Raw genomic sequence first — 54,080 nt, forward strand, 5'->3', positions numbered from 1 at the left:
ACTTGAATCACATCACGAAACCAACGGGAATCCGCTAATTGGGTACAGACCCTAGTCCAGGTCTTCGAGATCGATGTCGAGGATCGACATGGAGAACATGTAGGACTTGTCGCCATCTTCGTCGTCGAGATGGATCAGTCCGATCGATTCTTCACCGATGAACACTTCCACCGAGTCATTGAGCTTGGCACGTGGGCGGACATCGATATTGCGGTTGTTGAACTTCTGCTGCAGGAATTTCTGCAGCTTGATGATTTCGGGATGGTTCACTTGGGCGTGTCCTGCTGATTGCGTTGAGGCGGCAATCTAGTGTCTCGCCCGGCGCTGGCAACCCCTGCACCGGGCAATTTAGCGGGAACAACGGACCGGAGGGCCTTGCTAAGAGGCTACTTGGCACCCTCGTGCACCAGCACCATCTGGTCCATGACCAGCGCTGGCTGGGCGCATCCGGCTGCGCCAATGACTTTGGCCGGAACGCCGGCAACCGTGGTGTGTGGTGGCACTTCCTTGAGCACCACCGAGCCGGCGCCCACGCGTGAGCACTCGCCAACCCTGATATTGCCCAGCACCTTGGCGCCGGCGCCAATCAACACGCCATTGCCAATCTTGGGGTGCCGATCCTGGTCGGCCTTGCCCGTGCCACCCAGGGTAACATTCTGAAGCATAGAGACATTGTCCCCAACGACAGCCGTCTCTCCAATCACCAGCCCTGTGCCGTGGTCGAGCATGATCCCCTTGCCCATCGGCACGGCAGGATTGATGTCCACCTGGAACACCTGGCTCGACCGGCTCTGGAGATAGAGTGCGAAATCGCGCCGCCCGGCCTTGTGCATGGCGTGCGCAAAGCGGTGCGTCTGAATGGCCTGATAGCCCTTGAAGTAAAGCAATGGCTCGACTGCCCGATGGCAGGCCGGATCACGCTCAAGCGTTGCCGCCAGGTCGACGCGCGCCGCCTGGCCAATTTCGGGATTATCGCGCAGGGTTTCGGCAAACGACTGACGGATCATGTCGGCCGAGACATCCTCGTGGTCGAGACGGGCGGCGAGGCGATGGGCCAGTGCCTCTTCGAAGCTGTCGTGATTGAGAACCGTGGACAGCACCAGATTGCCAAGCGCGGGCTCGCTATCAAGTGTCTGTTGCGCGCCGGCTCGGACTGCCTCCCAGACCGGATCGACTGCCTGGATCTGGGCCGACTTCTTCGCATTGCCGCTCATTGCGCAATTCTCCGCTTCATCGATAACTGACGATATAAGGCAGTTCGTTTCCCGTTTCAAAGTCAAAGCTGGGTCATTGGTTCACGAAACCGGTATGGTTGGATAAGTGCGACCGAAGAACTCCAGCGTCGCGGCCTTGAAAACCTTGTCACCCGTCGCACGCATGTGGTCGCGCTTGGGAATCACTAAAGCCTCGCCCTGCAGCATAAGTTCCACCAGCGGCCCTGGGCTTCCGGCCATCTCGTCCTCGCTGCCGATGGCCACCAGCGCCGGCACATGGATGCGACGCACGTCCGCCCGCGCCATCGGCTGTCGGGAGGTTTCCATGCAGGCGGCCAGAGCCTCCCGGTCCGACCCCGTATGATCGGCAAAAATACGGAACTGCCGAGCGGTCGGGTGGGTCAAATCGGCCAACGCCGGTGCGCGCAACCCGGCAATGATGTCATTGCCGTCGGCCAGGCCGTTGATGAGATTGAGCCCCATGCCCCCGAACACCACGCAAGCAACCCGTTCGGGATGCGCAAAGGCCAAAAAGGCGGTGATTCGAGCGCCCATCGAATAGCCGATAACGGCGGTGCGCTCGATCTTGAGGTGATCAAGCAGGGCCAGGGCGTCCTCGGCCATCTGTGTCGGATAATAGAGCTCGGGATCATGCGGCTTGTCGGACTGTCCATGCCCTCTATTGTCCAGCGTGATTGCCATATAGCCGGCCCCGGTCAGCGTCTCCACCCAGCCGGTATCGACCCAATTGACCTTACCACTGGACGCAAACCCGTGGACAAGCAGCACCGGCGGGCCCTCTCCGGCCACTTCATAGGCGAGTGACAGGCCAGAGGTGGTGAAACTGGGCATGAGGCATCCTCTTTGCAGGTTGGTCCGGGTTTTGCGGCTTCGGCGCACAAAATCAAGCGTCCCTTTGCCCTTTTCTTGCCTTGGGGCTTTGGCTATGGTCGCGCCAAATCAAAACACCATTCAGGTTTTCCCATGGCTCACGGCTCGACCCCGCATTTCCACAACACCCAAGGCCTGCGCAGCATCGAGATCGGATCCAAGGAATTCCAATGCGTCGGGGCCCTGCCGCCGTTCGATCATCCGCATGTCTATCTCGATATGGGCAAGGATAGCGAAATCGTCTGCCCCTATTGCTCGACCCTTTTTGTCTACAAGGGTGAATTGGGTGCCGGTCACGCCAATCCTGCTTCCGCGATCTTCCAGGTCGACGCCGCCTGAGTTTTACCATGCCCGCCACGGGCCGCACCTATGTCATCGCCGGAGCCGGCATTGCCGGCATGACCCTGGCGCTCGCGCTGGCCAAGTTTGGCGCGACGGTGGTGGTGCTTGAGCGCAATCCTACGGTACAGGAATTCGGCGCAGGGCTACAGATCAGCCCCAATGCCCGCCATGTGCTCAACCGGCTTGGCCTCAGCGATGCACTGGATCGGGTGAGCCTCGAACCGCAGGCGCTCGACATCTATCCGCAAGGCGCACAGAAGCCGCTGCTGAGCATGGAACTGGGCGCTATCATGTCCGAGCGCTTTGGCGCGCCCTATGCCGTGATGCACCGGGCAGACCTTGCCGACCTGCTTTACAAAGCCTGCCGTCGCTTTGCCAATATTGACCTGCTGTTCGGCGTCCGGGGCTGGGATGTGGCATCCCATGCCCGCGGCGTGACGGTCGCCATCGACGAGGCCAACGGCCAGAGCCGAACCACCCGCGCCAATGCCTTCATTGGTGCCGATGGGGTCCATTCCCAAACCCGTCAGGTCTTGCTTGATGGGCCACGGGCCGAATTTCGCAACCGGATTGCCTGGCGGGCGCTGGTGACATTTGACCAGCTTTCCGGCCAGATCGCTGCCGATCGGGTTTCGGTCTTTTTTGGCCAGGGCTTCCACCTGGTGTGCTATCCGCTGCCCCATCGTGGTCAGGTCAACCTGGCGCTGTTCATGCCCGGCAAGACGCCCGAGGCCAGTGCCCAGCCTCGCCCTCGCAGGCCCGGCCCGCGCGTCGGAGCCATATTGGCTGCCGCTGGAGAAGGCTGGACGGCCTGGCCCATGTATACGGTGGACACGGCGCTCTGGCATCGCGGCAATGTCGGCATCATCGGCGATGCGGCACACGCCATGGTGCCATTCCAGGCGCAGGGCGCGGCCATGGGCATCGAGGACGCAGCGACACTCGCGCCACTTCTTGTCGGAACCGAATCCGCCGAAACAGCCTTTTCCAGCTATGCGAAACTGCGCCAGCCGCGAACCCGGCGCGTTGCCGCACTTTCGGCGGAGAATGGCCGCATCTTTCATATGCCATGGCCCCTGAGCATGGCGCGCGACCTGGTCATGCGCCAACAAGGGCCAAGGGCGCACCTGAAGCGACTGGCTTGGATCTACTCCCACGACGTGGGTGAAGGACCCGAAGCGCGGGACTAGCCCGCCAACGCCAGTTCAATCGCTGCGCGCTTGCCTTGTCGGGGCGCGCCGTGTCAATTGCATCGCACCATCCAGGTGGGACAAAAAAGGTAAAAGCCACCGCATGCAAGCTGCGACCCGTTCCCGTCTGACACTCACCTGCATCCTGATCACCATTCTGATCGATATGATCGGGGTGGGGATAATTGTGCCGGTATTGCCGGAATTGCTCGAAGACCTGACCGGCGGCAGCGTCGCCCAGGCCGCGGTGATCGGTGGCTACCTGGTGTTTGCCTATGCCTTCATGCAGTTCGTGTTTTCGCCGGTGCTGGGCAATCTTTCCGACAGGTTTGGTCGCCGCCCTGTGCTGCTGCTCTCGCTGCTGGGGCTGACCTTCGACTACCTGATGATGTCGATTGCGCCCTTCGTCTGGTATCTGTTCGTTGGCCGCATCATTGCTGGTATCGCCGGGGCCGCGCTGGCGACTGCCACTGCCTATATGGCCGATATCACCCCGCCCCATAAGCGCACCCATCGCTTCGGCCTGATCGGCGCTGCCTTCGGGCTAGGCTTCATCATCGGCCCGGTGGTCGGCGGCGAACTGGGCGAATTCGGTCCACGCGTTCCATTTTTTGCCGCGGCCGGCCTCGCCTTTGCCAATTTCCTCTTTGGCCTGTTCGTGCTGCCCGAGAGCCTGCCCAAGTCCAATCGTCGCAAATTCAGCATCCGTCGCGCCAATCCGCTGGGCGCGGTGATGGCACTGCGGCAATATTCATCGGTGCTGTGGCTGCTGGCCGTGCTGTTTTTCCTGCAATTGGCGACGCAGGCGCTCCCCACGATCTTCAGCTATTTCACCGTCGAGGTGTTTGACTTTTCCTCATCCTCCATCGGTCGCACACTCGGCGCTTTCGGGATCGGTTTTGCCTTCAGCCAGGCGGTCCTAGCCGGACCTCTGTCCAAGGGCATGGGCGAACCGGCGGTTGGCATGATCGGTTTGACGGCCGCAGCCATTGCCTTTGCCGGCATCGCTTTTTCGGCCGATATCTATCAGCTCTATCTCTTCATCGCCGTTGGCACGGTCAGCGGCCTCGCCCCTCCGGCCATCAACGGCGTACTCTCACGCCAGGTCCCCGACAACAGCCAAGGCGAATTGCAGGGCGCCGTCAACGCGGCCAGTTCTCTGGCCACGATCATCGGCCCGCTCGCCGCCACCCAGATCTTTTCCTATTACACAAGCTCTCCGGCCTCAGGGCATTACTTCCCCGGCGCGCCTTTCATTGCCTGCGGAATAGCCGTGGTGCTGGCGCTGATCGTGTTCGCCATAGCCGCCTGGCGTTTTGAACTCGGCCGCCGGCCCAGTGTCGCCGACCATCCGCACGCCCCCGAAATACCAGCTCCAGGCCAGGTCCGCGTGGCGCCACTTGAAGACGACGATGACACTCTCGATCCGCCCCGCCACTGACGCCGACTGGCCCTCGATCCTTGACATCATCAAGCCGGTGCTGGCTGCCGGCGAGACCTATGCCATCGACACCAACCTCGATGATGCAGGCCTGCACGCCTATTGGATGATGCCGGCCCATAAGGTGTTCGTGGCCGAGCTCGATGGGCAGGTCGTCGGCACCTATTACCTGATGCACAACCAGCGCGGCGGCGGCGCCCATGTCGCGAATTGCGGCTACATGACTTCGCCTGAAGCACGCGGCCAGGGCGTCGCCAGAACCATGTGCCTGCATTCGCTCGACCGCGCCCGGGAACGCGGCTTTCGGGCCATGCAGTTCAACCACGTGGTGTCGACCAACGAGGGCGCCGTGGCCCTGTGGCAGAAGCTGGGGTTCCAGATCGTCGGCACGCTGCCCCAGGCATTCAGGCATCCGCTGCACGGCTATGTGGACAGTTTTGTCATGTTCCGCGCGCTCTGAATGCAAAAAGCCCCACCGAGGCGGGGCTTTCAATAGGCAGTTTATTGCTTACTTGCCCAGTGTTGATGGCCAGGTGCCGTGGAGGTCGCTGCCGCGGCCTTCGATCTCGAAGCCATGGGCGCCGAAGAAGTCGCGCTGCCCCTGGATAAGATTGGCCGTGCCGCGTGCCTGGCGGTAGCTGTCGAAATAGCTCAGTGCTGCCGACAGACACACCATCGGGAACTCACCCATGGCGGCGGCGGCCACGACCTTCCTGAGGCTTGGGTGGCTATCCTTCATGATGGTCACGAAGTCCGGCACGACGAGCAGGTTGGTGGCCTCGCCCTTGGCATAGGCCGAGCTCATCTGATCGAGGAAACGCGAGCGGATGATGCAGCCAGCACGCCAGATCTTGGCGATGGTGGCCAGCGGCAGCGCCCAGCCGTTTTCTTCCGAAGCCTTGGCAATGACAGCAAAGCCCTGCGCGTAGGAAACGATCTTGCCTGCCAGCAGCGCCTTTTCGAGATCGGCAAGGGTGACATCGGTCTTTTGGCGATCCGGCTTGCCATAGATCGCCTCGGCGGCCACGCGCTCGGCCTTGCGCGAGGAGATCGAGCGAGCTGCAACGGCGCCCTCGATGGCGGTGGCAGGCACGCCCATCTGCTGGGCGACGATGGCGGACCAGACGCCCGTGCCCTTCTGGCCGGCCTTGTCGAGAATCAGCTCAACCAGCGGCTTGCTGGTCTCGGCATCAACAGCATCCAGGACATGCCCGGTAATCTCGATGAGATAGGAATTGAGCGGCCCGTTATTCCACTCCTTGAAGACGTCTGCGCATTCTTTGGCCGACATCCCGAGCCCATCGCGCATGACGCCATAGACTTCGGCGATCATCTGCATGTCGCCATATTCAATGCCATTGTGGATGGTCTTTACGAAGTGACCGGCACCACCTTCGCCCAGATACGCGCAGCAGCTTTCGCCATCGAACTTTGCCGCAATCGCGGTCAGCACCGCTTCGGCATTGTGCCACTGCTCTTCCGAGCCGCCGACCATGATCGAAGGGCCATGGCGCGCACCCTCTTCGCCGCCAGACACGCCGACGCCGAGATAGCCGATCTTCTTGGGCTTCAAATAGTCGAAGCGGCGCTGCGTGTCGGTGAACAGCGAATTGCCGCATTCGATGATGGCGTCGCCGGCTTCCAGATGCGGCAACAACTGCTCGATCATGTCGTCGACCGGCTGGCCGGCCTTGACCATGATGATGATCGAGCGCGGTGCCTTCACCGTCTGCACAAAATCGGCAAGGTCATATTTGGGGATGGTATTGCCATCCAGGCCCTGCGCCTTGGCATCGGCCATGTGCTCGTCGACACGCCCCGCCGAACGATTGTGAACGGCAACAGTATAGCCCTTCTCGGCGATGTTGAGGGCAAGGTTGGAACCCATGACCGCCAGGCCGATAAGGCCGATATCCGCTGTCGACATACAAACAGTCCTTCTCAAGATCTTGCGCTTTCATCCCATGCGGGAGGGCACGGCACGCGGCGGGAAATGACCACAATCTGCTCCTCGAAGAAAGGGCGGATTGCACAATTTTCGGCCAGATCGCACACCTTGTATGGAAGATCAAGCCGATCAGGTGTCACCAATGTCCAGCCCACGCCCGGCGAGAGCCTTGAATGGCTTTAAAGTTTTTGCCGGCCCTTCTGCCTTTTGGGCATATTGGCCTGATCGTTAAACAGCCCGATCACCCTGCACCGAAGCTGAACGGCAACGACCTACGTGTCACATTCCAGCGGCATGGCGCCCCTCCCCGCCTTGCATGCAAGGCCTTGCTCCACTAACACCGCTTGACGGTGCCACGGGGAGAGGTCACGCCAAGCATGAACACCAAGGCTTCGCTATTTGATCTGACAGGACGTCGCGCACTGATAACAGGCTCGAGCCGAGGTCTCGGGTTCGCCATGGCCAGGGCATTGGCCGGCGCTGGTGCGTCCATCGTCCTCAATGCACGAGACAATGTGGCGCTGGGCGCTGCTGCCGCCGACCTGGCACAAACCGGCGCCGACGTCAGCGCCGTCGCCTTCGACGTGACCAGCCCGGATAGCGTGGGCGGCGCGATTGCTCATATCGAAGCCGAACTCGGGCCCATCGACATTCTGATCAACAATGCCGGCATCCAGATCCGTGGATCGCTTGAGACCTATAGCCACGAAAATTTCGAGGCCATGCTGAGCACCCATGTCGTCTCGACCTTCTCTGTCAGCCGGGCCGTAGCCCAACACATGCTCGAGCGCGGGCGCGGCAAGATCATCAATATCTGTTCGATCCTGACCAATCATGCCCGGCCCACAGCGGCCCCCTATGGCGCCGCCAAGGCTGCCATTGCCAACCTGACGCGCGGGATGGCCGCCGACTGGGCGCCACGCGGCCTGCATATCAACGCAATCGCTCCCGGCTACTTCAAGACCGACCTCAACAAGACGCTGATGGCCGACGCCAGCTTTGATGGCTGGGTCAAGCAGCGCACCCCTATGGGCCGCTGGGGCGAGGTGGAAGAACTCGGACCCGCCGCCATTTTCCTCGCTTCTGATGCTTCCAGTTTCGTGAACGGACACATTCTCTATGTCGACGGCGCCTTCACCGCAGTTGTCTGAACCGGCCCGCATCATCATCGTGATGGGCGTCAGTTCCTCGGGCAAGTCCACCGTCGGTGCAGCTCTGGGCCGGGCGCTGCATGCGCCGTTTCTTGATGGCGACGGCTACCACCCCGAGGCCAATGTCGAGAAAATGCGGAACGGCGTGCCCCTGACCGACGAGGATCGCTGGCCCTGGCTTGAGGCGCTTTCCGCTGCGCTCAAGTCCGCTGCGGAGAAGAAGGGCGTCGCCGTCGGCGCCTGCTCGGCGCTCAAGCGCTCCTACCGCGATTTCATCACCGACAAGGCGGGCGAACCGGTTCTGTTCGTCTACCTCGACGGCAGTCGCGCCGTGATCGGCGAGCGCATGGCCAAGCGCAGTCACGAATATATGCCGACAAGCCTCCTCGACAGTCAGTTCGCTACGCTTGAAGTGCCCGATGCCGCGACCGAAAACGTATTGAAAGTTCCAGTAACCGACAGCGTCGACAAAATCGTCAGGACCGTGACCGGCGCCCTGAACCACCTCAAGACCTTCAAACGCTGGCAATGAGCCAAATCACTTGGTTTCCTGGCGCTCCCTGACCTCGGCATGCGGCTGCTGCCAGGGCCAGCGGCCGGAGACTTCCACCTCGAGCGAAAGACTGAGGAAGGTGCGGATCGCTATGATTCCGGCCAGAACCGCCAGGCTCTGCAAACTGGGTTCAATGGCGACGGTCGCAATGATATCGGCAGCAACCAGGAATTCGAGCCCCAGTAGAATCCCCCGACCAGCGTCGGCGCGATAGCGACGAAAGCTCGTTTCGTCCGCATTGCCGAGCAAGACCGTGTGCAAGAATCGGATGGAGCCGAACAGCAAGCCTCCGACAATGACCAAAATTCCGCACCACTCTATGGCTCGCGAAATCCAGTAGAGCAAAGTTGGCGCCAGTCCGTCGTCCATGCGTGCACTCATCGTCAGGTCTTTGGGACCCAACGTCCGCACTGGCGGATTCGATCCGAACGCCTCAGGCGCTGCCGGCGGTCGCGGTAATCGTGCGCCGGAATGTCCCTTGACCGATGGCAACGAGCAGCGCTGCCGCAACGATCACCGCAGCGCCCACCACCTTCCAGATGTCGAGGTGTATACCGAGCAGCAGGACGTCGAACATGAACGCCCAGAGGATTCCGGTATATTCATAGCCCGCCAGCAGCGACACTGGCGCCCGCGCCACCGCTTCCATCATCATCACATGACCAAAGCCACCTAGCAGGCCAGCGCCGATCAACAGCAGCTGCGTCTGCCCATCCAGCGGCACCCAGCCCAACACAATCGAAGCTGCGCCCAGCAATGTGCTGAGGAGGCCAAACGACAATGCGATGCTGGCCGGCGGGTCGGTGCGCGTGAGGTCCTTCACCTGCACCCGCGACAGCGCGTTGGTCGCCGCCATGCCCACACCGGCAGCAATGCCGATCAGCGCGCCATCGCGCACCTCGCTGCTGACCAGCGACGGAAACAGCATGATCAGCACGCCGGCAAATCCGAACACGACGCCCAGCACAACAAGGATTGCGGTTCGCTCCTTGAGCAGCAGCATGGCCGCGAACATGGACAATATCGGCGTCAGATAGCTGAGCGCAGTCGCGACGCCGACCGAGAGATAGGCCAGCGCCGTGAAATTGAGCGCCATAACAACGCAACCAAGGAGGCCACGCACCAGATGCTTTCCCGGCCGCTTGGTGCGAATGGACGTTCCCAGCTGTCCGCGCAAGGCGAGATAGGCAATGATCGGCGGCAGGGCGATAGCGCTGCGCCAGAATATCAACTGGCCCAGCGTCGCATGCAGCGCGGCTTCATGGATGACGGCGGACATGGCGATGAGGCACACAAGGCCTCCCGTCGCGAGGACCAGCGCTAGGCGGGGATTATGAACAGGCATGCCCGTTCTATCGGCGCCAAATGCGGTCCGCGCAACAGATAAATTGGCCGTCCCAGTGAGCGGTCACTGGGTTTGTCGCCTTGCCCAAGCTTTCATGGCCGAGACCAGATAGCCGGCAAAGCCGGGTGCGATGGCCTCGTAGCGTTTTCTGAAGTCGGGGTGCTCGTAGATATCGGCAAGGCCCGCATAGGCCTCCGGCGAACACTCCCGCCCCCAGCTTCGCGCCACCCAGCTCCGGTGCCGCTCGATCATGGGGTCGAGGGCCGCAGCCTGTGGCGGAAGACCCTGGCGCAGACCTTCGGCCAGCCCCTCCTCTATGGTCTTGAGTTCGGCCATCCACGCAGCGCGTTCGGCATCGCTCATGGCCGTCGCCGCCTTGCGGCTGGCTTCGATATCGGTTTCCATGTCTGGACCGTATCGATCCACCAGCCATGCTTCGTAGACAGCCTGCTTTTCGGCCGAGACCACGCCGGAATAAAGGTCCTTGTCGTCCATTTTGCACTCTCCGTTGAGACGGGCGATTGTGCGGTCAATCGTCCTCACCATGCCGGCGTAGCGCTTCGCCTGCTCTTCAAGACGGTCCCGCTGCTGGCGCAGTGTATCGAGCCGGTCGAAGCCCGGCGCATCGAGGATGGCGCCAATCTCGGCCAGGGAGATGTCCAGTTCGCGGTGAATGAGAATCTGCTGCAGGCGCAGCAATTCCTCCTCGCCATAATAGCGATAGCGGTTGTCGCCGGTGAATGCGGGCTTGAGCAGACCGACGTCGTCATAGTGGTGCAGCGTGCGCACCGAGACACCCGCAAGCCGGGCCAATTGAGTGACGGTATAGGTCTTCATTTATCTCGCATCCTCCGCGAGACCAGCCAATAGTCCCTTACGCCGCGTCAGGGTCAAGCGCGGGCACGCCGGGGTTACGGGACAGGCTGGCATTGGCATATCGGTCGTCATGGCTGACTTCCGTACCCGCCCATGCTGGAAGGTCGACAGATTGATCGGCGGAGGCAAGCTCCACCTCGGCCATGACAAGGCCCGCATGCGCACCTTCGAAAACGTCGACCTCCCAAGTCAGCCCACCATGGGGCACGAGATATCGGCGCTTCTCGACCACATTGGGCCGAGACATCTCGAGGAGCGCCCTGCCCTCGTCCAGCGGAACCTCATATTCGAACTCCGCGCGGCTGATGCCGTCGGTGGGCCCCTTGAGGGTCAGAACTGCGCGGCTGTCGTCGAGAATGCGAATGCGTACCGTGGCCTTGGCGCTGGTTGACAGATAGCCCTGCCGCAGCGCGGCGCTGCCGGTTGACGATGCGCGCCAGTCGTCACCCTTGACCAGGAATTTGCGCTCGATCTCAATGGCCATTCATCGCTCCCGCACCAGCAAATCCCAATAATGCTCGAACCGTGCCGTCATAGCCGATGGACGCTCGACCGAAAACTGTCGGCCCATGGTCAAAGCCTCTGCCAGCAGATATGCCTTTCGCCCATCCGCCAGAGCGAGCAGCACGTCCCCAGTCTGCTCATCACCCAGGGTGGCGGTGCGGATCCAATCACCCAGCACCGCAAAGTTGTTGTGCTCACCGAGGGCATCGCCAAGCCTGTCCAGGCCTTCCGCCAAGGGCCCCAGCACCAGCGGGGCAGCGGGCTTGAGCAAGCGCACATGATACCAGTGGTATTTTGCAGCTTTGCGCCACTCGTGGACGGCGGTGTCCGACGGCTGCTTCTTGATTTTTGCCAGCCCCTTGCGGAACTTCGCATAGGCCTTCTCAAGTCCGGGCGCGAGGACATCAAACCCACGCTCGTCGAGCGTCCAGGTCTTTATGCGCTTCCGCACCGCTTCCAGCCGCTCACGCGCGGTGTGCAGCAGTTCGTCTTCACCCATCTGCCGGCGCAGATGGGTTTCGCGTGCCGCCAACTTGAGGCGCAGGGACTGGACCGCCGCAGCTGCATCGCCGGCCACGCGCTCACCACCAAATCCGACCAGCGCATCGAAACTGTCGATCATGACGGCCGCATCGCGGGCCACTGACAGCCCCTCGGCCACCGCACGGATAGCCTGGTTTTCAGCGGCATAGTCGTCGCAACACGGACGTACGAGGCGCAGCAATCCGCGCACCTTCTTGCAGTTACGGCGCACGGCATGGACCGTCTCATCGAAATTGCCGCCCCGCTCGATGACGCCGAGAGCATCATCGACCTGTTCAAGGGCGATGGCTCGCACCTGCGCAGGCACGTCCGAGGATTGTTTGAAGGCATAGGCCATGTATCAGAACCCAAATGTCATTTGCCCAGCGGGGGTGCCAATGCTGACGCCCTCCAACGCAAGCATTTTGACCTTGGTTGCAGTGCCGCCCGGCGCAGAAAAGCCGCCCGGCTTGCCGTCGCTGGCAAGCACGCGGTGACAGGGTATGACCAGCGGGATGGGATTGGCGCCCATGGCCTGCCCAACCGCCCGCGACAGGCCGATATCGCCCAGTTGCCGGGCCAGATCGCCATAGGTGACCGTCTGTCCCCAACCGATCTTGATCAGCAGGTCATAGGCACGACTGTGAAAATCGGGAACGCCAGCGAGGTCGAGCGGCACATCGGCAAAATCGACCGCTTCGCCTTCGGCATAGTCCTCGATGCTGTTCATCAGGGCCGAGATCATCCGGGTCGGCTCGCCAGGCTGCGTCGTACCGCGATTGAGTCGTTCCAGCAGGACCGTCTCATCGTCACCTGGCAGGAGCAGGCGGGCCAGACCCTTGTCCGTCCAGCCAATGCCAAAGCGCCCCAGTGCGGTATCGAAGGTCGTTGTTTCCATGGACCGAGCATAGGCCGCCGCAGGGATGGGAGCCAGAGCGCGAAAGCATGCGGGCCGCAACTTGCGGCCCGCCTTATCTCACACGGTTGGTGCGACACCTGTATCAGCCGCGCCTCCACCAAAGCGGCGACCTGCCCATCCGGCGGCCTTGTCCTTGAGCTGGTTGAACTTCTTGGACGCCGAACTCAGCCGTTGATCCCAGACCGGATCGGGCGACTGACCTTCGACAGTCTTGAAATAGACCTCCATCAGGCAGGCAATGGCGAAAGGCTCAATCAGCGCCACCTTGGCTGCCCAGGCAAAAAGGATGGCGAAGACGAAGCCACCCGCCGACCACGCGCCGGGCAGTATCCAGACCAGCGCAGCGGCCGGCGCCAGCATGATGAGGAACACGATGAAGGCGAGGCCATAAGTGAAGACCGTCAGCCAGGCAGCGTTCTTGAGCATGACCTTGTAGTTCTGCCCGTAGAGCACCAGCGCGGTCTTGGCCGAATCCCACGGGTTGGTCGCGCGGGTGCGAATGGCATAGGCAAGGATCACCTCGTCCACCAGCCCCACCGCAATGCGCAGGAAAGCACGGACCAGACCCACAATCTGCTGCAGACCGGGGATCGGCAGGATGGTCGCGATACCTTCGACAATGCCGGTAATGGCGCGCAGCACGCCCTTGACCAGTTGATCGACGCCGAAGAGCACGCTGGTTTCGGCGAAGCGCTCCTTCACGACGCCGGACGCATAGTCGATCTGCGAACGCCCATCGGGGATGGGCTTGTTGTCGAGCAGTTCGACCAGCACGGCAATATGGCCCGCTTTGACCACATAGAGGATATATTCGCGCAGAAGGTAGATGACGCCCGCCGTCAGCCCGAAGCCGGCAATGCCGCCCCAGACCGAAGTGCTGGCCTGGAAGTCGGCATCGCCAAAGGCGCCAACGCCCCAGCCGATGCCGGCACCGACGCCGGTGACCAGTACATAAGCCACTGCGATGCCGAAATAGACCACCATACGGAAGGCGATGAACGGCCAGGTACGCAACATCAGGCCCATGGCCCGACCAATTGAGAAGTCCCACATGCTCGATTGTCCCCCAAGCAATTGGATAAATGCGTGGGTCTCTGGTACAGGGCCTCATGCCCGGACCCATGCCCACACTCACCGACTACTTTCCACCGACTGAACCGTACCTGAACATCATTCATGTCGATGATGATATTCTGGTCGTGGACAAGCAGTCTGGCCTGCTCAGCGTTCCCGGTAAAGACCCAAGTCTATGGGACTGCATCGAATACCGGGCGCGCCAGACCTATCCCACCGCCGGCATGTGCCACCGGCTCGACAAGGATACGTCCGGGGTCCTGGTGCTGGCGCTCAACAAGCGCGCGCATGGCCGTATCGGCAGCCAGTTCGAGCACCGCAAGACCACCAAGAGCTACATTGCCCGCGTTTCAGGCATCGTTGCGGAGGACAGCGGACTGATCGACTTGCCGCTTGGCACCGACTGGCTCAACAAGCCGCGCCAGAAGGTCGACCACGATCATGGCCGTGCCGCGCAGACCGAATGGCATGTCATAGAGCGCGAGGCCAACGCGACGCGGCTGCGTCTGGTGCCACTTACCGGACGCACGCATCAGTTGCGCGTTCACATGAAGGCCATCGGCCATGTGATTCTGGGGGATGCGTTTTATGCCGAGGGTGAGGACCTGCTGGCAGCCGACCGCCTGCAACTGCATGCCGCCGAACTGGGCTTCACCCACCCGACGACAGAAGTGTTCACCAGCTTCGTAGCGCCAACGCCATTCTGATCTAGTCCGCCGCGCCGATATACCCCACCTCGATGCGCTGGAAGAGGCTGCCCTGTTTCATCGTGTCGAGCCAGCGGCGGAAATCGGCAACGTCCTTGAACCCGGCGCGCTGTGCTTCGGCGTCGGTTACCGCATCCGGGGTCGTATCGGTGACCGATTTGATCGCCAAGAGCCCCACCTTGGTCTTGAGCGTGCCGCCCGGTTTGACCGTTGGGCGGTTCCAGCGACGGAAGATCAGGTCGACCTTGCCGGCCTTGATCAGTTCGAGAAGATCGCGCTTGAGCAACATCAGTCCAGCACCGCCGTGGCTGCGATCTCAATTTTGAGGCCCGCGGCCAGCAGCTCCTTGACCACCACAGTCGCGCGCACCGGATAGGGCTGCTCGGTGAAATACTCGCGATAGACCTTGTTCATACCGGCCGCGTCGGCGCTATCGGTGAGGAATATCTGCACCATGACAAGATTGCGCAGCGTGCCGCCGGCCGCCTTGACGGCAATATCCAGATTGCCGATGCAACGGCGCGCCTGCGCCTCGATGCCGCCTTCGACGATCTCGCCGCTGACGGGATCTTCGGCAATGGCGACGAGCCACAAATGCTTGCCGGCGCGCACAGCATCGTTGATAGGCGCCGAGGATGGCGCAATGCCGGTTTCGATACGTTCGATCATAGGGCCTCCGTGGAAGAATCGCGCGGGCGCAATTGTGTTGCGGAATTGCTTGTGACAAACACGGGCAGCCGAGCCAAGCGGGCGTGGTGGAATTGGTAGACACAAGGGACTTAAAATCCCGACGTGTCCGCAGAAAAGCGCAACCGGATCATGCGCTTAGGCCTGTTCGAGCCGATAAAGGCCTGATATAGGCCCGATGCGCGCGGCTGACATGAGTCGCGGGCATGGGTTATGAGGGTGCGGGAAGACAAAAAGGCCGCTTGCCGAAACTGGTAGACGGAAGGCACTTAAAATGCCTCGGGCATCGCCCGTGTGGGTTCGAGTCCCACAGCGGCCACCATGCATTTGTAAACCGAGGCTCGGGGCAATCCCCCTCAACCAGCGCGTTTACGGATTTACGTGGCGGATATATGCGTTCCTCATGCCGTTGCGGTTTTGGGAAACAAAGCGACATGTTCCAAGGTCCCAATCACATCAACATGGTTAACTAAATCTTGGTTTTTCCACGACAATTTGGCTTGCACGGCATTGACCTTGTGCATCTCTCTCGCTGAGATGACACATTGACGAATCTGCGATGTTCTCGTATTGTTCTCATCATGAAAATTGCCAAGAAGAGGGTTTTAGATAATGAGAACTGTAAAGCCCGATAGTATCGATAGCATGCAAACGGTAGCCGACCCTGTGGTTTTTGGCCTCTTTTCGGTCGCTGGCTGCTATCAGGATGTGGGCAGCATCAATGACTTTCAGCGGGCCATAGAGCGAATCAAAGCGAGTGTCCATAAATTTGCAGCAAGGAAGATTTGACCTATGAACAAGGCCGTTAGACCTGCAGGTTTCTCTTCCGCGAACTCCGAAATATCGGAGTCACCGTCGGGTGGTTCATCACCCCAGAAGACACTGAATAGTAAACTGAAGGTCATTTCCTTGTTTGCCGGCATCGGCGGTTTCGACCATGCATTCGACATGGCCGGCGGCGAGATCGCGATGCAGTGCGAACTGGATAAGTTCTGCCAGTCGATCTTGAAGAAGCACTGGCCAAAGGCAACACTCGTGTCCGATATAAAGAAGCTTAGACCCGAGGAAATGCCGGATGCTGATGTCTGGACGGCAGGGTTCCCCTGTCAGGACGTGTCGCTTGCTCGCGGCAATCATGGCCGAAATGGCCTGAAGGGTAACCACACCAGTCTATTTTTCGATTTGATGCGGCTTGTCGAAGCAAAGCGCCCGAAGGTGCTGTTGCTTGAGAACGTGGTTGGACTTCTCAACTCGCATCAAGGTTGCGATTTCGGCGTGATCCTAATGGAGTTGATCGAACGCGGTTATGCGGTCAGTTGGCGCGTTATGAACGCACGCTATTTCGGAGTCGCCCAGTCACGACCTCGCGTATTCATTTGCGCCTGGAAGGGCGACTATCATAGCGCGACAGAAGCTCTATTTGAACCGAAGCGTAGCGCTGATCGCGGCTCTGAGCGCGCCGGTTTCGTAACGCAATCAAAGCATAGCACAGGCGCTATCGTGCCGCAGCTGGCTTATTGTGTCGCCGCGACGTCGGGGAGGCACACCGGTAACGATTGGAGCCGATCATATATTTCCTATCCCGATGCCGTTCGACGGCCGACACCTACTGAGAGCGAGCGTCTTCAAGGCTTTCCCGCTGGATGGACCGTTCCGTTGGCGAGCGTCCCACAACCTGCGCGCGGTTTCGATTCTGAGCGCTACAAGTCGGTCGGCAACGCCGTTGCCGTTCCGGTAGTTGCCTGGATCGCAAAACGCATCGGCGGGATCGTCGCGGCTGCGGTGAAGCGCCCTGAAGAGATCGACTTGCCTGAGGATGTTCTGAAGCTAGCGCCGGAACTTCGAAACGCTACGCGCGTGCTGTCGTTCGCAGCGATCGCCGATGAAATCCGCGCCGGCACGTTCGTTCGGAAATGGAAGAGCGGCGGCGTGGCTTGCCGTGACATGATCATCGAAGGCACTGCATCACCGGCGCCGTCAAAGATTGTGCCCGCCCGCTTCGTCGATGCGCTCGATGCGACGCGTCCGGATGAAAGCTACTTCCTAACGGCCAACGCTGCTGCTGGCATTCTGCGCCGCGTGAAAGTTGTTGGACGCACTCTTTTTCTGCCGATGAGCGTCGCTCTGGAGAAAATCGTGCAAGCAGCCGGAGAATCACCCATAGATGAAGGTGGTGACTCTGGGGGTAGTAAATTTGGCAAGTCCAGCATTCGTCCGGCTCGGACCATCGAGCGCGGCAGTTTCAGAACAGATAGACAGTTCTCCGCCGGGGTTGAGATCCGCGCCGATTGAGCTGACTTGTGCTCAAGTACCGAAAGAGTTTGAGGTTGGCTCGATCGTCCTTATTTGGCTTGGCAGCAACAACAACAAAGGCGTAGCTACACCCTGGGATCAGGGTGTGCGGGCGATTGGCAATTGTTCGTCGAAAGAGCAGGCCAGCGACGGTAAGAACTTCGAGATCGCGATCGATAACGTATTTGTGTTCCCGAAGTCGGTGAAAAAGGAAGACCTACTTAAGAGCGCGCCGGACACCTACACCCAGTTCCTGACAGACGCCTCGATCGTCGGCATCAACAACTACGCGTCTCAGGTCGTTCAGATCCTCAAGCCGCAGGATTTGACGATCATCTGCGCGATGATCTCCAGCATCCAGCCGGAATCCCGCGACGAGCTTGAGAAGCGGGTGCCGTCCTCGAAGACGTTCAAACTTTCACTCCCGGCGCAAAAGCAGATGCAGGCGCCAAAGGAGGCACCGGAGACACTCGTAGCGTCACTGATACCGGACGATGATCCCGTGCTAGTCGAAGTCTATCGACTGTTGAACGAGGACCAGATGGGCGGCGTGATGCTCGTTGGATCTCCCGGCACGGGTAAGACATGGTACGCTCGGCAGATCGCACTGAAATTGACCGGGGGCTTCGATTCTCTGATCCGCGAGGTGCAGTTTCATCCGTCGTATCAGTATGAAGACTTCGTGGAGGGTTACGTTCCTGACCGCGACGCAGGTGGGTTTCGCCTCGTAGATAAGCACCTATTACAGATGGTGGCAGCCGCGCAGAAAACGAACTCCCTTGTCGTGATGATCATCGACGAGTTCAGCCGAACGGACCCGGCGCGAGTTCTCGGTGAGACCATGACGTATATGGAAGGATCGCATCGTGGTAGGGAGTTCTTTTTGCCGTCGGGCCGCGTGGTAAGTATCCCCAAAAACTTGATATTCTTGGCCACGATGAACCCGGAAGACCGGTCGGTCGACGAGATCGATGCCGCGATGGAGCGCCGATGGGCAAAGGTGCGGATAGCGCCCAGCGCCGACAAACTGCGCGACTTCCTCACGGCAAATGGGATGGCTGGACCTGCGATGGGCCCGGTGGTCGAGTTCTTCATCGAGCTTCAGAACCACATCGACATCGGGCACGCGTTCTTCCGTACGGTCAAGGACGGCGCCTCGCTCCAGCGGCTTTGGACCTCACAGTTGGATTTTGCCATGAGGAAGCGTTTCCGGTTTGACGCGGAGACGCAGAAAGTCGTCGAAGCACACTGGCAGAAGTGCCTGGCCGCAGTCATCGCCGCCGAAACTCCGCCGCCGGGGAACGTCGCCCAGGCGGCGGGCAACGGTTAACGCGGGCCCGTGGAAACCCCACACAGTGTCGCAACGGCAGACGGCAAAACCGTCTACAGCGTCGATTCGCGAGGAATGATAGAGGTTGACCTTGCCGATCTCATGATCGGCGGCGAGTTGTCCATCTTCCGCGAGGTCGAGGATAGGGGGCTGCTGTCCCTCCGCTTCCAAAGACGGAAGGCAATCATAGCCGCAGGTGGATTCATCGGCCTTATTCCGCTGACGCCCACAGTCACGATAGAGGTCAACCCAAAACTACCGGTCCGCAACCTGGCGCGCGTCCTGGACGTCGCACGCAGTTCATTGACGCCGTTGGCAACTGCTGATCGTCTCTATCTTACAAATGATGGTCCGACGAACAGCATCATGGAGTTCCTCGGACGGAACCTGCTCGACGCCGTGAGACCTCTGGAACTGCTCGGGCTTCACAAGGAATACCTCCGATGTGCTCGCAGCACATCGCATCCGTCGGGCCGTATAGACATTTCGTCGAGCCTCAAGCAGCACTGGTCCCATGGACAACCGCATCGGGTGGTGGCACAGCGCTTCGAGCAAACGTCGGACGTTCCGGCGAACCGGGTCATCAAATATGCACTGCAATTCCTTCTCCAGCGCCTGCGATCCACCTCTACGACGTCGCTAGAGTTGATCAGAAAGGCCAATGAAGTGTTTAACCGGTTGCCTGGTTCGATCGGTGAGATGGCTATCGCCGATCTTCAGGGCGCTAAGGCGGCGATTCAGCGGCGACTATTGCCGGCGCAGCGGGACTACTACTACAGAGCGCTTGAGATCGCCGTGCTGATCCTGTCGAACGGCGGTATCGCGCTCCAGGAGAAGGGCAGCGACGTTCTGCTCCGCAGCTTCGTTGTCAACTTCGACGACCTGTTCGAGTGTTACATCCGGCGCGTTCTCCAGTCATTCGCGTCGAACGAGATCGGCGTCTTCGACGGCAACAACGAGCGTAGGAAGTACCTTTTTCAAAACACCAAGGTCCATTACGCCCAGCCCGACATTGTCGTGACTTCGAATGTGACGGCCAAGACCGTCGTCTCCGACGTGAAATACAAGGATCTGCCAAAGCGCGAAGACATCAACCAGGCGGTGACCTATGCCGTTTCATACAGCACGACAAAGGCGCTAATCATCCATCAGGTGAGGCCCGGCAACGCATCGGGTTTGAAGCACATCGGCGTCATGGGCGACATTTCGGTCGATGCTTACGGTTTTGATCTCGACAGCCTCGACCTTCCGAAAGAAGAGAAGGCCATGGCAGAAGCAGTCTTCGCATTGATTTCATGAGTTTTTCAGCTTCAGCCAAAAGGGAGTAAATTTCTCAAGGCTTGATGGCGTGTATGCTATCCCCACGCAGCGCAGATGTTTTGAGCAGCTCAGCAGAAACCCGCTTGAGGAACCGCTTGTGCCGACCGTCAGGTGCGAAGGATGCGCCGAGCATGTGGTCGCCAATGATCCGATGCGCCTCGGCGCCGTAATATTCACGATATAATGCCGCAGCGTGCCGAACGTCGTAATCGGTCGGTTCACGGCACCTGTCTCGCCGCTCGGCAGCAAACATCAGGAGGCCGCCGACGATCGCCGCCACGTACCATGTTGCGAGCGCCTTATAGGCCAATGCGATGATCGTTCCAAAGCTATCCATGGATGTTGAATATAGTCGACATTTCGAGGAAGTAAGCAAAAATGTGACGATCAGTCCGTGGACGATCCGTCTACATGTCGGCGCTATGCCGGGATGTTGGATTACAGACGAGTCTTGGCAGAGAACGTGAAGGCGGCGAGAAAGGCTCTCGATCTGTCGCAGGAGGCCCTCGCGCTAGAGGCAGCCATTGATCGCACCTATGTCAGCGGTATTGAGCGGGGCAGACGGAATCCATCGCTGACCATGATCGCCAAGCTTGCCGAAAGGCTGAAGACGACGCCAGCGGCGCTATTGTCGCCCATGACACAAGAGCAGACGGGGAAGTAGTATGGGAGACAGGCTGTTCGTCGCCGTGTTGGGGAACCGCAATTCTGGGAAATCCACAACTTGGAACACTCTGTTTGGCCGGACTGTAAAGACCGGCAAGCAGTCGCGATCTCTGGAACTCCGGCCGGGCGAATGCGTCGAGGTCTTCCTTGTAAGCGGTTCGTTCGAGGAGCGTAATCTATACGCAGGCGATGTCCTGGAAGACCAAACCAGCAGGATCGTTCTGTGCTCGATGCAATATACCGAGGACGTCGCCAAGACGCTCGACTATGTCAAAGAGAAGGGGTTCGACATTTATGTCCACTGGCTGAACCCTGGCTATAGCGATCCGGGCGAAAACTGGGATCGGTTGGGATTGGTCAATCGTATACTGGACGCTCCCTCGGCACTGGCGGTCCGCTCGGGCAAGGTTAGCGCCGCAGGCCGAGTCCAAGAATTAAGAGAGTTCATATATGGCTGGGCCGTATATAGAGGGCTAATCTTCAAATGCTGATCCTGCACTTCCGCTAATCGTCCAAAATCTTCGCGCCGCGCACGGTGGCGAGCCCTTCAATCACCGCGATCCGCACGAAGTCGGCAGGCGCCTGCTTCGAGTGGCCGTCGTTGAGCGCCTGGATATGTCCGGCGTTGTTAGTGATGTGGATTTCTCGGTTCGTGCCAATGTCGAACGCCTCGATGATCGGAGCGCCGGCCTCGATTGTTGCGACCGAGTTCGCGTCGCCAGTCGAGCCCATCGTGCCGGGAATGCGGGCAGGAAACAGACCCTCAAAGGCGCGATCCAACTCTGGCGTCCAGTTCGAGCGGGCCGTGCCGGTGTCCACCGGCGTCCCCTCGACAGCGGAGCGGAGCACGACCTGGGCGCAATCCTTCATTGCACGCTCGACGTTTCCCTCGACCCGCACGGCGATGCGGTCGAGCCTCTTTGCCAAGTCATCAAGTCCGGCCATGGCCGATTTCCTTTCAATCGCACACGGACACTGGGTCCGGCGGCAGTTCGGTGTCGTCTTCGATCAGTGAATATCCTTCGGCATGCTGTCGCGCTGCACCCGGTAGACGAGGAGCGCCATGAGCGGGTCGCCGTCTTCGAGGTAAGGCCGCAGGCGCGGGTGAACCGTGCCTGTATGCGCGTCCAGTGCCCAGGGTTCCCGGACGAATATCAGGACGTTTGCCGCCCCCGACATCGCAGGGATGACCACCGGTCGGTAGCCAAGGTTGAGAAGCCTCTCGGCGTGGTGGACCTGCATGTAGATGTGGTCGGCGTAGCGGTCGGCATCGATTCCTGCCTCTACCCAGAGGTCCTTGACCTGCACCACGGGGCATCCGGCGAGGCAGCCCATCATTCGGGCACGGTGCGCCTTGCTGCGGCGGGCTAGCTCGATCATCGCCGGGTCGCGGGATCGGGCCATGGTCAGGCTCCCTTCATGTAGGAGCCGCCCCGGTCGAGGCTTGGCCACACGGACTGTCCCCTTGCGCCAACCGGCATGCCACCAACGAAGGCTGCGGGCGCGGAAGTCAGGTCTACACTCGTCCAGCCGACGAGCGCGTTCGGCTCGCCAAGCAGAATTTCGGCTGCGACGCGCGCAGCCGATGCCGATGCGCCGACCGCTAGCGCGAAGTTAAGCCCATCAGCGCGACGGTGTTCCTCGCGGACAGGAAAGAATGCAAAGGTGGCCATAGTCAGTTCTCCTCGTTGTCATCTCGAATTTCTGGGGCATTGAGTGCGGCTCGGTCTCGGGCGCGAAGAGCGATGCCGATGCTGCCCTCGGCCGATGCACGGCCAGCCTCAAAGGCGCGGTCGTCTAGGACGGCCCGCTGAGCCAGTTCGCTCACTTCCATGATGGCAGCCTGCACCGCCCGGTAATCGTCTCCGACCAAGTGATCGGCGAGTTCCTGTGGCGAGAACGGACGTTCGCTATGTGGCAGCCGGCCGACTTGTGAGGCAAGCACGGCGCCGAGCTCGCGGTCCTTCGTGGATACCGCGAGAGCCGCAAGGCTCGCGAGCTCGACCTTGCCCGCATGTTCGAGCTGCTGGATCAGCCGGCTCCGACGCTCACTGCCGAGACCGTCGCGCATCAGCATCTGGATACTGGAATTGTAGTGTGTCCTTGCGTCCTCGACCGAGCGCCGAAGGGCGTCGATTTCACGCAACCGGGTCGTTCGGGCGTCGAGGCTGGAACGCTTCAGGTCCGCCCGCAACCCGCCAAGGGCACGACCGACGACCTGTGATCGCTGGGAGGGTGTGAGGTCGTACAGGGTGGCTTCGAGCTCTTCCCGGCGCTTTGCCACCCGTACGTTCATCTCGGAAATGCGCTTGGCGTTCTCCGAGTGGAGCTCGCGAGCCCGCGTGAGCGAGGCCTTGATCGACGTCACGTCGACCCACGGCTTCGTCAGGGTGGGTGGAGCCTTCTTGATTGCCATCTGGTCTTCTCCTTCGTCGTTGAGCGTCACGCTCAACCAGGCCGGAGGACCTTGGCGCGGGTCACAGCCCGCAGGAGCGTCCACCTCCATTGAGGTGACCGGATCGGCCCATCGGCCGATCCGTAGACGTTCTCAGCATGGCTCGCCGTCGTGCCGGATCGGACCAGCACTTACGCCGCCGCAAGCAGCTTCTTCGCCCAATTGCGCTGATACGCTGCCGGCAATTCGCTCGCGATCAAGTCAAGCGCTGCATGTCCAGGCCCCATCTCAAGCTGAAACGCACGCATACCCGCCCATGCCGTTGCAGCCGCGACCCGCTTCCGTTCCGTGTCGAGGTGCGAGAAACGCTCGATGTCCTCCCGCGAAGGCACGATGCTCACAGTCTCAACGTCCTTCTTCGCCTTACTCATGATCTTTCTCCTTCTGTTCGATGTCGATCAGGCTGCAACGCTCGGGGTAACGCCGGCGCGACGCTTCCACGCCTCCCAAGCCTCACACCTCTGCCTTGCGCCGCGCATCGCCATTTCGAGCTGCATATTCGCCCTGCGCAACTCCCCGCCGTCCGCAAAGTCGAAGGCGACCTTTGCCCACTCCCGGATTTGCGGGTCGTAGTTGTCGCCCACAATCGCGAGCATCATCGCGACGCTGTCCGGGCAGCGCCTATCGAGTTCGTCCATGTACGCGAGGATCGTCGCTGCGATCTCCACTGCATCGTCGTCGACCATTTCGGGCGTCAGGCCGCTTACGTCCCGCTGAAGTGCCCGCACGACCCCCGCTACATGGCCGTTCGTCACCACGACCACGGCGTTCTGGTTCTCATTCTCGGTCATCACTTATCTCCATCGTCATCGACCGCCTGATTGCGGGCGCCAGAAGACAGTGGACGAAAGTCGCTGCGATTTCCATGCAAAGCATTGACTTTGCTTGTAGTCTTGGTGACAACTGCATCCCATGAGACGCGAGCCCTTCAGCCCCGAGTGGATCGCCTGGCAGGCAGGCCTTCGCCCCGGCGACGGCAGCTTCGTCAGCAAGGTGAAGCTTGTGCGCGACTACGCCGACCACCTGGCGTCCAGGGGTGAGAGGATCACCTACGAGCGCGTCCGCGCGATGCTAGACTCGCTTGACCGCGGCTACGGGCCACAGACATCGAGGCAGGAGATTCACCAGGGACTACAGCACGCGCTGATCGGCCGACAGCTTCCACTCCGGCCTAACGGAAGGCGGGTGCGGGTGGGCGACAGGTTGTATCGGAGCATAAGGGCGGCGGCGAAGGGCGAGCACTGCCGACAGTCGGCCGTTGCCGAGCGCATCGCTAAAGGCGAGCCCGGCTGGTCGTTCATCGACTAATCGGCCGACGACGCCCGCGTCCCCTCGGCGTGCTCGGATGCCATGGCCTCCCACAGCACCTCGGGGAATGGGCTAAGGCGCCAGAACAGTGCGCCGGTCGGGCGGCCATACAGGCTCACGAGTTCGTCGCCGCCGCCTTCAAGTGCGACGATGCCGGGAGCAGTTCCCTCTAGAGAACGGGCCAGGCGCTCGACCTCGCGCAAGTCGCGCAGCGTGTCAGACCAGGAGCGCGACGCCATCGGGCCCCTCCGCGAGTGCGAGGTCGCCCTGCACCTGCTGGTACTTCTCCAGCAGGGCAATGAGCGAAGCCCTGTCCTCGGATGGCATGCGGGCGATCACCATCGGGTCGAGTGCGCCGGAGCCAGAGGCTTCCCCTGCAACCTGTAGGAACGAACCAAGCCATTCGGGCCACCGCAGCCGTAGCAATACCTCGGTCAATCGGTCCGAGGGACGCAGCTCGTCGAAGGAGCGCGTGAAGGCATGCCCGAGGACGGCGGTGAATGCGTCGTCCATGGCCACGGCGTACCGCGCCCGAAATTCGTGGTCACGGCGGCGGTGATCGTGGATGGTGGACGTACTGACCCCGACCTCCTCGGCGGCGCGCTTGGGGCTCCCCGTGCGGCCGATGATTTCCAGGACTGCGTCCTCCACCTCTGGCGACCACCGACGATCCAATTCGGGCCGTCTGCGCCCCTCGGCAAATCGGAGGGCGGCCTCCTCGGTTCGATCCTTCGCCATGTCATACCTCCGTGCCTCATATCCCGTGCACCGTGCGCTCCGTGGACTCGCCCGCACGCCAGCATTTTTCAAAATTTTGAATCCGCTAAGCTGGGACACCCCGTTCCGGGGGAGCCTACGGGACACACGGAGACCCCAGGACGCCGGCCTGTTCCTCCGGGGAAGTGGGTTGTTTCGCCCTTCTCGTGGGGCTTGGGGCCGGGCCGGGGAAAAGGCTCCCTCCAAGCGCTTGCAATGCTTGGCCTTTTCAGCCTCCCGGAGGGACGTAGGACAGACGATCCCCTGTGTCTGCGCTCCAGGCCGCCGCTTCGCTGCTCTGCCGCTGGCACCCACGCCAACGTGCCGGCCGCGGCCTTGCCCGCTCGACCGGGCTGGCTACGCTGGTGCCAGCGTGGGCGTCGCCCGCGGCACTCGCGGGGAAGGTATATGGCTGGGAGGCCTCCATTCTCGCGCGCGAGGACATACGGAATGCAGGCGGCCATCGAGACGTCGCCAAGGCTTGGAGAGCAGCACCGAAGTACACGCCATGCCTGAAGGTCGAAGCCAAGGCGGCGGCATTCCCTATCGACCAGGGAGAGGCCCCATATGGGCTACAGGCCTGAATGCCTTGAGGACGCTCCGGTCGTATTGGGAAAGCTATGCGTCCGGTCTAAGTGCATGATCCGTAAGAAAAATGACGCTTTAGACGCCTGACGCTTCGTTTTCGACTTCTGCGTACCGGAATTTCTCGTCGCTCCGGCTCATGTGCCCCTAAGTCCGGCCCATGATCCGAAGCTGAATTTTCATAGCACCGATTTATATACTGTCTAAAGTGTAATTAGTGTCTAAGTATCAGATATATATAGCTTTTTATTCTGATGCTTTGAGGATCGGAAGCGTCTCTAAGTGTCCGGTCCCGTGCATCCCGTGCATCGGATGAAACCGGGGCCCTCCCTCGGTGGTGAAGGGAGGGCATCGCCGGTCAGTCGAACATGCTGGAGGCGCCAAGCCGCTCCTCAAAGAGCCGTCGAGCCTCGGCCAGCGGCGGGAGGGTCCAGGCTCTATCGCCGGTCTTCGTCTTGCCGGTCTGAAGGCCGAGCGACCTCCCAGCCGTCGCCAGCGCACGATGGCTGGCCTTGGCGCTGAAGACCCTGTTCGTCTTCAGAAAGCGGTCGTAGTCTTCCAAAAGTTCACCCTTCGAAACCGGATCGATTTCCACAGGTCCCTGATCCCAGGCGATGAGCTCCGTGACCGGTAGTGATCCTCGATCCAGCAGCGCCATCCACCACTTCGACGCAGGATCAAGGCTCAAAGCCTTTTGTTCAGCAAGGGCCTGCGTCTTCGGGATGCCACGAGAAGGGTGCCAGCCTTCGATGTCCATCGCCAGCAGGTCGCGGAGCATCGCGGCAAGACCGCCAGCCGCCATCTGGGCGTTGAGCGCTCCGAAGAAAGCCTTGTCGTTGCGGCGCGCATCAGACACGTCGAAGACCGCAAACCTCCGAGCATCGAGCCCGGCGGGAATGACCCACTCGTTGTTGCTCGCCATCATTAGGTGGATGAGATTGCGGCCGGGGACAATGTCAGCGCCCTTGCCCTCGAACGCTATGACCGGCTCCGTCACGAGTTGTTTCAACACTCCTTCCGCCTCCTTGTGCCCCGGCCAAAACGCCTCGTCGGCGAACAGGAAGGCAACGGTGCGCAGGTGGGCGTTGAAGCGACCAGCAAACTGAGCAGGCGACGAAACCGTGAGGCCGTGCGTACCCGTGATCTGCATGAGTGCGCGGCCGAGCGTACCCTTGCCGGTTCCTTCCCGGCCACGAAAGGTAATGGCCGCCTCAGGAGAGGTGCCGGGGTGCTGGAACATGAAGGCCATCCATCGCAGGACATAGTCCGAGGATGCGCGGTCTCCCGAGCACAGCACCTGCTCGATCAGCTCGCGCATTATAGACCAATTGCCTGGCTTCGGCTCGACTGCCCAGCCACGCCAGAGGTTGAGCTTGCCACGGTCGCGTCCCTCAGGATCAAGCACGATGCCGGGATACTTGCGCCGACGAGGGCTTGCCAGCCAGAGTTCGGCAACGCTCACCTCACGCCTGCTCCCCATCGCCTTCACGCGCTCATCCTCATGAAAGTGGAGGAAATCGGCGCGAGACATCTTTGTCCAAACACGACGCGGCGGATCGAAGATGCCATCCTCGTCTTCCATGAACACTGCGAACTTGCCGCCATTGAGGACGACGCAGAAGCGCTCGTTCATCTGTTCGATGAGGTCACGCTCCCGAGGTTCAGGTGCGTCCGTTTCTTCTACAGGGAAATCGTCCAGCGGGTCAGACCGCTCTATAGCCTCGACCAGATCGCCACGACCTGCTTCGTGCAGCGCCTTGTAAAGGGTAAGGCGCGTCACCGACTCAGGGCGATCCGTGCCGAAAGACTCCCACCTGGCACGCGCTGTGTTGAGCCTGTCGGAATAGTCCGGGTCTGTCGCGCACCAGTCCAGGAAAGCGTCGATACCATCCCCGCCGGTCGCATGGTGGCAGGCCATGGCGATTGGAAGCCAGAGGTCGTTACTGCCGAAATCGCGCGCATCCAGTCCTTCCAGGAGCTTCGAAAGCTGCTCGGAGGTCATCGCGCCGTCTACGGCCACCGAAACTGTCGGCGGCCTCCGCAGCAAGGCCAGAAGCGCATCCGGTACGTTCGGCACGGCCATATCGGTACCGAACAAAGGATCCCAATCGTAGCGCTGGCCGTTCGGATGCACCGAAGGCGGGACGACCACCTGACGACCGACAGTCTTGAACTCAATGCCGGGATAGAGTTCCGGCAAGGCGTCGCGCACCCGCATATCCGCAGGCTTGCGCATATACAGGTGAAATCCACCGCCGCCTGTCTCTACAGTTGGCCCATGAGGCAATCCCATATCTGCGATCAACCGCGCGAGCGGATTGTCACCGGGTGGGTAGTTCCTCGGGTCGGCGTCAATTACGAGTTGGTCGTCTCTGATGCGGGCGCCAAGGTTCATCCCCCTCGCGATATGGGCCGCCGCCTCTGTTTCGGTCAGCGGCATTTCACGGCGCCAGCCGCTATGCAGCGGAGCCTTGCCGATGGGGCGACCCTTGGCATCGACGGCGTCGCGGCGGTGGAGCGGGATGAGGTCGAGGAGCAATGGCGTCGCCGCCACCGAGGGCGCGGCATCCTTGAAACCGACGTCGCGCTTGAACTCCGCTCCGTCCTTCTCCAGAAGCCTGCTCGCGGGCGCGTCGATGACAGCGGCGCGCCCGCTCTTCGTTTCGAGCGGGCTCATGACAGCGCCTCCCTGCCGAACGACTCCACGAACTCCCGCAGGTCGCGCACGGCATACAGGACCTTCCGGCCCATCTTGATGTATCGCGGGCCGCCGCCGCGCGAGCGCCACTCGGCAAGCTGAACCGCCGAGATGCTGGTGAAGACGGCTGCGTCCTCTGTATCGAGGTATTCCTTGTGCGGCGTCCTAAGACCCGCTTCGATGCGATCGAGGCGCACCAGCGCCTCTCTGACAAGGTGTTCCATGTTCGGCTCCTTTCCGATCTGTGTCCGATCGGGAAAGGCTACCGAGGCGGCAGGTCATGACATACCAACACTTCATGCCGGACCGTGCGGAGGGCGTTTTCAGCCGCCCCGGTGCTTTACCAAGGCGGCGCAAACCTTCTCCTGCGCTTCACGCATATGGCCGAGAAGATGAGCGCGGGTTACGTATCCCCATGTCACACCGGCAGGCCGATGGTTCATCAGGAGCGTGACCGTTTGCATGTCCACACCTGCCTCAAGCGACCACGTTCGGTAGGTGTGCCGCATCTGGTGTGGTGCGTGGGGAAATTCGGCTGTGCGGCGCATTTCCTCGATGTGGCCGGACTTGCTGGTAATCGACGGGAAGACGAATGGGCTTTCTAGCGGAGCGGTCTCCTGCCTAACCCTTTCAAGGACCTGAAGCAGGTGGCGGGGCAGCGGCAGCCGGAACGCCCTGTCGACTCCACCCTTGGGAGACGGGACCGTGAGCACGCCATCAGCGTCCAGATGCTCCCACCGCATCGACCGTGCATCGTGCGACCGCAGGCCGGTCAGCAGCATGACCGTCCAGCACGCAGCCCTGCTGTGATCTTCCATGGCGTCAAGGCAGCGCCATGCTACGGCAAGGCCTGCGGCGTCCAGCGCCCACTTGCGCGGAGCCTCCTTGTTCATCCTCACCGCGCGGCTGACCGGGTTCGGCGGTAGGTCCTGGGTGCGGGCTGCATCGTTGTAGACGGCCTTGAGGGCGCGCATGGCACCGTTCGCTCCGTAGGGTCCATTCTTCTTGGTGATCTTCTCGTGGAGGGCGCGGACTGTCTCACGGTCGAGCTTGTCCAACGGAATATCGAGGATGGACCTCAAAACGCCGACGACCTTCTCCTCGTACCACGCCACCGTGCTAGGCTGAAGTTCGGCACCTCTGGTCTCCCTATACCGTTCCCAAGCCGACCGCAGGCTCGGCACCGTCCGCTTCGCTGTCCGTGGGTCCTCGCCACGCCGGAGCGCCAGCTTCAGTTCTGCTGCTTTCTCGCGAGCTGTCTTGAGGCTCACCTCGTCGGTGCGGCCGATGATGATTGAGACGTAACGGTTGCTCCCGTCGTTGATCCTGCCCACCAGCTTGAAGCTGGACGACTTGCTGCCCACGACAATGCGCAGGCCGGACACGTCGGCGTCGTAAACCTGCTGTCCCGCCTCGTGCTCCTCGGCTATCTTGTTGACCGTTCCCTGTGTTAGTTTGGTACCCATGTTTCGTGTTCCTCATCTTCGAGCCCGGACCCGAAGTCAGGCCCGGTACGAGACCAGGTCCGACACGGCCCTACACGAAGATGATGTCGCGAAACTCAGGGGGCGTAAGCCATGAAACGGCTCGACATATCCCCATATGTCATTGATTTTAAGACTTAAAATCCCTCGGCGCTAGCCTTGCGGGTTCGATTCCCGCCGCCCGCACCACGCACTAACGTTGCGACAACCTTTCTGGCCGACAATGTGCCATGCCCCGATGGGCGCGGCACCTCATGGCCGTGCGGATTAAGTAAGGCCTGGCTATGACAAATCTGCTGACCGACATGGAAGCGCTGGACACATCCGGCCCCGAAATTGCCGACGCCCGGCAATATATTACCTTCGCCTGTGCTGGCCAGAATTTTGGCATCGACATCATGTCGATCCGCGAAATCCGCAACTGGTCGGCGCTGACGCCCCTGCCCGCAGCCAAGCCCGATGTGCTGGGCGTCATGGAAATCCGCGGCCGCGTCGTGGCCGTCCACGACCTCGCCCTCCGCATCGGCTGCACGACGACCCGGACCACCCAGCAGCCCGGCCAAGTCATCCTGATCCTCTCGATCCAGGGACATGATATGGGCCTGCTCGTGGACAGCGTCTCCGACATCATCGAGGTCAAGGAAAACGACAAGCTGCCGGTGCCCCAGATCGAAGGCTCGGCGGCCAAGTTCCTCGCCGGCATTGCACGGGTCGATGACGACCTGGTGGCCATTCTCGACGAGGAGACGGTGCGGAACACTTCGGTCGAGTTCGCAGTTGCCACGACGGACGATCTGGAGGCGGGCGTATTCACCAAGGCCGACGAGGGTGTCGAAACGGTCTATGTGGACTAGCGCCAACCCCGCTACCCACCACCGCCACCCAAAACGACGAAAAAAGAACTCATGCCCATGCCCTCGCTCCAATGCGAAGGCATAGTCTCATGGCGTCAGACGGCGGGGATAAGCCGACCGATGGTCAGTCCGTCCCGCCCGAAATCGGCGCGACATAGGCGACGTCGAGATCCCAGGGGAAGAAAATCCAGGTATCCTGGCTGACTTCGGTGATGAAAGTGTCGACCAGCTCGCGGCCCTTGGGCTTGGCGTAGACGGTGGCGAAATGAGCGCCGGGGAGCATGTCGCGGACGACGCGGGCGGTTGAGCCCGTATCCACCAGATCATCGACAATAAGCAGCTTGCCGCCATTGCGGGCCAGCTCGAACACCGGCTCGCTGATCGCCTTGAGAACCTGGATGCCACCCTTGTTCTGGTGGTCATAGCTTTTGACGGCCACGGTTTCGACGGTGCGGATGTTAAGCTCACGGGCGACGATGGCTGCGGGCACCAGGCCGCCACGGGCAATGGCAACGACGGCGTCGAACGTGCCCATGCCCGCAAGGCGCCAGGCCAGCGCCCGGCTATCGCGATGGAACTGGTCCCAGGTAACGGGGAAGGACTTCTGGTTGGGGTTGCTCATGCTGCTCTCCAGGCGGGGCATGGCCCCAAGTTCAAAAGTTGAGTGCGTCCTTAGCAAAGCCGGACGAAAACGCCAATCATTCCGCGTCGGGTGGGGCGATGCCGGCCTTTTCATGGGCAGCGGCGACCATGGCCCGAACCTTCTCGGCAGCCTCGGCCAGCCGTGCCTCGTCCGAGGCGCGCAGCACCAATTCAGTCATCACGCGGCTATTGCCCATCTGCGGGTAGCTGCCCATCTTGACGTCCGGGTATTCCGCCTGCAGCACGCCCAGCGGCCCGCCGACAGTCCCCTCGCCCACGGCCGCCTTGATGGTGATGGAACTGATCTTCTTGCCGCCCTTGAGCGTAGGCGCCAGCGCTTCGAGCATGGCGCGCATGATCACCGGCACGCCGGCCATGACATGCACATTGCCGATGCGAAAGCCCGGCGCTGCCGAGACGGAATTGACGATGAGATCGGCGCCTTCGGGGATGCGGGCCATGCGCAGCCGCGCTTCATTGACCTCGGTGCCGGTCTGCTGCCAGCGGCTTTCCAACATGGCGCGGGCCCGGGCATTGATCGGCAGGGCGACACCGAAGGCCTTGGCGATGGCGTCGGCGGTGATGTCGTCATGGGTAGGCCCGATGCCGCCCGAGGTGAACACATAGGTGTAGCGGGCCCGCAGCGCGTTCACTGCCTCGACAATATTGTCCATCTCATCGGAGACGACGCGGACCTCGGTGAGGTCGATGCCCAGATCGGTGCAAAAATCGGCGACGGCGCCGATATTGACGTCCTTGGTGCGCCCCGAAAGGATTTCATCGCCAATCACGATCATGGCGGCGGTTACGCGGTTGTCTTGTTCGCTCATGCGTCCGTTTCCCCGATAGGCAGATGTGGATGCCCGCACCAGCAAGCCAAGTCAACGCCTCGCTGCCCTTCCCAAGCCCGGTTTAAGCTCCTATTTTGCGGATTCAGGAGACCCATGCATGATTACCTATGTCGACGCCGCCGCCAAAGTCCGCCGCACCCCCGGCGTCATCCCGCTGCATGGCGAGGAGGGCTTTGCTGGTATGCGCCGTGCCGGAGCGCTGACCGCCCGGGCCCTGGATGAGCTGACCCCGTTTGTCGAGGCAGGCGTGCCGACCTCGACGCTGGACCGTGTAGCCTATGAATTTGCCCGCGACCATGGCGCCGTTCCGGCTACCATTTTCTACAAGGGCTACCGGCATTCGGTGTGTACCTCGATCAATCACGTGGTCTGCCACGGCATTCCCGATGAGCGCCCCCTGCGTGAAGGTGACATCGTCAATATCGACCTGACCCTGGTGCTCGATGGCTGGCACGGCGATTCCAGCCGCATGTATCCGGTGGGCGAGATTTCGCGAAAGGCCGAGCGGCTGATCGAGGTCACCTATGAGAGCCTTGAGGCGGGCATTGCCGCAGCCAGGCCGGGCAATACCACCGGCGATATCGGCGCCGCTATTCAGGCGGTGGCAGAGGGCGAGCGGATGAGCGTGGTGCGTGACTTCGTCGGGCACGGGCTGGGCAGGCTGTTCCACGACGAGCCCAATATTCTCCATTTCGGCACCCCGGGCGCCGGGGTGCCCATCAAGCCGGGCATGATCTTCACCATTGAACCCATGATCAACCTGGGACGTCCGCATGTGAAAATCCTCAGCGATGGATGGACCGCGGTGACGCGCGACCGCACGCTCTCGGCCCAGTGCGAACATTCCATCGGCATTACCGAAACGGGCTGCGAGGTTTTCACCCTCTCCCCTGCGGGCCTCTTCAACCCCCTGGCCAAACGAGCGGCATGATGAGCGACCGGCCCGACGCATTCGCCGAGGCCGTCTTTCCGGCTCCTGAAGTCGATGATCATGCCGGGCACCGCCAGCGCGTCCGCGAACGGTTCCTCAAGCTGGGGGGCGAAGCGCTCGAGGACTACGAACTGCTCGAGCTGGCGCTGCAATTGGTGATCCCGCGCAAGGACACCAAGGCCCTCGCCAAGACGCTGTTGCGCGAGTTCGGATCGTTCTCCGGTGTGTTCAATGCCAGCGAGGCGCGGCTGGGCAAGGTCAAGGGGCTGGGGCCGACCTCCATCGCCCATCTCAAGGTCATCCAGTCCGTGGCCGCGCGCTTCGGACGCGACCGCATCGACAGCGACAAGCCGATCCTCTCTTCATGGAGCCAGTTGATCGACTATTGCCACAGCCAGATGGCGTTCGAGCCTATCGAGCAGTTTCGCATTCTGTTTCTCGACAAGAAGAACCGGCTGATTGCCGACGAGGTGCAGCAGACGGGCACCGTCGATCACACGCCGGTCTATCCCCGCGAGGTGATCAAGCGGACGCTGGAGCTATCGGCCACCGCCGTGATTCTCGTCCATAACCACCCCTCGGGCGACCCGACGCCATCATCGGCCGATATCCGCATGACCCGGGACATTGCCGATATAGCCAAGCCGCTGGGGATCGTGCTGCACGATCACATCATCATCGGCAAATCAGGGCACGCGTCGCTGCGGAGCCTAAAGCTGATCTGAGGGTTTTGCGCCCGGCAGGCGATCCTTGAACTGCTGCAACGTGCGGCGCAGACCCTTGATCGTGTCATTACCTTTAGCCTTGGCGCGAACCTGCTGATAGGTCTGGTGGGCCCTGGCAACAATCGCCCCGAGCGGCGAAAGCCCGACATAGTGCTGGCGCAGCGGTACCTGCACATTGCACCAGTGGCGCTTTTCGTCGGTATGACCCGCGCCCATGTCGAAGACGTCCATGCCCTCGTCAAACACGCTCTGCATGACGCGCAACAGGCATTGCTTGCCTGGCGAACCGGACTGGATGCGCTCACTATCGCTCATCGAGGAGATGAGGCAGAACATGCGGCTGCCGTGCACAATATTGTAGCGCACCGCCACGATCTCATCGTCGAGCCGCAGCACATGCACGCGGACATCGAGCCCTGAATTGGGCTCTAGGGCGTCCTGATAGAAGCCGATAAGATCGTCGTCGACGAAAGTGTCGCGAATGCCCTGCACCCGGAAGCGCGCGGAGCGCTGCGCGAACATGATGTCGACAGCAGCGTGCGCGTCGTCGAGATCGGTGATGACCTCGAAGGCCACATCGCCCAGGGCCGCAAGGCGATCCCCCTGCTGCCGGTCATGCTTGCGGCGCGAGCGGCTGCGCTGTTCACTGTCGCATTGGGTCCATGACGTGAACACCGACCGGTAGAGGGTTTCGACTTCGAGACTGGACCCGAGTTCGTCAAACAGACCGTGATGCCCACCGACAGAAGCGGGAACCGAGCGCAGATAGGCCAGGTCTGCGCCCTTGAGCGCGCCGATCATCGCCTGCCACAGCCCAGCGCGACCACCAGGACCGAGCGCCGCCAGCCGATCCATATCGGCGACAGGCGTGTAGCATCCGGTATGGGCGCCGGGGAACCAGGTGAAGACGCGAGCGCCGAGGACGCGCCTGCGGTGCAGCGGCAGGATGGCGATGGGCTGGCCATCGACCGACCCGACCACATAGTGCTGGTCGGCGCTGGCAATGCCGCGGTTGGCTACCCACAGGCGAATGAAATCATAGCTCAGGCCCGGCGACTCGACGCCGGACGCGGTGAAGCGACGCCAGAGGGCTTCGACATCCTCGATCCGGTGCGAAACCTCAACGGAGAACGCATGACGCAGGGCCATTGGCGGAACCGCTGCCTCAATCCATGTTTCATCGGTCTGATCCGCCGCTCGGGCGATTGACTGGCTGTTCACGTTCGCGACCGTCTCTGTTTTCCGAAATCGATGCCCATTTTCGCCCCAGGGGGGTAAACCGGACCTCAACATGGCATCACAGACAGCCAATGTGATCGCGAAAACGTGAGCAAGGTTAATCCACGGCTTCGGAATGGGGGCCCAAAACGGAAATCTCCCAATAGTTTAGCCGAAGGTGGCCAGGACCGGGAATGTTTCGAGGAACCAATAGGATATGCGGGTGAAATTGCCGGTGAGGAAGAGCAGGCCGGTGACCACCAGCAATCCGCCCATCACCTTCTCAACGACTGCCAGGTGCCTCTTGAAACTGTTGAAAAACGTCAGGAAGGGGCCGATGGCGATGCCGGCCAGAAAAAAGGGAATGCCCAGGCCCAGGGAATAAAGACCGAGCAGCGAAGCCCCTTCCCATGCAGTCTCGCGGCTGGCGGCGACCGAGAGAATGGCGGCCAGGACCGGCCCGATGCAGGGCGTCCAACCAATCGCAAAAGCCAGGCCCAGCAAAAACCCGCCCAGGGGACCCGAAGCAACGCCCGGACCATTGTGGCGCATCTGCCGGTCGAGAATGCCGATGCGAAAAAACCCCAGAAAGTGCAGGCCCATCGCGATGATGACAACCCCGGCAATCGGGGTCAGTACCGGCAAAACCTGCCTAAAAACCTGACCGAAGGCGGTCGCCGTTGCTCCCAATGTTATAAACACCACCGAGAAGCCGAGGATAAAGAAGATCGAGGTCAGCGCAACGCGGGCGGTGAGCCTGCCGACCGAGCCGGAATTGGCCTCCTCGCGCAGCTGATCGTAGCTCGCCCCGCTCATATAGGTGAGATAGGGCGGCACCAGGGGCAGCACACAAGGGCTGAGAAAGCTCAGCACCCCGGCGCCGATCACCAAAGGCAGGGAAAATTCCACGCGCGACGCTCCATAGTTCCGTCGCCCTGTTTAGCGCAGCCACCCCAGAAGGCAATGAGCCGCATGGCCGCATCACCCGGAGGTACGCGCGGGCCGCCAAAAGGCCAAGCGGGCCGCCAACCCGCCCTTTGCCTTGACTTCACCCCAATTGGGGTAGATGGTGCAGCCATACGTTTCTGCCACTGTTGGCGAACTCAGCCTGCCGGCTTGCCGGACGCTTGGCTTACCTTCCGAACTGCAAACGTTGATAGGCCCCTGCCGCGCAGTGCGCAGGGGAAACCTGCTCGCTTGCTTTGCTTCGAGCCAATCTGAAAGGCGCCAACCATGATCACCGGCACCGTTAAGTTTTACAACTCCACCAAGGGCTTCGGCTTCATCACTCCCGACACCGGTGGCAAGGACGCTTTCGTCCACGTCTCCGCTCTGGAACGCGCTGGCATCAACAGCCTCGCCGATGGCCAGAAGGTGAACTACGACCTCGAAAAGGGTCGTGATGGTCGCGAGTCAGCTATCAATATCTCGCTGGCCTAAGGCCCGCACCCGTGGGGGCGTCTCCGACGCCCCCATAATCACGATTGAAGGAGCGCACCATGCCGCACCGCTATAAAGTCGGTCAGATGCTGGAACTGCGTTCGGCCCCGCGACATAGCAACCGACCCTCGGGTCCCTGCGAAGTCATCAACTGCCTGCCCCATGACAAGGGACCCGTGCTTTACCGGGTCAAATCCTGGGGCGAGAGCAATGAGCGCGTGGTGGAAGAGGCGGACCTCTCCCCGAGTGCCGCCATGAAGACCGTGTTTGAAGACAGCGCAAGCGTCTTCAGCATTGCCGTCAACAAGCGGTGAATTCGGACCTCGACTGGTCCGCACCCGCAGAACTTTTTTCAAGCGTATCCACTTTGAAGACGCGCAATGAGCGCTACTTCAGATTTCACTCCGCTGCCGAAGCCATCCGCTTCGCCATCGAGGACATGCCTGGCGCTGCTTTGCGCGGCATGGCCATCGAATGCGGTGACAATAGATTTGAGGGTGACCATATCCGCGCGCTTTATGACGCGCAGGATTATCCCCTGGCGCGCAAGACGCGCTGACCGCCGGCCCCGAGCCGGAAGAAAGACGACTTATGACTTTTGATATTCTGAATGCCCCCGGGGAGCTTTTCCTTGGGAGCGATAGTGCAACCGCACGCGCCCAGGGCGCCCGCCGTTTTGGCTCGACCGCCAAGGCGGTCCGCTTTGCAATGGAACAGGCTGCGCCTGTGAGCCTGCGCGGAGCCATGCTGAGGGTGGGAAATCTCACCCTTGGGTCCCGGCAAATCCGCCGGCTGCACCGGCAGATGGAAACTCTCGGCCAGGCCAGAAGGCCCGGCCGCTAGAGACACGCGCCTGAAGCGCTTCTCGCAAAAGTGGTAACGGTTTGCGGATCAGAAGCGTGACAAAACAAGGACCTGGAGCAGCTTAACGTTTCAACGAAACGATGACCTGCTTTAGGTGCGCGGAGCAAAACCGGGACGAGGCGGACGCTTGGGTGCAGCGATCAGGCCTTCACGGATGGCCTGCTTGCGCGCAGCCTTGCGATTGCGGCGGATAGCCTCTGCCTTGCGGCGAACGCGCTCTTCAGAGGGCTTTTCAAAATACTTGCGGAGCTTCATCTCCCGGAAAACGCCTTCGCGCTGAAGACGCTTCTTCAAGACGCGGAGCGCCTGTTCGACATTATTGTCGCGAACCTGAACCTGCAAAAACTTTCCTAACTTGAGTTGCGCCTCGCCGAAAACCTGGAAGGCGTATGCGACCGGACGGCCGCTCCGCGCGTGGGGTATCACCATTCGCCGCAGAATCCAAATCGGGTGTGTGGAAAGCCACCCGCGCCGGCAAACCTGAGTGACGGCAGTTCGTTAACCACTCGGGCGCAAAACATTGACATCTTCAATATTGCCTAAGATTCGGCCATGATTGCCCAGCGACTAAGCATACAAAGTAGTTTGATCGGAATTGTCTGCCTTCTTTCTGTTGGTTTGGTATTGCTTGCGGGGCGAGAAGCCGTCACGGCCTTTGCCGGACACAGGGACGCTGGCCTTATGGCCCAGTCGGCACAAACGTCCGATCTGCTGCTGACCAGCGCAGGCGCCTGGGCGCTGGAGCGTGGCCTCACTAACACAGCATTGTCCGCCGAGGCCCCGGTCTCGGCTGCCGTTTCAGAGCAAATCGCCGGCCGCCGGGAGGCAGGCGATGCTGCGTTGACCGCTGCGCTCGCGCGCGTAGCGACACAGGCAGAATTCCAAGGTCGTGAGCAGCTGGTATCTGCCCTGACCACCGCGGCGCAAAAGGTCGTATCCCTTCGTGTCGAAGCTGACGCTGCACTCGCAAAGCCCCTTACGGCCCGTCCGCCCGAGCTTTTGGCCACCTGGGTCCCAACCATGACCGGACTGATCATAGCCTCGCAAAATTTGCGCGAGGGCGCCAAATTCGTTGCTGATTCCACCGCTACGCGCATTGCCATGTTGGAAACCATGCGCGGCGAGGTTTGGACCATGAGCGAATTTTCTGGCCGCGAACGTGCGCTGATTGGCGGCATTATTGCATCAGGCGCCCCAATCAGCGCCCAAATGCTCAACACCCTCAGTATCAATCGCGGCCGCGTTGAGCAGGCCTGGTTCAATATTGAGGCCTATCTGGGCCGTGAAGGTGCTGCGCCGGAATTGCAAGCAGCAGCGGCCATCGTGCGCCAGGAATTTTTTGGCACATTCGAAGCACTGCGCCTGCCAATATACGCAGCCGGCACGACAGGCGGCGCCTATCCAGTGACAGCGTCGGAATGGGTTGCCCAGTCCACGGCCGCCATTGACACCCTGCTTGAGCTGGCCACAACGTCAGTCACCGTTGCAGGTGCGGTAACCACTGACGCCATTGGCAGCGCGCAGATCTCGCTGGGCGTTGGCGCGGCTATGCTTTCGCTTGGCCTGGCTCTGGCGGCCATTGGGCTGTGGGTGGCGATCGCCCGCACCACCGGCCCTCTGCGCCGGATCACCGCCAGCATGACGGCCTTGTCCGACGGCAGGCTGGAAACCACCGTGCCCTTCGTGAGCCGACAGGACGAAATTGGCGAAATGGCCGCAGCCGTTCAGGTCTTCAAGGAGAATGGCATTCGGATTGCGGCCCTCGGCGCAGAAGAAACAGAACGTGTCAGGACCGCCCAGATGCGCGCCGAAATGATGATGGAGTTCCAGCGCGAATTCGATGGTGTGATTGCCGCAACTGCCGGTGGCGACTTCACCCGCCGGATCGAGGCCACCTACCCTGACCCCGACATCGCCCGCATCGCGGCCAATTTCAATGGCGTACTTGAAACAACCAATGCGGCGCTCGGCGAGGCAGGCGGCGTCCTGTCGGCCCTGGCCCGGACGGACCTGACCCAACGCATGAAAGGCAACTATCGCGGCGTCTTTGCCGCCCTGCGTGACGACACCAACCTGGTTGGCGACAAACTCACCGACCTCGTCACTCAACTGCGCATTACCTCACGGGCGCTTAAGACGGCCACCGGCGAGATCCTCGCAGGCGCCAATGATTTATCCGAGCGCACAACGCGTCAGGCGGCAACAATCGAGGAAACCTCGGCCGCCATGGAGCAATTGGCAACCACGGTTACTGAAACCGCTCGCAAGGCCGAAGTTGGCGCCGAGCGCACCCGCTCCGCAGCAGGCATTGCCGAGGAAGGCCGCGACGTCATGGATGCCGCCACCATCGCCATGCAGCGCATCACCCAGTCGTCGTCCAAGATATCCAACATTATAGGCATGATCGACGACATTGCGTTTCAGACCAATCTGCTCGCGCTCAACGCCTCGGTCGAAGCGGCTCGTGCTGGTGAGGCCGGCAAGGGCTTTGCGGTGGTGGCCGTGGAGGTTCGGCGTTTGGCCCAATCGGCGGCTCAGGCCTCGTCGGAGGTCAAGCAACTGATCGAGCAGAGCGGGCAGGAAGTCGATGGCGGCACTAGGCTGGTGGCAAGTGCCGCAGACAAGCTCGGGGCTATCCTCACGGCCGTTCGGGAAAACTCTGCATTGATCGCGGAGATCGCTACGGCCAGCACCGGCCAGTCAACGGCCATAGCGGAAGTCACCACCGCCGTTCGACAGATGGATGAAATGACCCAGCACAATGCCGCACTGGTCGAAGAGACCAACGCTGCCATTGAACAGACCGAGGCACAAGCCGTCGAACTGGACCAGATTATTTCGGTGTTCCGGCTCAACACCGACGCACCGGCTGGCACCGGACAGCCGAGACGGTCACTACGGACTGAGGGTAATGCCGCCATCGCCCCGGACTGGTCCGAGTTCTAGGACCCAGTCAGACTAGAGCCAGAGAAGCCCCTGCCGGGGCTTTTCTACTCGGCATTGGTGCTTGCCTTGCTCGGATCGCCCTGCGGGCCATCCCTCGCATCAATTGGGACGCCCAGTGCACCCCGCCCCTTGCCCCTGCCCTTCTCCCACGCTACAGCACCGGCATCCGTTTCTGCCGAGGTGCCCATGACTGTCACGCGCCCGCTTCGCATTGCGCCGTCCATTCTGTCCGCGGATTTTTCGCGGCTGGGGGATGAGGTGAAGGCGATTGTCGAGGGTGGGGCCGACTATATTCATGTTGATGTGATGGACGGGCATTTCGTGCCCAATATTTCCTTTGGCGCGCCGGTGATGAAGTCCATTCGCGGCGTGACCGACAAAGTGTTCGACGTGCACCTGATGATCGCCCCGGCAGACCCCTATCTGGCCGATTTTGCGCGGAGTGGTGCCGATATCATCACCGTGCATGCCGAGGCCGGGCCGCATTTGCACCGCTCATTACAAGCCATTCGCGCGCTGGGTAAGAAGGCCGGCGTGGCGCTCAATCCGGCGACGCCGGTTTCGGCCATCCAGCATGTCATTGACGATTGTGACCTGGTGCTGATCATGAGCGTCAATCCCGGCTTTGGCGGGCAGGGCTTCATTCCCGAAAGTCTCGCCAAGCTACGCCAGGCCAGGGCGCTGATCGGCGGGCGGGACATTGACCTGGAAGTCGATGGCGGCGTGACGGCAGACAATGCCCGCGCCATTGTCGATGCCGGCGCCAATGTGCTGGTGGCCGGATCGTCAGTTTACGGCGGGAATGACCCGAAGGCCTATGCCGGGCGGATCAAGGCGATCCGCGAGGCGGCAACGGGGATGGTGGTTTAAACAGGGCATCGAGCCAGTGGCCCCACCCCACCCTTGATCCCTCCCCATCAAGGGGAGGGAGACGATGAACACCGGCGCCTGTACTTGCGCCTCCCTCCCCCTTGTGGGGAGGGAATGAGGGTGGGGGTAACTCCGCCAAAAACTGAATCAAACTCTGACCTTGCAAGGCTAAACCCATGATTCCGCGCTATTCCCGTCCCGAAATGGTTGCCAATTGGTCGGCCGAAAGCCGCTTCGCGATCTGGTTCGAGATCGAGGCGCATGCAACCTCCAAGTTGGCCGAACTGGGCGTCGTGCCCAAGGAAAGCGCCGAAAAGATCTGGGACGTGATGAACGCCCGCAAGGCCGAGCGCGGCGATTATGGGTTTGACGTGGCGCGCATCGACGAAATCGAGCGCACCACCAAGCACGACGTCATCGCCTTCCTGACGCATCTGAGCGAAATCGTCGGGCCCGAAGCCCGCTTCGTGCACCAGGGCATGACCTCATCGGACATTCTCGACACGACGCTGTCGGTGCAGTTGAAGAATGCCGCCGATATCCTGCTCGCGGACATCGATGCGCTGCTGGCGGCGCTGAAAAAGCGCGCCCTGGAACACAAGAATACCATCACCATCGGCCGCAGCCACGGCATCCATGCCGAGCCGACGACCTTTGGCGTCAAGCTGGCCGAAGCCTATGCCGAGTTTTCGCGCAACCGGGCGCGCCTGGTCGCGGCCCGCGACGAAATCGCCACTGCCGCGATTTCGGGCGCCATCGGCACCTTCGCCAATATCGATCCGTCGGTGGAAGAATATGTGGCCGAAAAGCTCGGGCTTTCCATCGAGCCGGTCTCGACCCAGGTGATCCCGCGCGACCGCCACGCCATGTTCTTTGCGACGCTGGGCGTCATCGCCTCTTCGGTGGAACGCGTGGCCGTGGAAATCCGCCACCTGCAGCGTACCGAAGTTCTGGAGGCAGAAGAGTTCTTCTCGCCCGGCCAGAAGGGCTCTTCGGCCATGCCGCACAAACGCAACCCGGTGCTGACCGAAAACCTCACCGGCCTCGCCCGCCTCGTGCGCGGCATGGTGGTCCCGGCGCTCGAAAACGTGGCGCTCTGGCATGAGCGCGACATTTCGCACTCCTCGGTCGAACGCATGATCGGCCCCGACGCGACGATTACGCTCGACTTCGCGCTGGCGCGGCTGACCGGGGTCATCGACAAGCTGGTGGTCTATCCAGAAAATATGCGCAAGAACCTCGATCTGCTCGGCGGCCTGCACAATTCCCAGCGGGTGCTGCTGGCGCTGACCCAGGCCGGCTATAGCCGCGAGGACAGCTATGCCGCTGTGCAGCGCAATGCCATGAAGGTCTGGGAGCATCGCGGCGACCGCGCGGGCCTCTTTGCCCAGAACCTCAAGAGCGACCCCGAAGTGACTCTGAGTGATGCGCAAATCGACGCCATGTTCGACGACGCCTATCATCTGAAGCATGTCGCTACGATCTTTGCGCGGGTCTTTGGCCAATGAGAATAGCCGACGCAGATATCCTGATCCTGCCGGGGCTGGGCAATTCCGGCCCGGGGCACTGGCAATTGCGTTGGGCCGAGAAAATGTCCACCGCTGCCATTGTCGAGCAGGCCGAATGGGACGAGCCCGATCCCGAGGACTGGACCGACACTATCGTCAAGGCGGTGGAACTGGCGAGGCGCCCCGTGGTGCTGGTGGCCCATTCGCTGGCCTGCATCGCGCTGGTGCAGGCGGCCGCTCGCCTGCCCGAAGGCAAGGTGAAGGGCGCGTTCCTGGTGTCACCCCCCGACATTGAAAGCAATAAGGACGTGCCCGAGGAAGCCCGGGCCTTCGGCCTCGTGCCGCGCGATCCCCTGCCCTTCCCCTCGCTGCTGGTGATCTCGGACAGCGACCCGCTCTGTTCGCTCGAATGCGCCGCTGACTACGCCGGCGCCTGGGGCTCGGACTTTCATCAGGCCGGCAATGCCGGGCATATCAATGTCCATTCCGGCCACGGCCCCTGGCCGGAGGGGCTGCTGATGTTCACAAGGCTGATGCAGCGGCTTTAAGCGCAAAAGGCCCCGCCAGTCATCCCGGCGGGGCCTTCCATTTCCGTGCGATGAGGTTGATCAGCCTTCAGAGGCGATCTGTTCGCTGGCGGTGGCGATCAGGCTCAGCATTTTTTCGCGGATCGCTTCGTCGCTCACAGCGACGCCCTTGGCCTTGAGATCGCCGGATACCTTGCGGAACACGTCCTCGTCGCCGGCTTCCTGGAAATCGGATGCGACCACTTCGGTGGCATAGGCCTTGGCGGCCTCGGCTTCCAGGCTCATCAGCTCGGCAGCCCACAGGCCCAGAAGCTTGTTGCGGCGCGCTTCCGCCCTGAACTTTTTTTCCGCGTCGAAGGCGAACTTGGCTTCCTGGCCCTTCTTGCGTTCGTCGAACCCGCTCATGGTCACTCCCACTTGGCTGTGCTGCCGTCCAATCGGCATTCGAGTGTGGACATAGGCGGTTCGCAGCCGCAAATCAACGGCCCGGGCATGGCTGCGACGGCATGACCCGCGCAAGGGCCGGCAAGGAAAGGCCTTGCTTTTTTGTGCCGTTCTGGCGCATGAAGCGCCCAACTTACCCCACCCTTTTCGAGGCAACGGATTCGCCATGAACCGTCGACGCAAAATCTATGAAGGCAAGGCCAAGATCCTGTTCGAGGGTCCCGAGCCGGGCACACTGGTGCAGTACTTCAAGGACGATGCCACCGCCGGCAACGGCGCCAAGCACGAAGTCATCGACGGCAAAGGCGTGCTGAACAACCGGATTTCCGAATTCGTGTTCTCCAAGCTCAACGACCTGGGCATCCCGACGCACTTCCTGCGCCGCATCAACATGCGCGAGCAGCTGATCAAGGAAGTCGAGATCATCCCGCTCGAAGTGATCGTGCGCAATGTGGCCGCCGGCTCGCTGGCCAAGCGCCTCGGCCTCGAGCCAGGCACGCGCCTCCCCCGCTCGATCATCGAATTCTGCTACAAGGACGATGCCCTGGGCGATCCGATGGTCTCGGAAGAACACATCACCGCCTTTGGCTGGGCCACCCCGGCCGAGCTCGATGACATCATGAGCCTGGCCGTTCGCATCAACGACTTCCTGACGGGCCTGTTCATGGGCGTCGGCATCCAGCTGGTCGATTTCAAGATCGAATGCGGGCGCCTTTATGAAGGTGACCTGATGCGCATCGTGCTGGCTGACGAAATCAGCCCGGACAATTGCCGCCTGTGGGACATCAAGACCCGCAACAAGATGGACAAGGACCGTTTCCGCGAAGGCCTGGGCGGCCTCGTCGAAAACTATCGTGAGGTCGCCCAGCGCCTCGGCATCCTGGTTGAGAACGACAATGCGCTGACCACCGGTCCGCGCCTGGTCCAGTAAGTTAGGGAAGCTGGTATGAAAGCGCGCGTCATCGTCACGCTCAAGAACGGCGTTCTCGACCCTCAGGGCCAGGCCATCGAAGGCTCGCTGGCAAGTCTCGGCTTTGCCGGGGTTGCCGGCGTGCGCCAGGGCAAGGTTTTCGATTTCGAGGTTGAGGGAACCGACGCGGAAACTGCGCGTTCCCAAATCAATGCGATGTGCGACAAGCTCCTCGCCAACACCGTGATCGAAAACTACTCGGTCGAAATCTCAAATTAACGCCTTACCGGCTACAACTCATTCGCGCCCCTTTCCGGCGCAGGACCGTATGACTATGCGCAAAACCCAGATCGCTCTCTCCGTCATGTTCTTTGCCTCCATGGGCCTGCTTTTCGCAGCCTATGCCTCCGTGCCGGTCTAAAACCAGACAGGTCCCAAGTAGAACATTGCGGATCTGTTACCCGACAATGTTTTAGTGACCTTTTGTTAAGCCACACCCAGCTAGCTTCACGTCTAAACTCTCTGGCGTGAACGAATAGCACTTGGCTTCATTTTCAAAATATCTGCTGACCGCCGGAGCAGCCACCGTGGTGGATGTTGCGACGGTTCAGCTGTGCCTCCAGTTCCTGGCGGCAAATATCTCTCTCTCCCTCGGCCTAGCGATCGCCATCGGCGCGGCGTGCGGACTCAGCGTCAATTTCCTGCTGTCCCGCCGATTCGTCTTTCGCTCTGACGGGCGCAGGGTGCACCAGCAATTCTTGACATTTCTAGGCGTGTCGATCTCCACGGCCGTGCTGCGCATTGTCGTCGCCTATTCCCTGGCAGCTCTCCTTGGCCTTCCGGTCTTTGCCTTCCTTCTGACCCTTCCAATTTCCCTGCCGATAGAGCGACTGGCCCATCTGGGGGCCGTGGGTCTCGTGACCATCTATTCCTTCCTCGCCCATCGCCACATTTCCTTCGCTGGCGGGTTTCGGAACCGTCTCCGCGCTCGAACAACAATGGTGTCCTGATGCATGTCGAAACTCTCATCATCGGCGCCGGTCCGGCAGGTCTTACCACGGCCTATGAGTTGACCAAGGCGGGGCGAAGCGTCGCCATTGTCGAGCGCGATCCCGAGTATGTGGGCGGAATCTCCCGCACGGTAAACTACAAGGGCTATCGGTTCGACATTGGCGGACATCGCTTCTTTTCCAAGAGCGCCGAAGTCGAGGCCTGGTGGACCGAAATCATGGGCGACGAGATGCTGCAGCGTCCTCGTTCAAGTCGCATCTATTACAATGGCAAACTGTTCGACTATCCGCTGCGTGCCATGGACGCATTGATTAAGTTGGGGCCCATAGAAGCAGTGCGTTGTGTTCTGTCCTATGGATGGGCCAAGGTGCGCCCCTATCGCAATGTCGTCAGCTTCGAGCAATGGGTAGTCAACAATTTTGGCCGCCGGCTCTTCGAAATCTTCTTCAAGACCTACACTGAAAAAGTCTGGGGTATGAAGTGCTCAGAGATTTCCGCCGACTGGGCAGCCCAGCGAATAAAAGGGCTCAATCTGTATCAAGCCATTGTCCAAAGTTTTGGTATCGGCCAGAAGCCCGAAAGCAAAGGCGAGATTATCAAGACGCTGATCAACTCCTTCCGCTACCCGCGCCTGGGGCCGGGTCAGATGTGGGAACGCGCCCGCGACAAAATAGTCGACCAAGGCGGCAGGGTGATGATGGGATCTACAATTACCGCCCTGACTCAGCACCAGCAGACCGGACAGTGGGTGGCCATTGTAACCGACGCTGACGGCCGTGAAACAAAGGTAACGGCAAATCACCTCGTCTCCACCGCCGCCATCAACGAACTGGTGCGGTTACTGGGCGCGGACAAGGACGCCGCAGTCGCGCAGGCGGCCGCGGGGTTGCGATACCGGGACTTCCTCATCGTTGGACTAATACTGCGCGGCCAGGAAAGTTTTGACGACAACTGGATCTACATTCACGACCCCAAAGTGATGGTCGGCCGGATACAGAATTTCAAGTCCTGGTCCCCGGACATGGTCCCCGATGCCGACACTGCCTGCTACGGGATGGAATACTTCTGCAATGCCGGCGACGACACCTGGGACATGGATGACGCCGACCTCATCGCGCGGGCTAAGCGCGAGATATCCCAACTCGGGTTGGCTCGCTCGGAGGACATCATCGACGGTTCGGTGGTTCGCCAACCTAAGGCGTATCCGGTCTACGATGATGCCTACAAATTAAATGTCGATACAATTGCCGAGGGCTTGGAGGCTGGCTTCAGCAATTTGCATCTGGCCGGTCGCAACGGCATGCACAAATACAACAATCAGGACCATGCCATGATGACGGGCATGCTAACGGCCCGCAACATCGTGGCTGGTGCGATCCAGCATGACGTCTGGACGGTCAACGAGGACGCTGAATATCACGAGGGCGGCGATGCAGGCACTGTCAAGATTGAAGAACGCCTGGTTCCGCGCCAGGTCGCCTGAGCCATCGGACAGCGTCACGTCACCGAGCCGGGCGGACACAATCGTCGCTCTGATCATCGTTTCCGCTTATGCGATTCTGCAGATTGCACTGGTCGTCGCCCATGACCCCTGGGTGGACGAGGCACAGGCCTGGCTGCTCGCCACGGGGGCGACCAATCCGCTCGACCTGCTAATTTTGCCAGGCGAAGGTCATCCACCGCTCTGGCACTGGCTTTTGAAAGCTCTGTCAGGCGTGTTCGATTTCGGACAGGCCCGCTATCTGAATACGGGGATCGCCATCCTCAACGCGGTGCTGCTCTGCCGCCTGCTTCGGGGCGAAGTCATTCTGCTGGCGCTCATTCTGTTCAGCTTCGCCGTGCTGCATTACTGGGGCTACCACTTCCGCCCCTATGCGCTGGTTTTCACCTGCTTGCTGACCGCCCTCTGGCTGGATCGAAGCGGTCGGTCACTGGCGGCGACATGGGTTCTTGCGATCGCTTGCGGCCTGCATTTCTTCTCCGGTTTGTTCTTCGCCTTCTGGCTGGTTTTCCAGCACGGTAAAGGCACACGCATCGTTGACCTGCTAGCGCCCTCGCTGCTGGCACTGTTCTTCGGCGCCATCGCCGTATTATCTGGTCTCGGCAACCCGACGACCGGCCCCCAAACTGGGGATTTGCTCGTGGACACTCTCCACAATCTCAGTTGGGCCGTGATGCTCGAGACGTGGCGCGGTCCGCTGGTGGCTGTCCTGACGGTTGCAGCCCTGACATTTGCTTTCCACACTCAAAAAGCCTTGCTCGTGGCACTTCTGGGCCTTCTTATTTGCTTCTCCCTCGCCGCCGCGGTGATCTACGGCCGCTCACCTTGGCATGCGGCGTTCATGACAATGTTGTGTTTCCTCGCCACTATGACGGCAGGGATCACACCGGTCCGGCGTTGGGTCCTTATACTGTTGCTTGTGCCCCAGGTCGCGATTGGCCTCGCCCTTGTTGGCCAGCGATTGGCCAATCCAGTCTGGACCAAGGACGATCTCTACGCCATCGTCGCTAGGGATGCCGGACCAGACTTCAATCCGGAGCTGGATTTGGTCGGCTGGCCCGACATGGCGATCCCTGAATGGGCGGCCAAGAACGACATCCGCATGATAAACGCAAATTCGGGAGAAACAGCCGACGCGATCAAGTGGCGAACTCATTCGCCCATGGTCTATGCCGATAGTGTGTTGAACAAGCCCAAGCCGTACTGGCTGATCTGCATAAAATGCGACCAGGTTGTAGGGTATCTCGAGCGCAGCGGCTCGACTGCGGTTCAGCTTGGGTACAAGACAAGTTTCGACTTTGAAGCGGCCACGGCATTTCGCATTGAATAGATCTGGGCAAGACTCTCCTTACCACGCGAGCGATTTCCGAGCTGCGCAGCGCGCACCTTTACCGCCGTGTTTACGCGGCGGGGCTACGGTCTGGCAAAAAGGGACGCGGAAAATGCCGAACGATACAAATAGATTAGACTGGGTGGACATGGCCAAGGGTCTGTCCATTTTTCTCGTGGTCACCATGTATTGCGCGGCCAGCGTTGGCGAGGATACCGGCCAGGCGGGGTTCCTGCATTGGACCATTGCCTTCGCCATGCCGTTCCGCATGCCGGAGTTCTTTCTTCTGTCGGGGCTGTTCCTGGGCCAGGTGATCGCGCGCCCATGGAAGGGCTTTGCCGACCGGCGCGTGGTGCATTACCTCTATTTCTATGTGCTTTGGGCGGTCATCCATATCGTCTTCAAGCAAGCGCTGATCGGTCGTGACCCGACGGGCGCGGCAGGCGCGCTGGCCTGGGCCATTATCGAGCCCTATGGCGTGTTGTGGTTCATCTACATGCTGGCGGTCTTTGGCCTGGTGGCAAAATTCCTCCACGAAACCAGGGCGCCGCATTGGGGCGTACTGGCAATTGCCGCCGTCTTGCAGATGGCGAGCATCCACACCGGTAGCTATCTCGTGGACCAGTTTGCCGAGTACTTCGTCTATTTCTACGCCGGTTCAGTGTTCGCGCCACAGCTGTTCCGCCTGGCGGGCTGGGCGGGCGATCATGTGCTGCCGGCCCTGGGCGTATTGGCCCTTTGGGCGGTGGTCAACGCGGTGATGGTATTTTCGCCCGGCTTCCGCATGGACCCGGTGCATATCCAAATGGGTTGGGGCGCCCTGCCCGGCCTGCACCTGATCATGGCCCTTGCCGGTTCGGCCGCCATCTGCGTGGGTGCTGCGCTTCTGGCGCGCCTGCCCTTTATGAGCTGGCTGCGCTGGCTGGGATCAAAATCGCTGGTTGTCTATGTCGCCTTCGTGCTGCCCATGGGCATTGCGCGCACCATTCTGCTGCGCCTGGGCATCGAGGAGGTCAATACCGTCAGCCTCCTCACCATGCTCGTCGCCATTGGCGCACCGCTGGCGCTGTGGTGGATGACCCAGAAACTGGGCCTCGGCAAATTCCTGTTTGAGCGACCCGCCTGGGCGCATCTTCCCGGCACTGCCCGGCAACCGGCAACCACAGCTGTGCCGGCAGAATAGCGAAGGGCCGGTCCAGTGACCGGCCCTTTTTCATGGCGACCTGGATAGGCTCAGTCCGGCGTGTGAAAGATATTGGGCACGATGGGCCGGATACGTGGCGGCGGCACGGGGCGCGGCTCGCGTTTCATGTCCGACACCAGATGCGGCTTGCCATCGGCGCCACGCACGGTCATGGGCGCGCCCTTTGTCGGGGTCTGGGGTTGCATGGTCTTTCCTCCCACATTGATCACATAGCGGAACGACCCAATATGTGGCGGGGTTCCACTTTCGCGCCACATTCCATGGGCTTTTAGCGGTGTCCCGCGCGCAGACCCTTGCCTTTTTGAGCAAGACTCACCACAAGGGCCTCGCGCACCCCTGACAGAGATAAGGATTGACCGATGAAGGCCGCTGTCATCGTGTTTCCAGGCCTCAATCGCGACCGCGACATGATCGCGGCGCTGACCAAGATTGGGGGCGTCAAGCCGTCCGTGGTCTGGCACCAGGACGCCGACATTCCCGACGCCGACCTGATCGTCATTCCCGGCGGTTTTTCCTATGGCGACTATCTGCGCTGCGGCGCCATCGCCGCCCGCTCGCCCATCATGGACAAGGTGCGTGAACGCGCCGCCAAGGGCACCAGAGTGCTGGGCGTGTGCAATGGCTTCCAGATCCTGATCGAAGCCGGGCTGCTGCCGGGCGCGCTGATGCGCAATACCTCGCTCAAATTCGTCTGCCGCGAGGTCAAGCTCGAGGTCACCAACGCCGATACCGACTTCACCCGGGGCTACACCAAGGGCCAGATCATCCGCTGCCCGGTGGCGCATCACGATGGCAATTACTTTGCCGATGCCGAAACGCTCAAGCAGATCGAGGGCGAAGGCCGCGTCGCCTTCCGCTATGCCGAAGGGACCAATCCCAATGGCTCGATCAACGACATTGCCGGCATCCTCAATGCCGAAAAGAACGTGCTTGGCCTCATGCCACACCCGGAGAACCTGATCGAAGCCGCTCATGGCGGGGATGACGGCCGGGCCCTGTTCGCCACCGTTCTCCAGCAGGTGGCGTGAGGCAGCGATGATGCTGGACCGCGCGATGACATTGGCCGGCCTCCTCCTCGGCCTCGTCGCGCTGAGCCTGCAGTTCGCCATCTCCATTCCGGCCTATCTGGCCAATGGCATGAACCTGCCCGAAGCGCTGGTGCAGTTCTTCAGCTTCTTCACCATTCTGACCAATATCGCGATCACGCTGGTCTACCTCTCGGCGCTGGCCGGTTGGGCCGGATTGAGCTGGTTTCGCAAGCCGGCAACGCGGGCCATGATGGCCGGCGTCATGGCGCTGGTGATGATTTTCTACCATGTGCTACTGCGCCCGATCTGGCAGCCCGAAGGCCTGTTTCTCGTGTGCGATTACCTGCTGCATTACGTGACGCCGATCTTCTACCTCCTTTGGTGGGGCGTGACGCAGAAGCATGGAGCGCTCGACTATGCCGCCCTGCCGGCCATGCTGGTGCCGCCGCTGGTCTACCTGGCCTATGTGCTGGCGCGCGGCGCTCTGACCAATGCCTATCCCTACCCCACGCTCAATGCGTTCGAGCTGGGCTATGGGCAGGTGGCCATCAATGTGGTCATGGTCGCCATCGGCCTTTCCATTCTCTACCTGATCACCATCGGCATTGACCGGGCGCTGGCGCGCCGGGCTGCCATTTCCTGACCTCCGCCCCGGAACTGCCCCTGATGACCCTTCGTAACGACATCGCCATCACCCCCGAACTGGTCGCCAGCCATGGCCTCAAGCCGGATGAATATCAGAAGATCCTCGACCTGATCGGCCGCGAGCCGACCTATACGGAACTGGGCATCTTTTCGGCGATGTGGAACGAGCACTGCTCGTACAAGAGCTCGAAGAAGTGGCTGCGCACCCTGCCGACCAAGGGGCCGCGCGTTATCCAGGGCCCGGGCGAAAATGCCGGCGTCGTCGACATTGGCGACGGTCAGGCCGTGGTCTTCAAGATGGAATCCCACAATCACCCGAGCTACATCGAGCCCTATCAGGGCGCGGCGACCGGCGTGGGTGGCATTCTGCGCGACGTCTTCACCATGGGCGCCCGCCCGGTGGCGGCCATGAATGCGCTGCGTTTTGGCGCGCCCGAGCACGAAAAGACCCGGCACCTGGTCAATGGCGTCGTGGCCGGTGTCGGCGGCTACGGCAATTCCTTCGGCGTGCCCACCGTTGGCGGCGAGGTTGAGTTCGACGCCCGCTACAATGGCAATAACCTGGTCAATGCCTTCGCGGCGGGCCTGGCCGACACCGACAAGATTTTCTATTCCGAAGCCAAGGGTGTCGGCTTGCCGGTGGTCTATCTCGGCGCCAAGACCGGCCGCGATGGCGTCGGCGGCGCCACCATGGCCTCGGCCGAATTCGGCGACGATATCGAGGAAAAGCGCCCCACCGTACAGGTCGGCGACCCCTTCACCGAAAAGCGCCTGCTCGAGGCCTGCCTTGAACTGATGCAGACCGGCGCCGTCATCGCCATCCAGGATATGGGCGCGGCGGGCCTCACCTGCTCGGCCGTGGAAATGGGCGCCAAGGGTGACCTCGGCATCGAACTGGACCTCGACAAGGTGCCGGTGCGCGAAGAGCGCATGACCGCCTATGAAATGATGCTCAGCGAAAGCCAGGAGCGCATGCTCATGGTGCTGCACCCCGAGAAGGAGCCCGAGGCCCGCAAGGTGTTTGAAAAGTGGGAGCTGGACTTCGCCACGGTCGGCAAGACCACAGACGACCTGCGCTTCCGCGTGTTCTGGCAGGGCGATGAAGTCGCCAACCTGCCGATCAAGGACCTCGGCGACGCAGCGCCTGAATATGACCGTCCCTGGACCGAACCGAAGACTCCGGCCGCACTGGCCAAGGATGATGTGCCCCAGATGGACGTTGCCGAGGCGCTGCTGGCGCTGGTCGGCGGGCATCAGTGCTCGTCGCGCCGCTGGGTTTATGAGCAATATGACACGCTGATCCAGGGCAATTCGATGCAGCGCCCTGGCGGCGATGCCGGCGTCATCCGCGTCGAAGGCCACGATACCAAGGGCCTCGCCTTCTCCTCTGACGTCAATCCGCGCTATTGCGAGGCCAACCCCTATGAAGGCGGCAAGCAGGCCGTTGCCGAATGCTGGCGCAACCTGACGGCCACCGGCGCCGAGCCGCTGGCGGCCACCGACAATCTCAATTTCGGCAATCCCGAGCGCCCGGAAATCATGGGCCAGTTCGTCAAGGCCGTCCTGGGCATTGGCGAAGCCTGCCGCGTGCTGGAATTCCCCATCGTCTCGGGCAATGTCAGCCTCTACAACGAAACCAATGGCCGCGGCATCCTGCCGACCCCGACCATCGGCGGCGTAGGTCTGTTGCCAGAATGGAAGCAGAGCGTCGGCATCGGCTTTACCGCCGAAAACCAGCCGATCCTGCTTATTGGCGGCCCGAGCGAGCGCGGCACGCATCTGGGCCAGTCGGTCTATCTGCGCGACCTGTTTGACCGCCGCGATGGCGACGCGCCCCATGTCGACCTTGCCGCCGAAAAGAAGACCGGCGATTTCGTGCGCAAGCTGATCCGCTCCGGCGTGGTCAGCGCCTGTCACGACCTCAGCGACGGCGGGCTTGGCGTGGCGCTGGCCGAAATGGCCATGGCCGGCGGCATCGGCGCGACGGTGACCGACGTCGAGGGCAATGACCCGATCCTCACCTTCTTCGGCGAAGATCAGGGCCGCTATCTGGTGACGCTCAATCTCGACCCGCAGGGGCCCGAGATCGCAGCGCTGTGGAAAGAGGCTGAGGCCCTGGGCATTTTCGCGCCCTGGATCGGCTCTACCGGCGGAACGACGCTGACGCTTGGCGCGGCAACAGCCGTCCCGGTTGCCACGCTGACCGGTGCCCACGAAAGCTGGTTCCCCAGCTATATGAACGGCTAAGCTGGCAATTCACCGGCACTGCCATATGATCGCCGTTCTTTGGGCCGCTTTGCTGGCTCAAAGAACGGCGTTTTCTAAGGAATTGATGATGAAGTACAATGCTGTCGCGGCACTGGCCGTCCTGAG

General features: G+C 61.2%; 65 protein-coding genes and 1 tRNA gene (1 of these 66 running past the window's edge). 34 read left to right on the forward strand and 32 right to left on the reverse strand.

The genetic code is table 11. The features are described from left to right. Positions 1-51: 51 nt before the first annotated feature. The 3 genes from NIM87_RS07815 to NIM87_RS07825 all read right to left on the reverse strand — a co-directional run bounded on the left by NIM87_RS07815 (position 52) and on the right by NIM87_RS07825 (position 2,066). Positions 52-270 carry a DUF3126 family protein gene (locus NIM87_RS07815; RefSeq protein WP_254674094.1) on the reverse strand — a complete coding sequence of 73 codons (219 nt, stop codon included), beginning with the start codon at positions 268-270 and terminating at the stop codon, positions 52-54. Positions 271-386: 116 nt separating this feature from the next. After that, positions 387-1,214 (reverse strand): serine O-acetyltransferase, encoded by an 828-nt coding sequence (gene cysE / locus NIM87_RS07820; RefSeq protein WP_254674095.1) that lies wholly within the window; start codon positions 1,212-1,214, stop codon positions 387-389. An 81-nt stretch (positions 1,215-1,295) separates the two neighbouring features. After that, the gene (locus NIM87_RS07825) at positions 1,296-2,066 is read right to left on the reverse strand and encodes an alpha/beta fold hydrolase (protein WP_254674096.1); all 771 of its coding nucleotides are present in this window, start codon (positions 2,064-2,066) and stop codon (positions 1,296-1,298) included. 132 nt (positions 2,067-2,198) lie between these two features. On the opposite strand from NIM87_RS07825, the gene NIM87_RS07830 reads away from it, so the two are divergent. From NIM87_RS07830 to NIM87_RS07845, 4 genes are all read left to right on the forward strand, one after another. Beyond that, complete coding sequence (locus NIM87_RS07830; RefSeq protein WP_254674097.1) at positions 2,199-2,444, forward strand: zinc-finger domain-containing protein; 246 nt, start codon at positions 2,199-2,201, stop codon at positions 2,442-2,444. A gap of 8 nt (positions 2,445-2,452) precedes the next feature. After that, positions 2,453-3,637, forward strand: a complete 1,185-nt coding sequence (locus tag NIM87_RS07835) for an FAD-dependent monooxygenase (protein WP_254674098.1) — start codon at positions 2,453-2,455, stop codon at positions 3,635-3,637. A 103-nt stretch (positions 3,638-3,740) separates the two neighbouring features. Then, complete coding sequence (locus tag NIM87_RS07840) at positions 3,741-5,078, forward strand: TCR/Tet family MFS transporter (RefSeq protein WP_254674099.1); 1,338 nt, start codon at positions 3,741-3,743, stop codon at positions 5,076-5,078. Next, complete coding sequence (locus NIM87_RS07845; protein WP_254674100.1) at positions 5,050-5,538, forward strand: GNAT family N-acetyltransferase; 489 nt, start codon at positions 5,050-5,052, stop codon at positions 5,536-5,538. The genes NIM87_RS07840 and NIM87_RS07845 overlap by 29 nt, the downstream gene beginning before the upstream one ends. 48 nt (positions 5,539-5,586) lie before the next feature. On the opposite strand, the gene gndA is transcribed toward NIM87_RS07845, so the two are convergent. Further along, a complete protein-coding gene (gene gndA / locus NIM87_RS07850) occupies positions 5,587-7,005 on the reverse strand; it encodes an NADP-dependent phosphogluconate dehydrogenase (RefSeq protein WP_254674101.1) in 1,419 nt (472 codons plus the stop codon). 398 nt (positions 7,006-7,403) lie between these two features. On the opposite strand from gndA, the gene NIM87_RS07855 reads away from it, so the two are divergent. Together NIM87_RS07855 and NIM87_RS07860 are read left to right on the forward strand one after the other, a co-directional pair. Continuing rightward, complete coding sequence (locus tag NIM87_RS07855; RefSeq protein ID WP_254674102.1) at positions 7,404-8,177, forward strand: SDR family oxidoreductase; 774 nt, start codon at positions 7,404-7,406, stop codon at positions 8,175-8,177. Continuing rightward, the gene (locus NIM87_RS07860; protein WP_254674103.1) at positions 8,146-8,709 is read left to right on the forward strand and encodes a gluconokinase; all 564 of its coding nucleotides are present in this window, start codon (positions 8,146-8,148) and stop codon (positions 8,707-8,709) included. The genes NIM87_RS07855 and NIM87_RS07860 overlap by 32 nt, the downstream gene beginning before the upstream one ends. 6 nt (positions 8,710-8,715) lie before the next feature. On the opposite strand, the gene NIM87_RS07865 is transcribed toward NIM87_RS07860, so the two are convergent. The 7 genes from NIM87_RS07865 to NIM87_RS07895 form a co-directional block, all read right to left on the reverse strand. Beyond that, positions 8,716-9,099, reverse strand: a complete 384-nt coding sequence (locus tag NIM87_RS07865) for a DUF1622 domain-containing protein (RefSeq protein WP_254674104.1) — start codon at positions 9,097-9,099, stop codon at positions 8,716-8,718. Positions 9,100-9,163: 64 nt separating this feature from the next. Continuing rightward, positions 9,164-10,075 carry a DMT family transporter gene (locus NIM87_RS07870; RefSeq protein ID WP_254674105.1) on the reverse strand — a complete coding sequence of 304 codons (912 nt, stop codon included), beginning with the start codon at positions 10,073-10,075 and terminating at the stop codon, positions 9,164-9,166. 63 nt (positions 10,076-10,138) lie between these two features. Next, a complete protein-coding gene (locus NIM87_RS07875) occupies positions 10,139-10,912 on the reverse strand; it encodes a MerR family transcriptional regulator (protein WP_254674106.1) in 774 nt (257 codons plus the stop codon). A gap of 37 nt (positions 10,913-10,949) precedes the next feature. Then, positions 10,950-11,435 carry a CYTH domain-containing protein gene (locus tag NIM87_RS07880; RefSeq protein ID WP_254674107.1) on the reverse strand — a complete coding sequence of 162 codons (486 nt, stop codon included), beginning with the start codon at positions 11,433-11,435 and terminating at the stop codon, positions 10,950-10,952. Then, positions 11,436-12,335: a CHAD domain-containing protein gene (locus NIM87_RS07885; RefSeq protein WP_254674108.1), complete on the reverse strand. Its 900-nt coding sequence runs from the start codon at positions 12,333-12,335 to the stop codon at positions 11,436-11,438. 3 nt (positions 12,336-12,338) lie between these two features. Continuing rightward, a complete protein-coding gene (locus NIM87_RS07890; protein ID WP_254674109.1) occupies positions 12,339-12,875 on the reverse strand; it encodes a methylated-DNA--[protein]-cysteine S-methyltransferase in 537 nt (178 codons plus the stop codon). Positions 12,876-12,953: 78 nt separating this feature from the next. Continuing rightward, positions 12,954-13,949, reverse strand: a complete 996-nt coding sequence (locus NIM87_RS07895) for a hypothetical protein (RefSeq protein WP_254674110.1) — start codon at positions 13,947-13,949, stop codon at positions 12,954-12,956. A gap of 68 nt (positions 13,950-14,017) precedes the next feature. On the opposite strand from NIM87_RS07895, the gene NIM87_RS07900 reads away from it, so the two are divergent. Beyond that, on the forward strand, positions 14,018-14,677 hold the full coding sequence (locus tag NIM87_RS07900) for an RluA family pseudouridine synthase (protein ID WP_254674111.1): 660 nt from the start codon (positions 14,018-14,020) through the stop codon (positions 14,675-14,677). Position 14,678: 1 nt separating this feature from the next. Here NIM87_RS07900 and NIM87_RS07905 read toward each other — a convergent pair whose 3' ends face one another. Next, on the reverse strand, positions 14,679-14,966 hold the full coding sequence (locus tag NIM87_RS07905; RefSeq protein ID WP_254674112.1) for an ASCH domain-containing protein: 288 nt from the start codon (positions 14,964-14,966) through the stop codon (positions 14,679-14,681). Further along, the gene (locus tag NIM87_RS07910) at positions 14,966-15,346 is read right to left on the reverse strand and encodes a RidA family protein (protein ID WP_254674113.1); all 381 of its coding nucleotides are present in this window, start codon (positions 15,344-15,346) and stop codon (positions 14,966-14,968) included. Before NIM87_RS07910 ends, NIM87_RS07905 begins: the two co-directional genes overlap by 1 nt. A gap of 254 nt (positions 15,347-15,600) precedes the next feature. Between NIM87_RS07910 and NIM87_RS07915 the strand changes: the two genes are divergently transcribed. From NIM87_RS07915 to NIM87_RS07930, 4 genes are all read left to right on the forward strand, one after another. Further along, positions 15,601-15,686, forward strand: a tRNA-Leu gene (locus tag NIM87_RS07915). Positions 15,687-16,156: 470 nt separating this feature from the next. Beyond that, entirely contained in the window at positions 16,157-17,656 is a 1,500-nt protein-coding gene (locus NIM87_RS07920) for a DNA cytosine methyltransferase (RefSeq protein WP_254674114.1), read from the forward strand. Between the two features lie 106 nt (positions 17,657-17,762). Then, entirely contained in the window at positions 17,763-18,986 is a 1,224-nt protein-coding gene (locus tag NIM87_RS18725) for an McrB family protein (protein WP_254674115.1), read from the forward strand. Positions 18,987-18,995: 9 nt separating this feature from the next. Next, complete coding sequence (locus tag NIM87_RS07930) at positions 18,996-20,285, forward strand: McrC family protein (protein ID WP_254674116.1); 1,290 nt, start codon at positions 18,996-18,998, stop codon at positions 20,283-20,285. Positions 20,286-20,319: 34 nt separating this feature from the next. On the opposite strand, the gene NIM87_RS07935 is transcribed toward NIM87_RS07930, so the two are convergent. Further along, on the reverse strand, positions 20,320-20,643 hold the full coding sequence (locus tag NIM87_RS07935; RefSeq protein ID WP_254674117.1) for a hypothetical protein: 324 nt from the start codon (positions 20,641-20,643) through the stop codon (positions 20,320-20,322). Positions 20,644-20,700: 57 nt separating this feature from the next. Between NIM87_RS07935 and NIM87_RS07940 the strand changes: the two genes are divergently transcribed. Together NIM87_RS07940 and NIM87_RS07945 are read left to right on the forward strand one after the other, a co-directional pair. Continuing rightward, the gene (locus NIM87_RS07940; protein ID WP_254674118.1) at positions 20,701-20,970 is read left to right on the forward strand and encodes a helix-turn-helix domain-containing protein; all 270 of its coding nucleotides are present in this window, start codon (positions 20,701-20,703) and stop codon (positions 20,968-20,970) included. A gap of 1 nt (position 20,971) precedes the next feature. Then, positions 20,972-21,463 carry a hypothetical protein gene (locus NIM87_RS07945; RefSeq protein ID WP_254674119.1) on the forward strand — a complete coding sequence of 164 codons (492 nt, stop codon included), beginning with the start codon at positions 20,972-20,974 and terminating at the stop codon, positions 21,461-21,463. A gap of 13 nt (positions 21,464-21,476) precedes the next feature. On the opposite strand, the gene NIM87_RS07950 is transcribed toward NIM87_RS07945, so the two are convergent. The 6 genes from NIM87_RS07950 to NIM87_RS07975 all read right to left on the reverse strand — a co-directional run bounded on the left by NIM87_RS07950 (position 21,477) and on the right by NIM87_RS07975 (position 24,218). Next, positions 21,477-21,917, reverse strand: a complete 441-nt coding sequence (locus NIM87_RS07950) for an HK97 gp10 family phage protein (RefSeq protein ID WP_254674120.1) — start codon at positions 21,915-21,917, stop codon at positions 21,477-21,479. 63 nt (positions 21,918-21,980) lie between these two features. Then, positions 21,981-22,376 carry a hypothetical protein gene (locus NIM87_RS07955; protein ID WP_254674121.1) on the reverse strand — a complete coding sequence of 132 codons (396 nt, stop codon included), beginning with the start codon at positions 22,374-22,376 and terminating at the stop codon, positions 21,981-21,983. Positions 22,377-22,378: 2 nt separating this feature from the next. Further along, positions 22,379-22,645, reverse strand: a complete 267-nt coding sequence (locus tag NIM87_RS07960) for a hypothetical protein (RefSeq protein WP_195162202.1) — start codon at positions 22,643-22,645, stop codon at positions 22,379-22,381. A 2-nt stretch (positions 22,646-22,647) separates the two neighbouring features. Then, positions 22,648-23,388, reverse strand: a complete 741-nt coding sequence (locus NIM87_RS07965; protein WP_254674122.1) for a hypothetical protein — start codon at positions 23,386-23,388, stop codon at positions 22,648-22,650. A 170-nt stretch (positions 23,389-23,558) separates the two neighbouring features. Beyond that, positions 23,559-23,798 carry a hypothetical protein gene (locus NIM87_RS07970; RefSeq protein WP_254674123.1) on the reverse strand — a complete coding sequence of 80 codons (240 nt, stop codon included), beginning with the start codon at positions 23,796-23,798 and terminating at the stop codon, positions 23,559-23,561. A 27-nt stretch (positions 23,799-23,825) separates the two neighbouring features. Beyond that, positions 23,826-24,218: a hypothetical protein gene (locus tag NIM87_RS07975; RefSeq protein ID WP_254674124.1), complete on the reverse strand. Its 393-nt coding sequence runs from the start codon at positions 24,216-24,218 to the stop codon at positions 23,826-23,828. A 121-nt stretch (positions 24,219-24,339) separates the two neighbouring features. On the opposite strand from NIM87_RS07975, the gene NIM87_RS07980 reads away from it, so the two are divergent. Then, positions 24,340-24,735, forward strand: coding sequence for a hypothetical protein (locus tag NIM87_RS07980; protein WP_254674125.1), 396 nt, complete (start codon positions 24,340-24,342; stop codon positions 24,733-24,735). On the opposite strand, the gene NIM87_RS07985 is transcribed toward NIM87_RS07980, so the two are convergent. The 5 genes from NIM87_RS07985 to NIM87_RS08005 form a co-directional block, all read right to left on the reverse strand. After that, positions 24,732-24,974 carry a hypothetical protein gene (locus tag NIM87_RS07985; RefSeq protein WP_254674126.1) on the reverse strand — a complete coding sequence of 81 codons (243 nt, stop codon included), beginning with the start codon at positions 24,972-24,974 and terminating at the stop codon, positions 24,732-24,734. The two genes, NIM87_RS07980 and NIM87_RS07985, sit on opposite strands and share 4 nt — an antisense overlap. Further along, complete coding sequence (locus NIM87_RS07990; protein WP_254674127.1) at positions 24,952-25,473, reverse strand: hypothetical protein; 522 nt, start codon at positions 25,471-25,473, stop codon at positions 24,952-24,954. The genes NIM87_RS07985 and NIM87_RS07990 overlap by 23 nt, the downstream gene beginning before the upstream one ends. A gap of 961 nt (positions 25,474-26,434) precedes the next feature. Continuing rightward, the gene (locus tag NIM87_RS07995) at positions 26,435-28,753 is read right to left on the reverse strand and encodes a bifunctional DNA primase/polymerase (protein WP_254674128.1); all 2,319 of its coding nucleotides are present in this window, start codon (positions 28,751-28,753) and stop codon (positions 26,435-26,437) included. Further along, positions 28,750-28,998 carry a helix-turn-helix transcriptional regulator gene (locus NIM87_RS08000; RefSeq protein ID WP_254674129.1) on the reverse strand — a complete coding sequence of 83 codons (249 nt, stop codon included), beginning with the start codon at positions 28,996-28,998 and terminating at the stop codon, positions 28,750-28,752. The genes NIM87_RS07995 and NIM87_RS08000 overlap by 4 nt, the downstream gene beginning before the upstream one ends. A gap of 99 nt (positions 28,999-29,097) precedes the next feature. After that, a complete protein-coding gene (locus tag NIM87_RS08005; RefSeq protein ID WP_254674130.1) occupies positions 29,098-30,240 on the reverse strand; it encodes a tyrosine-type recombinase/integrase in 1,143 nt (380 codons plus the stop codon). A gap of 302 nt (positions 30,241-30,542) precedes the next feature. Between NIM87_RS08005 and NIM87_RS08010 the strand changes: the two genes are divergently transcribed. Next, positions 30,543-31,112, forward strand: a complete 570-nt coding sequence (locus NIM87_RS08010; protein WP_254674131.1) for a chemotaxis protein CheW — start codon at positions 30,543-30,545, stop codon at positions 31,110-31,112. Positions 31,113-31,236: 124 nt separating this feature from the next. Here the strand turns inward: NIM87_RS08010 and gpt are convergent, their stop codons facing one another. Then, on the reverse strand, positions 31,237-31,734 hold the full coding sequence (gpt, locus tag NIM87_RS08015) for a xanthine phosphoribosyltransferase (RefSeq protein WP_254674132.1): 498 nt from the start codon (positions 31,732-31,734) through the stop codon (positions 31,237-31,239). A gap of 76 nt (positions 31,735-31,810) precedes the next feature. After that, positions 31,811-32,584: a competence/damage-inducible protein A gene (locus NIM87_RS08020; RefSeq protein ID WP_254674133.1), complete on the reverse strand. Its 774-nt coding sequence runs from the start codon at positions 32,582-32,584 to the stop codon at positions 31,811-31,813. 118 nt (positions 32,585-32,702) lie between these two features. Between NIM87_RS08020 and map the strand changes: the two genes are divergently transcribed. Together map and radC are read left to right on the forward strand one after the other, a co-directional pair. Further along, a complete protein-coding gene (map, locus tag NIM87_RS08025; protein ID WP_254674134.1) occupies positions 32,703-33,536 on the forward strand; it encodes a type I methionyl aminopeptidase in 834 nt (277 codons plus the stop codon). After that, positions 33,536-34,261 (forward strand): RadC family protein, encoded by a 726-nt coding sequence (gene radC / locus NIM87_RS08030; protein WP_254674135.1) that lies wholly within the window; start codon positions 33,536-33,538, stop codon positions 34,259-34,261. The genes map and radC overlap by 1 nt, the downstream gene beginning before the upstream one ends. On the opposite strand, the gene NIM87_RS08035 is transcribed toward radC, so the two are convergent. Next, entirely contained in the window at positions 34,247-35,410 is a 1,164-nt protein-coding gene (locus NIM87_RS08035; protein WP_254674136.1) for a GNAT family N-acetyltransferase, read from the reverse strand. The two genes, radC and NIM87_RS08035, sit on opposite strands and share 15 nt — an antisense overlap. A 237-nt stretch (positions 35,411-35,647) precedes the next feature. Next, the gene (locus NIM87_RS08040) at positions 35,648-36,388 is read right to left on the reverse strand and encodes a cytochrome c biogenesis CcdA family protein (RefSeq protein ID WP_254674137.1); all 741 of its coding nucleotides are present in this window, start codon (positions 36,386-36,388) and stop codon (positions 35,648-35,650) included. 324 nt (positions 36,389-36,712) lie between these two features. On the opposite strand from NIM87_RS08040, the gene NIM87_RS08045 reads away from it, so the two are divergent. Genes NIM87_RS08045 through NIM87_RS08055 form a run of 3 tightly spaced genes read left to right on the forward strand, consistent with a single transcriptional unit; the run spans position 36,713 to position 37,478 of the window. Further along, positions 36,713-36,919, forward strand: a complete 207-nt coding sequence (locus NIM87_RS08045; protein ID WP_254674138.1) for a cold-shock protein — start codon at positions 36,713-36,715, stop codon at positions 36,917-36,919. Positions 36,920-36,978: 59 nt separating this feature from the next. Further along, positions 36,979-37,233, forward strand: coding sequence for a hypothetical protein (locus NIM87_RS08050; protein WP_254674139.1), 255 nt, complete (start codon positions 36,979-36,981; stop codon positions 37,231-37,233). Positions 37,234-37,286: 53 nt separating this feature from the next. Continuing rightward, on the forward strand, positions 37,287-37,478 hold the full coding sequence (locus tag NIM87_RS08055) for a hypothetical protein (protein WP_254674140.1): 192 nt from the start codon (positions 37,287-37,289) through the stop codon (positions 37,476-37,478). Between the two features lie 395 nt (positions 37,479-37,873). On the opposite strand, the gene rpsU is transcribed toward NIM87_RS08055, so the two are convergent. Further along, positions 37,874-38,125: a 30S ribosomal protein S21 gene (rpsU, locus tag NIM87_RS08060; RefSeq protein WP_254674141.1), complete on the reverse strand. Its 252-nt coding sequence runs from the start codon at positions 38,123-38,125 to the stop codon at positions 37,874-37,876. A gap of 339 nt (positions 38,126-38,464) precedes the next feature. On the opposite strand from rpsU, the gene NIM87_RS08065 reads away from it, so the two are divergent. From NIM87_RS08065 to NIM87_RS08080, 4 genes are all read left to right on the forward strand, one after another. Further along, the gene (locus NIM87_RS08065; RefSeq protein ID WP_254674142.1) at positions 38,465-40,729 is read left to right on the forward strand and encodes a methyl-accepting chemotaxis protein; all 2,265 of its coding nucleotides are present in this window, start codon (positions 38,465-38,467) and stop codon (positions 40,727-40,729) included. Positions 40,730-40,915: 186 nt separating this feature from the next. Next, the gene (gene rpe, locus NIM87_RS08070; RefSeq protein WP_254674143.1) at positions 40,916-41,599 is read left to right on the forward strand and encodes a ribulose-phosphate 3-epimerase; all 684 of its coding nucleotides are present in this window, start codon (positions 40,916-40,918) and stop codon (positions 41,597-41,599) included. Between the two features lie 176 nt (positions 41,600-41,775). Then, positions 41,776-43,107 (forward strand): adenylosuccinate lyase, encoded by a 1,332-nt coding sequence (gene purB, locus NIM87_RS08075; RefSeq protein ID WP_254674144.1) that lies wholly within the window; start codon positions 41,776-41,778, stop codon positions 43,105-43,107. Then, the gene (locus NIM87_RS08080) at positions 43,104-43,655 is read left to right on the forward strand and encodes an RBBP9/YdeN family alpha/beta hydrolase (protein WP_254674145.1); all 552 of its coding nucleotides are present in this window, start codon (positions 43,104-43,106) and stop codon (positions 43,653-43,655) included. The genes purB and NIM87_RS08080 overlap by 4 nt, the downstream gene beginning before the upstream one ends. A gap of 60 nt (positions 43,656-43,715) precedes the next feature. On the opposite strand, the gene NIM87_RS08085 is transcribed toward NIM87_RS08080, so the two are convergent. Further along, on the reverse strand, positions 43,716-44,039 hold the full coding sequence (locus tag NIM87_RS08085; protein ID WP_254674146.1) for a DUF1476 domain-containing protein: 324 nt from the start codon (positions 44,037-44,039) through the stop codon (positions 43,716-43,718). A gap of 205 nt (positions 44,040-44,244) precedes the next feature. On the opposite strand from NIM87_RS08085, the gene purC reads away from it, so the two are divergent. The 6 genes from purC (at position 44,245) to NIM87_RS08115 (ending at position 50,013) form a co-directional block, all read left to right on the forward strand. After that, positions 44,245-45,009 carry a phosphoribosylaminoimidazolesuccinocarboxamide synthase gene (purC, locus tag NIM87_RS08090; protein ID WP_254674147.1) on the forward strand — a complete coding sequence of 255 codons (765 nt, stop codon included), beginning with the start codon at positions 44,245-44,247 and terminating at the stop codon, positions 45,007-45,009. 15 nt (positions 45,010-45,024) lie between these two features. Beyond that, complete coding sequence (gene purS / locus NIM87_RS08095) at positions 45,025-45,267, forward strand: phosphoribosylformylglycinamidine synthase subunit PurS (protein WP_254674148.1); 243 nt, start codon at positions 45,025-45,027, stop codon at positions 45,265-45,267. 263 nt (positions 45,268-45,530) lie between these two features. Continuing rightward, positions 45,531-45,998 carry a GtrA family protein gene (locus NIM87_RS08100; RefSeq protein ID WP_254674149.1) on the forward strand — a complete coding sequence of 156 codons (468 nt, stop codon included), beginning with the start codon at positions 45,531-45,533 and terminating at the stop codon, positions 45,996-45,998. After that, on the forward strand, positions 45,998-47,482 hold the full coding sequence (locus NIM87_RS08105) for an NAD(P)/FAD-dependent oxidoreductase (RefSeq protein WP_254674150.1): 1,485 nt from the start codon (positions 45,998-46,000) through the stop codon (positions 47,480-47,482). The genes NIM87_RS08100 and NIM87_RS08105 overlap by 1 nt, the downstream gene beginning before the upstream one ends. Then, entirely contained in the window at positions 47,430-48,830 is a 1,401-nt protein-coding gene (locus NIM87_RS08110) for a hypothetical protein (protein ID WP_254674151.1), read from the forward strand. The genes NIM87_RS08105 and NIM87_RS08110 overlap by 53 nt, the downstream gene beginning before the upstream one ends. A 112-nt stretch (positions 48,831-48,942) precedes the next feature. Further along, positions 48,943-50,013: an acyltransferase family protein gene (locus NIM87_RS08115; protein WP_254674152.1), complete on the forward strand. Its 1,071-nt coding sequence runs from the start codon at positions 48,943-48,945 to the stop codon at positions 50,011-50,013. 50 nt (positions 50,014-50,063) lie between these two features. Here NIM87_RS08115 and NIM87_RS08120 read toward each other — a convergent pair whose 3' ends face one another. After that, entirely contained in the window at positions 50,064-50,219 is a 156-nt protein-coding gene (locus tag NIM87_RS08120) for a hypothetical protein (RefSeq protein WP_254674153.1), read from the reverse strand. A gap of 174 nt (positions 50,220-50,393) precedes the next feature. On the opposite strand from NIM87_RS08120, the gene purQ reads away from it, so the two are divergent. The 4 genes from purQ to NIM87_RS08140 form a co-directional block, all read left to right on the forward strand. Then, positions 50,394-51,062 (forward strand): phosphoribosylformylglycinamidine synthase subunit PurQ, encoded by a 669-nt coding sequence (gene purQ / locus NIM87_RS08125; protein ID WP_254674154.1) that lies wholly within the window; start codon positions 50,394-50,396, stop codon positions 51,060-51,062. Between the two features lie 7 nt (positions 51,063-51,069). Further along, positions 51,070-51,705, forward strand: coding sequence for a Pr6Pr family membrane protein (locus tag NIM87_RS08130; RefSeq protein WP_254674155.1), 636 nt, complete (start codon positions 51,070-51,072; stop codon positions 51,703-51,705). A gap of 23 nt (positions 51,706-51,728) precedes the next feature. Continuing rightward, entirely contained in the window at positions 51,729-53,954 is a 2,226-nt protein-coding gene (purL, locus tag NIM87_RS08135; RefSeq protein WP_254674156.1) for a phosphoribosylformylglycinamidine synthase subunit PurL, read from the forward strand. 88 nt (positions 53,955-54,042) lie between these two features. Continuing rightward, positions 54,043-54,080, forward strand: partial view of a hypothetical protein gene (locus NIM87_RS08140; protein WP_254674157.1) — the start only. The gene runs 559 nt beyond the window's last position; 38 of the gene's 597 nt are visible here — the first part of the coding sequence; its start codon is at positions 54,043-54,045; its stop codon lies beyond the right edge, outside the window.

It is taken from the genome of Devosia ureilytica, from assembly GCF_024273195.1.
In the GTDB taxonomy this organism is placed as follows: domain Bacteria; phylum Pseudomonadota; class Alphaproteobacteria; order Rhizobiales; family Devosiaceae; genus Devosia; species Devosia ureilytica.

Bases quoted from the DNA above. Each gene is read 5' to 3' on its own strand.
- cysE (WP_254674095.1), bottom strand. From the start codon at position 1,214: ATGAGCGGCAATGCGAAGAAGTCGGCCCAGATCCAGGCAGTCGATCCG.
- NIM87_RS07825 (WP_254674096.1), bottom strand. From the start codon at position 2,066: ATGCCCAGTTTCACCACCTCTGGCCTGTCACTCGCCTATGAAGTGGCC.
- NIM87_RS07830 (WP_254674097.1), top strand. From the start codon at position 2,199: ATGGCTCACGGCTCGACCCCGCATTTCCACAACACCCAAGGCCTGCGC.
- NIM87_RS07835 (WP_254674098.1), top strand. From the start codon at position 2,453: ATGCCCGCCACGGGCCGCACCTATGTCATCGCCGGAGCCGGCATTGCC.
- NIM87_RS07840 (WP_254674099.1), top strand. From the start codon at position 3,741: ATGCAAGCTGCGACCCGTTCCCGTCTGACACTCACCTGCATCCTGATC.
- NIM87_RS07845 (WP_254674100.1), top strand. From the start codon at position 5,050: ATGACACTCTCGATCCGCCCCGCCACTGACGCCGACTGGCCCTCGATC.
- gndA (WP_254674101.1), bottom strand. From the start codon at position 7,005: ATGTCGACAGCGGATATCGGCCTTATCGGCCTGGCGGTCATGGGTTCC.
- NIM87_RS07855 (WP_254674102.1), top strand. From the start codon at position 7,404: ATGAACACCAAGGCTTCGCTATTTGATCTGACAGGACGTCGCGCACTG.
- NIM87_RS07860 (WP_254674103.1), top strand. From the start codon at position 8,146: ATGTCGACGGCGCCTTCACCGCAGTTGTCTGAACCGGCCCGCATCATC.
- NIM87_RS07865 (WP_254674104.1), bottom strand. From the start codon at position 9,099: ATGGACGACGGACTGGCGCCAACTTTGCTCTACTGGATTTCGCGAGCC.
- NIM87_RS07870 (WP_254674105.1), bottom strand. From the start codon at position 10,075: ATGCCTGTTCATAATCCCCGCCTAGCGCTGGTCCTCGCGACGGGAGGC.
- NIM87_RS07875 (WP_254674106.1), bottom strand. From the start codon at position 10,912: ATGAAGACCTATACCGTCACTCAATTGGCCCGGCTTGCGGGTGTCTCG.
- NIM87_RS07880 (WP_254674107.1), bottom strand. From the start codon at position 11,435: ATGGCCATTGAGATCGAGCGCAAATTCCTGGTCAAGGGTGACGACTGG.
- NIM87_RS07885 (WP_254674108.1), bottom strand. From the start codon at position 12,335: ATGGCCTATGCCTTCAAACAATCCTCGGACGTGCCTGCGCAGGTGCGA.
- NIM87_RS07890 (WP_254674109.1), bottom strand. From the start codon at position 12,875: ATGGAAACAACGACCTTCGATACCGCACTGGGGCGCTTTGGCATTGGC.
- NIM87_RS07895 (WP_254674110.1), bottom strand. From the start codon at position 13,949: ATGTGGGACTTCTCAATTGGTCGGGCCATGGGCCTGATGTTGCGTACC.
- NIM87_RS07900 (WP_254674111.1), top strand. From the start codon at position 14,018: ATGCCCACACTCACCGACTACTTTCCACCGACTGAACCGTACCTGAAC.
- NIM87_RS07905 (WP_254674112.1), bottom strand. From the start codon at position 14,966: ATGTTGCTCAAGCGCGATCTTCTCGAACTGATCAAGGCCGGCAAGGTC.
- NIM87_RS07910 (WP_254674113.1), bottom strand. From the start codon at position 15,346: ATGATCGAACGTATCGAAACCGGCATTGCGCCATCCTCGGCGCCTATC.
- NIM87_RS07920 (WP_254674114.1), top strand. From the start codon at position 16,157: ATGAACAAGGCCGTTAGACCTGCAGGTTTCTCTTCCGCGAACTCCGAA.
- NIM87_RS07935 (WP_254674117.1), bottom strand. From the start codon at position 20,643: ATGGATAGCTTTGGAACGATCATCGCATTGGCCTATAAGGCGCTCGCA.
- NIM87_RS07945 (WP_254674119.1), top strand. From the start codon at position 20,972: ATGGGAGACAGGCTGTTCGTCGCCGTGTTGGGGAACCGCAATTCTGGG.
- NIM87_RS07950 (WP_254674120.1), bottom strand. From the start codon at position 21,917: ATGGCCGGACTTGATGACTTGGCAAAGAGGCTCGACCGCATCGCCGTG.
- NIM87_RS07955 (WP_254674121.1), bottom strand. From the start codon at position 22,376: ATGGCCCGATCCCGCGACCCGGCGATGATCGAGCTAGCCCGCCGCAGC.
- NIM87_RS07960 (WP_195162202.1), bottom strand. From the start codon at position 22,645: ATGGCCACCTTTGCATTCTTTCCTGTCCGCGAGGAACACCGTCGCGCT.
- NIM87_RS07965 (WP_254674122.1), bottom strand. From the start codon at position 23,388: ATGGCAATCAAGAAGGCTCCACCCACCCTGACGAAGCCGTGGGTCGAC.
- NIM87_RS07970 (WP_254674123.1), bottom strand. From the start codon at position 23,798: ATGAGTAAGGCGAAGAAGGACGTTGAGACTGTGAGCATCGTGCCTTCG.
- NIM87_RS07975 (WP_254674124.1), bottom strand. From the start codon at position 24,218: ATGACCGAGAATGAGAACCAGAACGCCGTGGTCGTGGTGACGAACGGC.
- NIM87_RS07980 (WP_254674125.1), top strand. From the start codon at position 24,340: ATGAGACGCGAGCCCTTCAGCCCCGAGTGGATCGCCTGGCAGGCAGGC.
- NIM87_RS07985 (WP_254674126.1), bottom strand. From the start codon at position 24,974: ATGGCGTCGCGCTCCTGGTCTGACACGCTGCGCGACTTGCGCGAGGTC.
- NIM87_RS07990 (WP_254674127.1), bottom strand. From the start codon at position 25,473: ATGGCGAAGGATCGAACCGAGGAGGCCGCCCTCCGATTTGCCGAGGGG.
- NIM87_RS07995 (WP_254674128.1), bottom strand. From the start codon at position 28,753: ATGAGCCCGCTCGAAACGAAGAGCGGGCGCGCCGCTGTCATCGACGCG.
- NIM87_RS08000 (WP_254674129.1), bottom strand. From the start codon at position 28,998: ATGGAACACCTTGTCAGAGAGGCGCTGGTGCGCCTCGATCGCATCGAA.
- NIM87_RS08005 (WP_254674130.1), bottom strand. From the start codon at position 30,240: ATGGGTACCAAACTAACACAGGGAACGGTCAACAAGATAGCCGAGGAG.
- NIM87_RS08010 (WP_254674131.1), top strand. From the start codon at position 30,543: ATGACAAATCTGCTGACCGACATGGAAGCGCTGGACACATCCGGCCCC.
- gpt (WP_254674132.1), bottom strand. From the start codon at position 31,734: ATGAGCAACCCCAACCAGAAGTCCTTCCCCGTTACCTGGGACCAGTTC.
- NIM87_RS08020 (WP_254674133.1), bottom strand. From the start codon at position 32,584: ATGAGCGAACAAGACAACCGCGTAACCGCCGCCATGATCGTGATTGGC.
- map (WP_254674134.1), top strand. From the start codon at position 32,703: ATGATTACCTATGTCGACGCCGCCGCCAAAGTCCGCCGCACCCCCGGC.
- radC (WP_254674135.1), top strand. From the start codon at position 33,536: ATGAGCGACCGGCCCGACGCATTCGCCGAGGCCGTCTTTCCGGCTCCT.
- NIM87_RS08035 (WP_254674136.1), bottom strand. From the start codon at position 35,410: ATGGCCCTGCGTCATGCGTTCTCCGTTGAGGTTTCGCACCGGATCGAG.
- NIM87_RS08045 (WP_254674138.1), top strand. From the start codon at position 36,713: ATGATCACCGGCACCGTTAAGTTTTACAACTCCACCAAGGGCTTCGGC.
- NIM87_RS08050 (WP_254674139.1), top strand. From the start codon at position 36,979: ATGCCGCACCGCTATAAAGTCGGTCAGATGCTGGAACTGCGTTCGGCC.
- NIM87_RS08065 (WP_254674142.1), top strand. From the start codon at position 38,465: ATGGCCCAGTCGGCACAAACGTCCGATCTGCTGCTGACCAGCGCAGGC.
- rpe (WP_254674143.1), top strand. From the start codon at position 40,916: ATGACTGTCACGCGCCCGCTTCGCATTGCGCCGTCCATTCTGTCCGCG.
- purB (WP_254674144.1), top strand. From the start codon at position 41,776: ATGATTCCGCGCTATTCCCGTCCCGAAATGGTTGCCAATTGGTCGGCC.
- NIM87_RS08080 (WP_254674145.1), top strand. From the start codon at position 43,104: ATGAGAATAGCCGACGCAGATATCCTGATCCTGCCGGGGCTGGGCAAT.
- NIM87_RS08085 (WP_254674146.1), bottom strand. From the start codon at position 44,039: ATGAGCGGGTTCGACGAACGCAAGAAGGGCCAGGAAGCCAAGTTCGCC.
- purC (WP_254674147.1), top strand. From the start codon at position 44,245: ATGAACCGTCGACGCAAAATCTATGAAGGCAAGGCCAAGATCCTGTTC.
- purS (WP_254674148.1), top strand. From the start codon at position 45,025: ATGAAAGCGCGCGTCATCGTCACGCTCAAGAACGGCGTTCTCGACCCT.
- NIM87_RS08105 (WP_254674150.1), top strand. From the start codon at position 45,998: ATGCATGTCGAAACTCTCATCATCGGCGCCGGTCCGGCAGGTCTTACC.
- NIM87_RS08110 (WP_254674151.1), top strand. From the start codon at position 47,430: ATGCAGGCACTGTCAAGATTGAAGAACGCCTGGTTCCGCGCCAGGTCG.
- NIM87_RS08115 (WP_254674152.1), top strand. From the start codon at position 48,943: ATGCCGAACGATACAAATAGATTAGACTGGGTGGACATGGCCAAGGGT.
- NIM87_RS08120 (WP_254674153.1), bottom strand. From the start codon at position 50,219: ATGCAACCCCAGACCCCGACAAAGGGCGCGCCCATGACCGTGCGTGGC.
- purQ (WP_254674154.1), top strand. From the start codon at position 50,394: ATGAAGGCCGCTGTCATCGTGTTTCCAGGCCTCAATCGCGACCGCGAC.
- NIM87_RS08130 (WP_254674155.1), top strand. From the start codon at position 51,070: ATGATGCTGGACCGCGCGATGACATTGGCCGGCCTCCTCCTCGGCCTC.
- purL (WP_254674156.1), top strand. From the start codon at position 51,729: ATGACCCTTCGTAACGACATCGCCATCACCCCCGAACTGGTCGCCAGC.